The organism is Siminovitchia jepli (assembly GCF_047228825.1).
Taxonomy (GTDB): domain Bacteria; phylum Bacillota; class Bacilli; order Bacillales; family Bacillaceae_C; genus Siminovitchia.
The window spans coordinates 1-44447 of the sequence record NZ_JBFEGN010000021.1 but is presented as its reverse complement, the minus strand read 5'-3'; the positions used below and the strand labels follow the sequence as shown (position 1 = coordinate 44447).

The window sequence follows — 44447 nt, the reverse complement described above, 5'->3', positions numbered from 1 at the left end:
ACCCTTGCATATAACTTCGACAAAAAAGGTAAAAAACCTTGTTAAAACAACATTTTTTTGTTATTCAGTAGACCCTATTATAGCATAAATGTTTAAAATGGCAAATCCCCAAAAAATTGTACTGGCTCCGCCAGAGATTGAACTCTTTGCTTGAAAAATGGCTGTACCGAAGGCACCTAAATGATGACTATATTGAAGAAGCATAACGATGCTCGAATACGACTATCTCATTGAATCTTTGGTACATTTCGCCAAGATCTGTATTAAGCTTGGTTTCGAAAGTAGAGATGGATCTTAATGGTTTATAAAGCATGCTTTATGACACATAGTATAATAGCTGTTTACTGACGGTAATAAAGCATGCTTTATAATTTTGAATTGTTTGATCCGAGAGGTATTCAATCGTTTGTTGAGCATGACCATTTACATGTATTGATTGTATAAATTTGCGATGTCGCCAGTTCTTTTTTTGAAGAGTGCAACAGTTTCGTATGAGGGGCTTAATACGAGCCGTCGGTTTGCAATCTCGTAAAACAGGCTCATTTTTCGATTATGGGATAACTGCTGTTCAATCAAATCTTTAAATTCCGATATAGAAAACATTACATCCCTTTAAATGACTTGCAACGTTCAACCAATGCCATCAGGTACCGTCTGAAATTCTGAACAAGACCATGGTTATGGCTCATGGTCTTGTTCAGATGCTTCAACTTATTTTATTACTTTTTCACAGCATGAATATAATGAATTGTTTCAAATGCCGTCAAATAATCATTACGATTGGTGAAATAAAGCTCATGAATATTAGCCGGTGATAAATGTTCATATATGAGCAAGCCTGATCTTTCCAACAACTTCTCCATTTCGGTGTAAGAAAAACAAGATTTCATTGGTTCTCCGCCTGCTGCAGCCATTTTTACCATATTTTCTACTCTGCTTGAAAATCCTTTCTCTTTAAAAAGTCTTTCGTCAGCATAGTCGAAGACGATCGAGCTCCCGGTTGGAACTTCGCCAAATAACTGATCGAGCAAGCTTGAAAGTTCGTCTTTCGTTAAATAATAAGAAACGCCCAGCAAGCTAAAAAATGTTTTTTTATAGTCAAATCCTTCCTCTATCACTTTTTCCCAGGAAAATGTTTTCGTGAAATCCATTGGGATAAAATGAAGGTTACCCGGTATGATTAAATCAGTTTCATCCAATTTTTTCTTTTTATACTCCTGCGTTGGCGGATGATCAATTTCAAATATTTGCAAGGTGTTTTCCAATTCAGGATGCCGAAAAGCATACGTATCTAAACCGGCACCGAGTATGACATATTGTTTTGCCCCCAGTCTTATTTCATTGCTTAATACTTTTTCGCAATACGCCGCACGCGCCAAAGGCGTCGGTGATAGCTGAACTTGTGTAATCCATTTTAATATTTCCTCAGGATGATCTTTATATTTTTCCGCAATTTCCTCGTTGAAAAATTGTATGCCTTGAACCATATTCTTTTCGATATCATGATATTCTATTTGTGAAATCAATTTTTTGGCGATATTGTCATCAAAAATTTTTGGTGTGTCAAATTCACTGTGATAAGCTCTCCCGAAAGCTGAAATGAGTGAAGTCAAACTGGATCTGCCGTTTTTCATCCAAAGACACTCCCTCTTTAAAAAAATAGAATTCCCTGGCCAGGGAACCCTATTTTAAACTATCATTTTAAAATTGTAAATTATAGCATAAATAAATTATTTTCTCAAGAAAAACGCATTGTGCGCAGCATCGAGGTCGATAGCAAAGGCTGGTACATCAAGCTACAATCAATGAGATCCGAACACCCCTACTGGAACCTCTATTGTTGCAGCGTCTTTTTTCGGCTTGATGGCCACTGTAGTTATGAAAATATCTTTTTTAATAAAACATCCATTTTCCTGCCAAAATATGAAGAAAACCGTAATTTAGCATACTATTTAATCCAGTGCCCTTGGTGTTTCTGGAGGCCTTTCAATATTGTACCTGCCATTATGGCCGGATTCATCAAGAAGAGAAGAGCTCTTGATAGCGTCCGATAGTGCCCTTATTTGGTACTAACAGAACCATTCTCATCATATTCTTATAAAGTGAGACTTCAATCAGTGAAGGTTAGGCCCACAGGATGTGGATCATGCAGGCGTTGCCACAACTGCGATCCTCTAATCGCCCACTGATTGTTAGCAAAACTTATCGGGCTTTTACTGGCAGTTATCCCCCGCCTTCGCTTCTTTGGATTTCCTCTAGCTTAGAGATGGGGGCTTACTGCCAGTTAATGCAGGAAAAAAGAAAACAATAAGAAGGAGTGTAAAGTTAGTTGATAAAGGTTCGTTTACGGCCCATTGTAAGTAAAATAAATTTGCCCACTGTTTTGAAAACAGCTATCCTTCCGGGTGACTCAATTGAAAGATTATTTATTGCAACTCAGACAGGAGAGATCTTTTACATAGGAAACTCAGGTTTAAGGACTTTTTTAGATATCGGTGCGCGAATCATAAAGCTGGGTGCTTCTGGTGGTGGATATGATGAGCGGGGATTGCTGGGGCTGGCGTTTCATCCAGAATTTTATTTTAACGGTCTGTTTTATCTTCATTATTCGGTAGCTGGAACACAAGGTCCGGGTGCTCTTCCCGAACCTTTTATGCCCAACCCGTGTGATCCCAAAACTTTAAACCTAAGATGGACTAATAGAGAAACCCAATATGATCATATCGATACAGTTGAAGAATGGGTTTTACAATCGAATGGACAACTTCAAAAACGACGGACATTACTTAACTTAAGAAGACCATTTTTTAATCATAATGGTGTCAATAGCTTAAACTTTTCACCTGAAACCGGAAAACTTGTTTTAACAACCGGAGACGGTGGGGCAGGCTATGATCCATTTAATTTAGCCTAGGATGATATGGAAATCGCTGGTAAAATCATTGAAATTGATGTAGGTAGGAATACATTTATCGATCATCCACCCGTAGTCACACGTTTTAATGAACTTCCCGTACCTATTCAGGAAACGCTTACGGTCATTGCCAAAGGGGTTCGCAATATACCAGGCATTTCATTCCAAAGGTTTTATCATCAGTATATCAAATATGTGGGAAATGTCGGACAGGATTTGGCAGAGTCGATTTTTTCATTCGTTTATTATAAACCAATACCGGTTCCCCAGCTTATTCCAGCTTCTTTAAGAAACATTGAAACGGACCAAGAAGAATTGATTAACCTTGGCTGGCGGGGATGGGAAGGTGCTTTTCCTACTTCAATTATAATGGGCTGCTCTGCAAATCCGACTCTGGATGAGAAAACAATTGCTTATTACAATGAAGCAGTAAAAACATCAACAAAGCGTCTCCAGCCCTTAACTACTTATTATCACAAAGATCCCCGAACCCAAAAGTTTGGAGGAACAGCACTTACTGGGGTGCAAGCCTATATGGGGAATGGAATCCCCGGTTTAACAGGAAGCGTTGTGTTTACCGATCTTGCGCGGCATGAAGAATCTCAATCTCCGGCAAGAGGGGTTTTAGCTTTTGCCAGGGTAAGAACAGATTGTAAGCTAAGCGACTTTAACGTAATTAAAACCGATGATCATTTTGGGTCTCAATCGGCTTACTACGTTAATATTGGAACGAATCTGGATCAAACCAGGCTATATTTGGGAGTTTATGGCTCAATGAAGGTGACTGATTTTAACCAGGGTACTGTTTTTGAAATTGTTCCGGATTCATAAAGATGGACATACAAAAAAGTTATGTATGAAAAGGAGAAACAACTAATGTATTGGTTTAGCATTTTATCACATGAACCATACAAGCTTCACCAATATTTTAAATCGCTTTCTTATTCTAAAAAGCTCGTATTAACCGCCCTTCTTTCAGCACTTGCGGCTACCCTGCAGTCAACCGGAAACCTGCTGCCCGGTGTCGGGTACTTCATTAGTCCTTTTGCCACTGCCCCTATTTTGATTTGTACCTTGGTATCTATTCCCTTGGGTCTTCAAAGTTACATTTTAACAGTTCTATTACTCATTTTTATCCAGCCTGGTGAATTTTTTGTTTTCACGTTTACAACAGGGCTTGTAGGATTAGGGATCGGGATAGCGATTCCCATTTTAAAAAGACGAATCGGCATCATCATTTTTACCTCTTTCTTATTGTGGTGCGGTATTTGTTTCCTTTTATATATTGTCCGTTTTCCTGTTTTAGGACCTTTCACAAGTACATCTCCTACCTTAAGGGTTATAGGTTTTATTTACATTTTTTCTTTTATATTTAGCTGGGGATGGGTTGAAATAAGCAGGATTATCTTTAAGAAATGGTATAAATTGATGGGGAAAATATAGGGAAGCAAAATTAGGCCGTTGCCCGAATAAGAAAAAATGCGCTTCCCCATACGTTTCGACTAACCTTAATCAGGCAGCGTCAAAAAGTCTCATTCGACATATTTCGGGGGCTTGACCACAGGCACGCACAACGCATTCGACATATTTCGGGAGTGACAGGACGCACAAAACCGGCCCCCATACGGACAGCCGGTTTTGGTTATTAAAGCTTTAGTTCCCCCATGCGCAGTAGTTCAACGACAGCTTGAGAACGCCCCTTGACTCCTAGCTTTTGCATGGCATTGGATATATGATTCCGAACCGTTTTTTCACTGATAAACAGTTCGCTTGCGATTTCCTTTGTGGTCTTATCCTGAACTAACAGCTCGAAAACTTCTTTTTCTCTTTTCGTGAGCAGTGGTTTATGAGTGAAATCGTTCTCCTTCAACTATTGTAACCCTCCTTGCCTTCGCCAGCTTAAACCGTGGGGATGGGTATTTTACTTGTCACCACATCATATGTGAATAAAATAATGTGAGTGACATGTTGAAGGCAAGAAAAGGATAAATAGGCGAACAAGCACTTTTTTCCGCGCTTATTCCCGGGATGAATGTTCTCTGCATCTTCTTTAAACAGAAAAAATGAAATAATAGCGGATAACAGGGCAGCTCCTATGCCAAGATATGTGCGGATATTGGGCTCAATGTCCGTGTAATACTTGTTGAGCCACCACATTGACAGAAAATAAACGATTATCCCAATCGGGAGAGCGAACAAGGCGATTCTCTTCATTGTCAACTTCCTTTATAAGAATATGAATCCGGGAGTTCATTCGTTTCATGCATATTTTCGGCTTTTATGAAGACATCAATTTATTCTTCATTTCGTCCGTCCACGGAACACTTTTTCCTGTCTTTCTGGAAACTTGCACCATGGCGCCCCTTCCCGTAAAACATGGGGAACCGTCTTCACGTGTTCCAAGGTAGTGGAGATCAACAGAAGAATTTCCGATTTCATTTACTTTCACATATATTTTCAACAGTTCATCAAAATAAACTTGGGCCATGAAATCACATTGCAGATCAGCGACAACCGGCATCGTTTCATGTTCTTTCTGCACCCACTCCTGCATAAACCCTTTTTCCTTGAAAAAAGCAATACGGGCCTGCTCAAAATAAACAAATGGAACTGTGTTGTTTAAATGGCCGAACATATCCGTTTCGGAAAAGCGGACCTTCACTTCCTGGTAAAAAGAAAATTCATTTTTCCACTCATTAAAATGATAAATATAATTTATTCGGGACATCACTTTTCTCCTTTAAAAAACAGCAGTTTCCACATGGGGAAACTGCTGTTGCTGAAATTTACCTTCTTCCTTAATCCACCATATGGTCGCTTCCGAAGAAGTTTTTAAACATTTGAATGTTGGTTGCACGGTTCATTGCAGCGATGGAAGTGGTCAATGGAATACCTTTAGGGCAGACTTGCACACAGTTTTGCGAGTTGCCGCAGCCGCTGATTCCGCCATCTCCCATCAATGCTTCCAAACGTTCGTCTTTGTTCATGGCCCCCGTTGGGTGGGCATTGTAAAGACGCGGGAGTGAAAGGAGTGCTGGACCGATGAAGTCGGATTTGCTGTTCACGTTCGGGCATGCCTCCAGGCAAACACCGCAAGTCATGCATTTGGAAAGCTCATATGCCCATTGGCGTGTTCTTTCCGGCATCCGCGGGCCCGGTCCGAGGTCATAGGTGCCGTCAATGGGAATCCATGCTTTGATGCGTTTCAATGAATCAAACATTCTGCTGCGGTCAATGACCAAGTCGCGTACTACCGGGAACGTATCCATCGGTTCCAAGCGGATCGGCTGTTCCAATTGATCAACGAGTGCCGTACACGATTGGCGCGGTTTTCCATTGATTCTCATGGAGCAGGCGCCGCACACTTCTTCCAGGCAGTTCATGTCCCAGGCAACAGGTGTTGTTTTTTCCCCTTTTGCATTTACCGGATTCCGGCGAATTTCCATCAAAGCCGAGATGACGTTCATATTGGGTCTATATGGCAGTTTAAACTCCTCTTTATAGGGCGGCGAGTCAGGATGATCTTGACGAGTTATGATAAAAGTAACTGTTTTGTTTTCACTCATCCCTAGTTCTCCTCTTTCTTTTTAGTATAGTCGCGTTTCCGAGGCTGGATTAATGAAACATCTACGTCTTCGTAGCTGAATTCAGGCTCGTTTTTGCTCGGGTTGTACGTCGCCATTGTCGTTTTCAACCACTCTTCATCGTTGCGGTCAGGGAACTCGGGCTTGTAGTGCGCTCCGCGGCTTTCGTTGCGGTTTAAAGCTCCGAGCGTAATAACGCGTGCAAGCTGCATCATGTTCCAAAGCTGTCTTGTAAAGAGTGCCCCTTGGTTGCTCCATTTGGCTGTATCATTGATGTTGATGTTTTTCCAACGTTCCATTAATTCAAGAATTTTATCGTCTGTTTCTTTTAGGTTTTTATTGTAACGGACGACCGTTACATTATCTGTCATCCACTCGCCAAGTTCTTTATGAAGGACATAGGCATTTTCCGTACCGTCAAGCGACATGATTTCAGACCATTTATCATCTTCTTTTTTAACAGCTGAATCAAATAGAGTAGAAGATAAGTCTTCTGCTGTTTTGTCCAGGCCATTTACATATTTCAATGCCTCAGGGCCTGCGACCATACCGCCGTATATGGCTGACAACAAGGAGTTTGCACCCAGGCGGTTCGCTCCGTGCTGCGAATAGTCGCATTCTCCGGCTGCGAACAATCCTTCAATATTTGTATGTTGTTCATAGTCAACCCACAGGCCGCCCATGGAATAATGAACAGCAGGGAAGATTTTCATTGGTACTTTACGCGGATCATCACCCGTAAATTTTTCGTAAATTTCAATGATACCGCCAAGCTTGACATCAAGCTCATGGGGATCTTTATGGGATAAATCCAGGTAAACCATGTTTTCTCCGTTAATGCCGAGTTTTAAGTCTACGCATACATGGAAAATTTCCCGCGTAGCGATATCACGCGGAACAAGGTTCCCGTATGCCGGATATTTTTCCTCGAGGAAATACCAAGGTTTTCCGTCTTTATAAGTCCAGACACGGCCGCCTTCACCACGGGCAGATTCACTCATTAAGCGGAGCTTGTCATCACCGGGAATGGCAGTCGGATGGATTTGAATGAATTCTCCGTTGGCATAGGCAGCACCTTGCTGATATACAATGGATGCGGCAGAGCCGGTGTTAATGACGGAGTTCGTGGATTTTCCAAAGATGATTCCCGGTCCGCCAGTCGCCATGATGACAGCATCGGCAGGGAATGATTGAATTTCCATTGTCGTCAAATTTTGGGCAACAATTCCGCGGCAAACGCCTGCATCATCCTGGACAATGCCAAGGAAATCCCAGCCTTCAAATTTGTTGACAAGACCGGCAACTTCATGGCGGCGAACTTGCTCATCAAGTGCGTATAACAGCTGCTGGCCTGTCGTAGCGCCCGCAAATGCCGTTCTGTGGTGCTGTGTCCCGCCAAAACGCCGGAAATCGAGCAACCCTTCAGGCGTTCTGTTAAACATGACGCCCATTCTGTCAAGCAGGTTGATGATGCCGGGAGCGGCTTCACACATTGCCTTTACAGGCGGCTGGTTTGCCAGGAAGTCTCCGCCGTAAACTGTATCATCAAAATGGATCCATGGGGAATCCCCTTCCCCTTTCGTATTTACGGCCCCGTTAATTCCGCCTTGGGCACACACCGAGTGTGACCGTTTTACGGGTACAAGCGAAAATAAATCCACGGGATGTCCTTGTTCTGCAATTTTTATGGTTGCCATCAAGCCGGCCAATCCACCGCCGACAACGATAATTTTACCCTTGCTCATCGTGTGGTTTACACTCCTTTTTTCCTACTTGTTGTTTCGATATCCGCTATCCATAAATAAAAAAATCAGTTCATTACAAAACAAAGGCTAACGCCGCGCGGACTCCAATAATCGAAAGAATCACGAAAAATACCCCCATCACCCAAGTTGAAATGTATTGGGAACGCGGTGACTGGGTGATGCCCCACCGAACAAGGAAGGACCATAGTCCGTTGGATAAATGGAAAGTCGCAGACAAAATTCCAATAATATAAATGATGAGCATGATAGGATTGGACAAAATGTCCTCCATCATCTGGAAGTCCACTTCTGCCCCTAAAGCAGCCTGGATACGGGTTTCGTATACGTGCCAAGCAATAAAAAATAATAAAATGATACCCGATATTCTTTGGAGCGTGAACATCCAGTTTCTGAAATAGCTCAGCCTCACTGGATTGTTGTCTGCTGTGAAAGCGATGTAAATCCCGAGAATGGCATGAAACAGCAGCGGTATGTAAATAATGACGAATTCCAAGATAATGATAAATGGAAGATTTCCGACAAAACCTGCTGCCCTGTTATATGCATCTTCTCCCAAAGTAGCGAAATGGTTGATGAATAAGTGTTGCACCAAAAAGACCCCGACTGGAATCACTCCTAGCAAAGAATGCAGCCTGCGCCAATAAAACTCATTTTTTCCTGCCACAATTTACCCTCCCTTAATACTTTTAGCGTACTCTGACAGTCATTACAAAATGCGGATGTCGAATAACACAAATTTTTGTAACGATTATGTAACCATATAACATTCTACTCCCCTGTTGATGCCTCGTCAAGGCAAGGGAATCCATAATTGAATAGCCCTTCCCCTTGTCATATATTTTCCCTACAGAAATTAAAAATCGTTTATAATAGAACCAAGCAAAGAGAGGGGAATGAATTGTGGAATCTCTAACCAAAAAAAAACATATTACTGAAGGGGAAAAAGGTCCAAAGGAAGTGCCCATGTTTGCCTATGAACTGCTAAGAGATGTCCTCATTCCGGATTTACTTGGCGATGATATTTTTGAAATTTCTTATTGGGCGGGGAAAAGCCTGGCCAGAAAGTTTCCCCTTTTATCGATTGATGAAGCCTTGGCGTTTTTTTCTGAAGCTGGATGGGGCCATTTGCGAATCGTTCATGAAAAAAGAAACGAATACAAGCTTGAATTGAGCGGCAGTATCGTTCAAAGGCGGCTGCAAATGAACTCACAACCATGCTTCCGCCTGGAATCGGGATTTATCGCCGAACAAGTGCAGACGCTGAAACAGGCAGTGGCGGAGGCATTTGAAGAGATCAACAAAAAACAATTAAAAGTAATGATAACCGTCCGCTGGGATGAAAAAGATCCCCTGGGCTCCTGAACGTGTACTGCGCTGAAATGAACCCATCTTATTTATAGGGTTCCCGACATTCGAAAGAATAGCCTGCTTTTGTTTTTGGAAGCAGGCTTCTTTCCTGTATTTTATTTTTCCACCGGCTGCAAAAGCCCCAGCTCAAATGCGTCATGCAAACTTTGTGCAGCTTCTGTCATATGAACGGAATCAACAACGGCAGACACTTTGATTTCAGATGTGCTGACCATTTTGATTTGAATGTTTTTATCTGCAAGCACCTGAAACATTTTGGCGGCTACCCCCGGATTGGATACCATGCCCGAGCCTACGATGGAAACCTTGGCCAGGCCCGTCTCGCACTCAATATGGTCAAACCCGATCGCATCCTTTTCTTTTTCCAATACACTAACTGCTTCCCGGCGGTCTTTGTTTTTAATGGAAAAAGACAAATTTGTTTTGCCGCCTTCAATTTGGCTTTGAATAATGATATCGACATCAATATGATTGGCTGCCAATGTAGAAAAGATGGCCGGCAGTCCGGCAATTTCATTTTTTAATCCAAAAACGGTCATTCTTGTAATTTGATCTTCAAAAGCGACTCCGCGAACAATGAGATTTTTTTCCATCGATACTTCCTCCTCAATCACAGTTCCTTCTTCATGTTCCGTGCTGGAGCGGACTTCCAGGCTGACGTGATGATTTTTGGCAAATTCAACCGCCCGCGGATGTAAAACACCTGCGCCCAAATTGGCCAATTCCAGCATTTCATCGTATGAAATGGATGAAAGCTTGCGTGCTTGCGGTACGCAGCGGGGATCTGAAGTGAATACGCCGGTTACGTCCGTGCATATTGAACAGCGCTCGGCACCAAGGGCTGCAGCAAGCGCCACCGCTGTTGTATCGGATCCGCCTCTTCCAAGGGTAGTAATTTCACCGTCTTCGGTTACACCCTGAAAGCCGGCTGCTACAGCAATTTTTCCTTGACCAAGAATTTCTTCAAGATAAGCCGTTTTTACATCTACTATTCTTGCATTGCTGTGGACTTTTTCTGTCACGATGCCGGCCTGCCAGCCTGTCAGAGAAACGGCCTCCTCTCCCATTTCAGTCAGCGCCATCGTCAGCAAAGAGATCGATACTTGTTCGCCAGTTGTCAAAAGCATGTCCATTTCACGCTTGGCCGGGTTGTCTGTAATTTGGCTGGCCAGCTCCAGCAGCTGGTCAGTCGTTTTTCCCATTGCAGATACAACGGCGACGACGTTTTTTCCATTTTTCTTAATATCGATAATCCGTTTTGCCGCCTGCTTGATTTTATCTGTCGTACTTAATGATGAGCCGCCAAACTTGATGACGATTGTTTCCATTTGCATGCCTTCTTTCTTTACTCAATAATAAAAAAAGCAATGAGAAGCCAATCTCATTGCTTGTGATACACGATTATACATCATATCGAACGTCACAACGTGAGATAGCCCTCCAGCATGAACTGATCATGCTGACAATCCTGCATTTATTCAATACAGAACCAGCGAAAATAATCATGGGGTTATTTTCACTTCGGCGATCCTTCCCTTTCACCATTCCTCCTCGAAGCCCATGCTTCTCTGAATGACTACTCTTTAAGGTTCGCGCCTCTATCAGTTTGTTGAATTTGACTCATTATAGCATGCAAAACGGAAACATTCAACTTTGCTCTTCAATTTTTTCTTTCAATTTTTCGGCAACAGGCCGCGGAATGCCGATGTTCGCAAAGTCTTCCAGCGATGCTTCTTTCATTTTTTTCAGTGAGCCGAAATGGCGGAGAAGGAGCTTTTTCCGGGCGGGTCCTACACCCGGCACTTCATCCAATGCGGATTGAAAGGCACTTTTCCCTCTTAGCTGCCGGTGAAAAGTAATGGCAAACCGATGAACCTCATCCTGAATCCGCTGGAGCAAATAAAATTCCGGGCTGTTGCGGCCCAATTCCACCACTTTCAGCGGATCCCCGAACAAAAGCTCGGAAGTCCGGTGTTTTTCATCTTTCGCAAGTCCCGCAACAGGAATCTCCAGTCCCAATTCATTGATTAATATGTCTTTTGCCGCCTCGATCTGCCCCTTGCCCCCGTCAATAAGGATCAAATCCGGCAAGGGCAGGTTGTCCTTTAACACCCTCGTATACCTGCGGCGGACGACTTCGCGCATCGATTCATAATCGTCCGGCCCTTCAACCGTCTTGATTTTGTATTTGCGGTATTCTTTTTTATCCGGTCTTCCGTTGATAAAGACAACGAGGGCGGAAACCGGGTCGGCCCCTTGAATATTGGAGTTGTCAAATGCTTCTATGCGATAAGGGGGATAAATCCCCATCGCTTTTCCCAGTTTTTCAACTGCGCCGATCGTCCGCTCTTCATCCCTTTCAATGAGGGCAAATTTGTCATGCAGCGCCATTTTGGCATTTTTTTGGGCCAGCTCCACCAGATCTTTCTTTAGACCCCGTTTCGGCTTCAGAATTTTCGTGCCGACAAGCTGCTCGGCAAGCCTCTCATCGACCGATTGGGGAAGAAGAATTTCTCTTGGTTTAAAATGCTGCGCCTGCAAATAAAACTGGCCGAGATAGGTCAAAAATTCTTCTTCTTCCTCTGCGTAAACCGGAAAAAGGGAAACATCCCTCTCGATTAATTTGCCTTGTCTGATGAAAAAAACCTGTACACACATCCAGCCTTTGTCAATCCAAAAGCCAAATACATCCCGATCGGTAAAATCGGCAGAAATAATCGTTTGCTTTTCCATTGTCGCTTCAATATGTGCTATTTGGTCACGATATTCTTTTGCCCGTTCGAATTCAAGATTGTTTGAAGCCTCATACATTTTGTTTTCCAGCTCTTTTTTTACAGTTTTATAACCACCGTTTAAAAAACGGGTAATTTCATTTGTCAGCTGTTTGTAGGTTTCCCCGGACACTTCATTCACACACGGCGCCAAGCACTGTCCCAAATGGTAATAAAGGCAGACCCTGTCCGGAAGGGCCTGGCATTTCCGAAGCGGATACAGGCGGTCTAGCAATTTTTTCGTTTCATTGGCTGCCTGCGCATTCGGATAGGGGCCAAAATACTTGCCTTTATCCTTTTTTACCTTCCGTGTAATGATCAGCTGCGGGTGGCGTTCATTTGTCAGTTTAATGTAAGGATAGCTTTTATCATCTTTTAAGAGGACATTGTATTTGGGCGAATGCTTTTTGATTAAGTTCATTTCCAAAATGAGCGCCTCAATATCGGATGATGTCACGATATATTCGAAGTCTTCTATTTCGGATACAAGGCGCTGTGTTTTCGTATCGTGTGATCCTGTAAAATAAGAGCGGATACGGTTTTTTAAAATTTTTGCCTTCCCTACGTATATAATGGTTCCGTGCCTGTCTTTCATTAAGTAACAGCCGGGAAGATCAGGCAAAATTTCCAGCTTGTGTTTGATGGTATTGTTCAATTACTATCCCTCCCGGTGCCAAGACTTAATCAGAAAAAAATCCGAGCTTGTTTGCTCGGATTTCACTTCGGGTTTACAAATGTTTGTTGACTAATTCGGCCAGCGCTTCTTTCGGCTGGAAGCCGACCGTTTTATCCACTACTTCGCCATCCTTCATGACAAAGAGAGTCGGAATGCTCATCACGCCGTATTGGCTGGCAGTTTCCTGGTTTTCATCAACATTTACTTTGACAATTTTTGCTTTGTCTCCCAGTTCACCGTCAAGTTCTTCAAGAACAGGAGCAATCATTTTACAAGGCCCGCACCATGGTGCCCAAAAGTCTACAAGAACGACGCCGCTCCCGGTTTCAGATGCAAAGTTTTGATCAGTTGCATTCACAATCGCCATTTTTTTACCTCCTAATAAACTATCCGAAGCTAACGCAAGTATATCATCAGGCGTCAAAACGTGCTAACATTTTGCCTGCCTTTAGTATACCCGAAGCATGAGGGATTACACACGTTCTTAAGAGGATGCAGACTTGATTTTCCTGAATTCTTCCGTCAATAAAGGAACGACTTCGAACAAGTCTCCCACGATGCCGTAATCGGCCACACTGAAAATCGTTGCTTCCGGGTCTTTGTTAATGGCAACAATTACTTTGGAGTTTGACATGCCCGCCATATGCTGAATGGCACCCGAAATTCCGCAGGCAATATACAAATCCGGTGTGACCACTTTGCCGGTTTGTCCGATTTGGAGCGAATAATCACAGTAATCTGCATCGCATGCGCCGCGGGAAGCGCCAACAGCACCGCCGAGCACGTCGGCCAATTCCTTCAGCGGTTCAAAGCCTTCGGCACTTTTTACGCCCCGTCCGCCCGCAACGATCACTTTTGCTTCCGACAAATCGACGCCATCGCTTGCTTTTGTGACAACTTCCTTGACAATTGTACGGAGATCTTTTATTTCCGCGGAAATAAATTCTGCCTCGCCGTTTTTCGAAGGGTCTTTTTCCAAACTGTCGATATTATTCGGGCGGATCGTAATCATGAGCGGGTCTTCCTTGCTCACCACTTTTTCAAACGCCTTTCCCGAATAAATCGGGCGGGTAAACACCCATTCACCGTTATCTTCCTCAATTGCCGTTATATCTGATATTAAACCGGCATTCAGCTTATTGGCTATTTTCGGGGATAAATCTTTTCCAAGTGCCGTATGGCCGAAAACAATTCCATCCGGCTCTTCTTGATTTACCACTGCCATGAAGGCTTGGGAATATCCGTCCGGTGTGTAATGTTCGAGCTTTTCGTCTTCGATGGCTACGACCCGGTCTGCACCGTATTGAAAAAGTTCATTTGCTTGATCTTTAACGGAGTGGCCGATCAGTACAGCCGTTACCTCACCGCCCGGGGCCATTTTTTTCCCGGCAGCAATGGCTTCAAATGAAACATTTCTTAATATGCCTTCACGCAATTCCCCAAGAACCAACACTTTTTTTGCCATCACCAATAACCTCCTGTTTCTCTATAGGATCCGAAATCAGTTAAATCACTTTGCTGAGCAAACCTGCCAATTCTTTTACCTGGTCGTGAATGTCTCCTTCCAAAATGCGGCCTGCCTCTTTTTTCGGCGGAAGGAATATGTCGACCGTTTTTGTTTTGGCTTCAACGTCATCCTCATCAAGGTCCAAATCATCCAGCTCCAGTTCCTCAAGCGGTTTTTTCTTGGCTTTCATGATTCCCGGCAAAGAAGGGTAGCGCGGGTCATTCAGTCCTTGCTGGGCAGTTACGAGCAAAGGAAGGGATGTTTCGATCATCTCGGAATCGCCTTCCACATCACGGACAATTTTTACGCTCTCGCCATCAATTTCAAGTTTCGTAATCGTTGTCACACATGGAATATCGAGTATGTCTGCAACACGGGGGCCAACTTGTCCGGACCCTCCGTCAATCGCAACATTTCCGGCCAGAATAAGGTCAGGTTTCTTGTCTTTCAAATATTCACCCAAAATTTGCGCGACGGTAGCTTGGTCATATTCGTCCAAATCATCTTCGATGTTAATCAAAGCCGCTTTATCCGCACCCATGGCAAGGGCTGTACGCAATTGCTTTTCGGATTCTTCATCCCCAACCGTTACGACTGTCACTTCCCCGCCGTGATCGTCACGGACGCGAATCGCTTCCTCAATCGCATATTCATCATACGGATTGATGATAAACTCGGCACCTTCTTCATCAATTTGGCCGTTTGAAATTGTAATTTTCTCTTCGGTATCAAATGTCCTTTTCATCAGTACAAAGATATTCATTCTATAACCCTCCCAATCTTTCAAAATCAAAAGCTGTTATTCGCCTGTGAATTTGGGTTCCCTTTTCCCAATAAATGCTGAAATGCCTTCCTGGCCGTCTTTTGAATCGAAAAGTTCGCCAAATCTCCTGGCTTCCAGTTTTAATCCTTCCTCATACTGCCCGCTTTTTCCATGATGAAGCAACTCAATGGCAGCCCTTAAAGAGAGCGGGCTCTTTTGTGCAATACTGTGCACCATTCTTTTTGCTTTTTCCAACAATTGTACTTCCGGATAGGCGTGATTTGCAAGTCCCCATTTAACAGCTTCAATTCCCGAGATGGGCTCGCTCGTAAACAACATTTCCGCTGCCTTTGCAGTTCCCACATAACGCGGAAGCCGCTGGGTTCCCGCGAAACCCGGGATTAATCCCAGGTTCAGCTCCGGCAAGCCGAGCTTGGCGTTTTCACTTACGAGCCTGATATGGCACGCCATGGCGAGTTCCAGCCCTCCTCCAAGTGCAGCACCGTGAATTGCGGCAATAACAGGCTTGGGGAAGTTCTCAATTTTCTCCAATACCTCCTGCCCGTTTCGTGCAAGTTCAGCAAAGGATGCGCCGCTTTCAACTGTTGTGAATTCTTTTATATCGGCACCGGCAGAAAAAAAGCGGCCCTCGCCATATAAAAGAACTGCTCTCGTTTGCGAATCATGTTCGAGCTCTTCGAACACTCCGGCAAGCTCCTGCATCATTTGCCGGGACAATGCATTTGCGGGCGGCCGTTCCATCTTCAGAAACGCTGCATTCCCTTCTTTGGCGACAGTGACGAACTCCATTATGTAGTCCCCCTTTGTGATCCACTGCTTTTTGATTTACACCCGTTTAGTATCAATTCATGTACCTTCGGGGCAAGTTCAACCAAATCATATTTATGCTCATTCAAAACCCACGTTGTGGCCGTCTCGTCCATTGTGCCAAAGATCATTTGCCTTGCCAGCCGGATATCCAGGTCAGCGGCAAACTCCCCGTTTTCTTTTCCGACGGTCAAGATATGATCGATAACCTGTAAATATTCTTTCAGCACTTCGTTAATTTTGAAGCGAAGCGTCTTATTGGATTGCCGTAATTCCAGTTGTGTGACGATTGCCAAGTAACGGTCTTCAGACAAAATCTGAAAGTGGTTTTGAATCATCACTAATAACTTCTCCGCCGCTGTTTCTTTTCCTGCTGCCACTTCATTTATTTTTTGTACAAACATGCCCATTTTCTCTCTAAAAACAGAAATAAGCACATCTTCTTTGTTTTTAAAGTAAAGATAAATCGTCCCATCCGCAACGCCTGCCTGACGGGCAATTTTCGAAATTTGGGCTTGATGGTAACCATTTTCGGCGATTACCACCACAGCCGCCTCAATAATTTGTTTATATTTTGGTCTGTTTCTTTTCACACGTTTCACCTTCTGCACCGTAAAATGAATGATTGTTCATTCATAATTCTATCCTAAAGGTTCATTTTTCATCTGTCAAGCAAAACTGTGCAGAAGAAAAGAGCCAGCCGGCTCCAACAAAGGACTTAATCATTGACCAAACGACTGAGAGAACATTTTCTCAGGTATGGATCCATACAAGTCAACTGAAGGAGTCTATCCAAGTTTTTCATCCTGTGTCAATTTATTTCTTTCTTCATCCACCAATAAGCGGCGCAAAAACTTTCCTATGGCAGTTTTGGGCAATTCGTCCCGAAATTCATAGATTCTCGGAACTTTGTATGCGGCGAGATGCTTTCTCGAATATTCATCAAGTTCCTTCTCTGTTACTTTCCGGCCTTCCTTCAAAACGATATAAGCTTTCACGGTTTCACCCCTGTAAGGGTCGGGAACACCGGCAACAACCACTTCCTGAACGGCGGGATGTTCATAAAGCACTTCTTCAACCTCGCGCGGATAAATATTAAATCCGCCGGCAATGATCATGTCTTTTTTCCGGTCAACGACGTAAAAGTAGCCTTTTTCATCCATATACCCAAGATCTCCGGTTAATAACCAGCCATCTTTAAACGTATTTTCCGTTTCATCGGGCATGTTCCAATAACCCTTCATGACTTGAGGGCCTTTAACGGCAATCTCACCGACTTCACCCGGCGGCAGCGGGCTGCCCGTTTCCATGGAAAGGATCACTGCTTCTGTGTCGGGCCAAGGCACGCCGATGCTTCCTCTTACCCTTTCCTGATCCCATAAAAAGTTCGCATGGGTTACAGGGGATGTTTCAGTCAGGCCGTATCCCTCTACAAGCTTTCCTCCGGTGATTTTCTCAAATTTTTCCTGCACTTCCACAGGAAGGGGGGCAGACCCACTAATACAGGACTCAATGGAGGAGAGGTCATATTTTTTAATGTCCGGATGATTTAAAAGCCCAATATACATTGTTGGCGCCCCCGGGAAAAGCGTGGGCTTTTGTTTGTGAATTGTTTTTAAAGTCGTTTCCACATCAAATTTTGGCAAAAGAATGATTTTATACGCTTGCATCACGCCCAAAATGAGGACTGTCGTCATTCCATATACATGAAAGAATGGCAGGATGCCGAGAATGCTTTCTTTCCCTTTCTTCATTTTGTAAAGCCAGGCATCACATGCAGTGGCATTGGCAATCAAATTTTTGTGCGTCAGCATGACTCCCTTCGGATGTCCGGTAGTGCCTCCCGTATACTGGAGGAGTGCCAGGTCGTTTTCAAAATCAAATGCCGTTTCCACCGGCTTTCCGGTTGATTCGGCCATAATCCTTTGAAACAGGTGTTGGTTGCCTTCGTGTTTAACGTTGACAACTATCCCGGTTTGCTTTTTTTGGATGAACGGATAAATCATATTTTTTGGAAAAGGCAAGTAGTCTTTGATAGCGGTTACAATAATATGTTTCAGTTTTGTATCATTCTTGATTTTGGCAATCCTGGGATATAGCACGTCAAGGGCAATGATGGCAACGGCTTCTGAATCTTTCATTTGGTATTCCAATTCCCGCTCAGTATACAGCGGGTTCGTCTGCACGACGATGGCGCCAGTGTATAAAATGCCGTAGTAGCTGATGACACCCTGCGGGCAGTTCGGAAGCATAATCGCAACGCGATCACCTTTTGTCACACCGATCGCTTTCAGGTAATTGGCCATTTTTAGGGAACTTTCATAAACTTCTTTGTAGGACATTTCTTTACCCATAAAATGAATGGCCGTTTTATCAGGGTAAAGTTGTGCAGTTTCAGTCAAATATTGCTGGACCGGTTTCTCTTCATATGAGAGCGTTTTCGGAATTTCGTCAGGGTAGAGCTTTAACCAAGGTTTCATACAAATCCAATCCCCCTTTTGCATAAAAAGAAAATTTGCATTTACATTTACATTTATTATATTACAATAAATTCGTACATACAACGAATTATTTTATGAATGAAATCAGCACGCATAGGCAAAAAGCAAAAAAAGCGCTAACGCGTTCTTTTTTGGAAGGACTGGAATAGAATTTGATCGTATTTTATGGTTCCCGGATCGTATTAGCGCAAAACTCGATCGTATGAACCTCGAGTAACCATCCAAATCAATCCGTTGGCGACCGGAAAACATACAACAGACTTGCCGATGACAGCCGGCCATTTATACAACCGGGATTTTATATTCTCAAAATATAAAAAACCGCTTCGGCAAAAAGCGGTTTTACATATGCATTAAAAAAATAATCCCGACCACTACAAAGATTGCACAAACAACAAATAATACTTTAGCCAGTTTTTCCACCGTTTCCTCCTTAGTAAATGCCGGCGCCCACGACGAATGACAATCCGATCGATATGACCATTGAAATCAAGCCGACAGCGCGATTATCCCGTTCAATTTCTTCGTCAATTTTAAATTTCGGCGTTAAAAATTCAAATATAAAATACCCTGCCAACAGGAGCAAAAATCCATATACTCCCCAGCCAAGCATGACGAACAGGCCATCATGGTGAAGTATGGAATGTCTGAAGATGTTGGCAATCCCAAAGATTTTTCCGCCGGTAGCCATTGCCACAGCCACGTTTCCTTTTTTGATCTCTTCCCAATTGTTGTACTTCGTTACAAGTTCAAATACAAAAAGAAACACGACCATGCAAAGAATCGTAACACTATAGTAACCCGCTGTTTGAACAAAATTATTTTCCCAAAACGAGCCCAAAATCATCGCCCCTTTTTTTGTTTTGAGAGAGTTGCAGCGTCATTGAAATTCAACAATGGTTACGCCGCTGCCGCCTTCTCCCGCCTCTCCCAATCTAATACGTTTCACGGCACGATGATGTTTCAAAAATTCGGCCACTCCCGTACGAAGGGCCCCGGTTCCTTTCCCGTGGATGATCGATACACGGGGATAATTGGCCAAAAGCGCGTCATCCAAATATTTCTCGACCTTTTGAAGGGCATCTTCATATCTCTCGCCGCGAATGTCCAGTTCAATTCCGACATGGTAGTCTTTTCCTTTAATCGAAGCGAGCGGCTTCGGCTCTTTCTTTGGCTCGGATTGAATCAATTCCATGTCTTTTTCCGCGACTTTTATTTTCATGATGCCTGCCTGAACTTGCCACTCGTGTTCCCCGGTTTTTTCCAGCAATACGCCTTTCTGGTTGAGGGTGGCGATTTTCACTTCGTCCCCGGGCTCGAATGGGCGTACCTGCTTGCCGGCCCTGGCTGTTTCGTGATCATTTTCCGGCAGCGGGACAGCTGTTTCCAATCTTCTTCTTGCCTCAATGAGCTCATGTTCCTTGACGGCGGCTCCGCTTGCCAGTCTCATTTGGCGGAGTTCCTTTATGACAATTTCCGCTTCAGTTTTTGCTTTCTCAATGACTTCAGCAGCTTTTTTCTCCGCTTTTTCATACAGCTCCTGCTTTCTTTTTTGAAAATCGGACATGTGCTGCACGAGATCCTGATGCAATTTTTCCGCCTGCTCTAAATAGGCCTTTGCTTCTTCATATTTTCTTTCTGCTTCATGTCTGCTTTTTTCCAGTGAAGCAATCATGCTTTCGACTTCGTTGCTTTCGGCGTTCATCAGCGATTTTGCATATTCAATGATTCGGTCGGAGAGGCCAAGCCGCTTCGATATTTCGAAGGCGTTGCTCCTGCCGGGAACACCGATTAACAGTTTGTACGTCGGACGCAAAGATTCCACATCGAACTCAACGCTGGCATTCACAACCCCTTCCCGGTTATAGGCATATGCTTTCAGTTCCGGATAATGGGTCGTTGCAATCACCCGGGCCCCGCGATGAGATACGTCATCAAGGATGGAGATTGCAAGAGCAGAACCTTCTTGCGGATCCGTACCGGCACCCAGTTCGTCAAAAAGAACGAGGCTTTCATGGTCGGCCTTTTTCAAAATATCAACGATGTTGACCATATGTGATGAAAACGTACTTAAGCTTTGTTCAATCGACTGCTCATCGCCGATATCGGCATAAATTTGTTGAAAAACGGCTGTTTCCGAGCCCTCTGATACAGGAATAAACAGACCTGCCTGTGCCATTAACGTTAAAAGCCCGGCCGTTTTCAGCGTAATCGTTTTTCCCCCGGTGTTCGGGCCTGTGATCACGATGGTGGAATACTCCCCGCCAAGAGATATATCGTTTGGAACAACTTCATCTTCGGGAATAAGGGGATGTCTGGCACGGTAAAGACGGATGATGCCGTTTTTGTTTATATCCGGACGCGTTGCTTTCATTTCCCTTGCAAATCGCGCTTTTGCAAAAATAAAATCAAGGGAGCCCATGATGTTAACAAGGGTTTGAAGTTCCAAGGCAAATTCTTCCACATTGCCGGAGAGCTCGATTAATATCCGTTCAATTTCCCTGTTTTCCCTTAATAACAGCTCGCGCAGTTCATTGTTCAAGTCCACAACAGCCTGCGGTTCGATAAACAAAGTTTGCCCGGAAGAAGATTGATCGTGGACGATTCCGGGATAATTCGACCGGTATTCCTGCTTTACCGGGATGACGTAGCGTTCGTTCCTGATCGTAATAATAGCGTCGGAAAGCATCTTTTGGGCATTCCGGCTGCGAATCAAGCTGTCCAGCTTTTCCTTGATTTTGTTTTCATTTCTCCGCTTTTGCTGCCGGATATTTCTGAGCGCATCGCTTGCGGAATCAAGCACTCCGCCCCCTTCGTCTATCGCATTCCGGATTGCTTTTTCAAGCGGGGTCATAATTGCGATGCCCTCCACCTTTTCTTCTAAAATGGGGATTTCAACTTCATTTTCAAGCAGGTCTTCCATAAAGCGTTTCACCGTCCGCCCTGCCCGTATCATATCCGCCACCTGGACAAGCTCCGCCGGGTTCAATGTTCCGCCGATTTTCACCCTTTTTAAATGCGGCCTGATATCGTGGATGCCGCTTAATGGGGCATGGCCCCTTAACCGCAAAACGGCAGATGCCTCATCGGTTTCCTGCAGAAGCATGACAATATCTTCAAAAGATGTGGAAGGTTTTAATTGCCTTATTTGTTCGGCCCCGAGCTCTGAAGAGGCAAAAGGTTCCATTCGGGAAAGAATTTTATCAAATTCCAATGTGTTTAAAATTTTATCATTCATGGGGTCAAACATCACTCTCCCATTGTTAGTCGTTGCGTTTTAAAAAAGCAAGCAGCTTATCTTTTGTCCACGCGTTTATAACGGAGCCCGGGTGGATCCAGCCTTTTTTCGCATATGATACGCCAATATCCATATAATCCAAATTGCCGATGTTATGCGCATCCGTATTAATGACGATGTTCACACCTGTTTCCTGGGCTTTTTGGAGATGGCTGTATGCCAAATCAAGCCTTGCCGGGTTGGCGTTCAATTCAAGCGCCGTATTCGTTTCTTTGGCCAAGTCGATCAGCATGTCCATGTCCACTTCATAACCGTCCCGCCTGCCGATCAGCCGGCCTGTCGGGTGGGCAATGATATCCACATGCGGATTTTGCAGGGCATTTGTTAAACGGTCCATTATTTTTGCCATTGGCTGGGAAAAGCTTGAATGGATGGAGGCAATGACGATATCAAGCTCAGACAGGAGCCCGTCATCAAAGTCCAGCCTTCCATCCGGCAATATATCCATCTCAATTCCCGATAAAATCACAATATCATCATATTTTTCATTTAATGTTTTGATTGCTTCGTTTTGTTTTCTCAGCCGGTCGGCAGTCAAGCCGTTTGCCACCCGCAAAAATTGCGAATGGTCGGTAATGGCCATGTATTCATATCCTTTTTTCCGGCATGCTTCCACCATTTCTTCGAGCGAATAAGCGCCGTCCGACCAAGTGGTATGCATATGAAGATCGCCTTTTATATCGCCTGTTTCGATCAACTGCGTTGTTTCTGAAAATTCATCAATTTCTTTCCCATTGACCCTGATTTCAGGAGGAATCCAGGGTAACTGAAAATGCCTGAAAAAATCTTTTTCACTCTGAAACGTTTTCACTTTGCCTGTTTTTGTATTTTCCACTCCGTACTCGCTTATTTTTTCGCCCCGTTCCTTGGCAATTTGACGCATCCGTACATTATGTTCGGCAGATCCCGTAAAATGGTGGAGAGCCGTTGCAAACTCGCCGGGCTTCACAATCCGGAAGTCCACGGAGATTGCAAAAGAGGCATTCAATTCGATGGTTACCTTCGTATCTCCGGTCACAGCAGCTTCCCCGTCCAATTGAAGCAATTGTTCTTTTACGGCCCCGGGGTGCTCTGTCGCAATGACAAAGTCCAAATCCTTCATAGTTTCCGACACGCGCCTCAAGCTGCCGGCCCGGGAAAATTGCTCAATTTGCTTAATGCCTTTTAAAAAGGATTCGATTTGCCCGGCTAACGGAAGCATATAAGCAATCGGAAAGCGGGAGGGCTTCCTGCCCATTTGTTCGAGTGCGTTTTTAATGTTTTCTTCCGTCTTTTTTCCAAAACCTTTCAGCGTCCTGAGTTTTCCGGCAGCACATACTGCTTTTAGAGATTCCACGTCTGTGACATTCAGTTCCTTATAAAGCCTTGCGATCGTTTTTCCGCCCAGCCCCGGAATTTGCAGCAGCGGAATCAAGCCTTTCGGCACTTCCTCCTGAAGCTGTTGCAGGACTGATGAAACCCCGTCATCGGTAAACTCCCCGATGACAGCCGCCGTTCCTTTTCCGATCCCCGGAATTTTCGTAAAATCGGTTATTTCAGACAGGCTTCGGTCATCTGCTTCCAGTGCGGCAGCGGCTTTTCTGAAAGCGGCTGTTTTAAAAGGGTTTTCCCCTTTTAGTTCCATATACATAGCTATTTGTTCCAATAAACGAATCACATCTTTTTTGTTGATTTCCATGTTTGTCACCAACCGTTCCCCAATCTCCTGCCTACCATTGTAGCAAATTGGAAAGACAAAAGAAAAACTTCCCTTTCCTTAAGAGAAGTTAGCTTTGAATGTAGTCTATCCACATTTTTTTGACCTCGCCGGAAAGGAAAGGGGTATAATGGATCATCCCTTTGGCCATAATGGAATGATTGAGCGCATCCTGGACATTGTCAATCGGCAATAAGGCGGCAATATATAAAAGGATGAAAATTAAAATATAGATTTCCAAAAATCCCAGAATGCCTCCTGCCCATACATTCAGCGTCTTTAAGATCGGAAAGCTTGCCACAAAATCAAGGGCCGAACCGATGATTCCCAGGATAATGCGAACGGCAATGAAAATGATGATAAAGGCAATTGCCCGATAAAACGCATCGTCGGCACCCACTCCATCCAACACCGTTTTTACCGTTTTCCCGGGATCGAAACCAGGGTAAGGAATCCAAAGCCTCAATTTCGGCGCCAAATCATCATAGTAAATGTAGGCGACGATAAAAGATATGATAAAGCCCACCATGTGGATGAGCTGAAGGATAAATCCTCTGCGCAGTCCGATAAAAAACCCGGCCACCAATACAAACAATAACACTAAATCCAACATGCAAGTTCATTCCTTTAGGCGCTCAAGCTCTTTTTCCAAATGTTCGAAGCGCTCATGCAGTTTAATATAATCATGAACGGCGTTTACAGCCGTTAATACAGCCAATTTACTCGTATCAAGATTCGGATTTCCCGAGCGAATCTCATGCATCTTCTCATCAACCATTTTGGCCACTTTTTTTACATGTGCAGACGTTTCCGTCCCCGTAATGATATAATGTTGGCCATAGATTGTAACTGGAGTGCGGATTTTTTCGTTTTCCGACAAATGGTATGCCTCCATTTCCTGAAAAAATCTTACTTTCCTATCATATCACGAATAAAAATAGATGGGAATAGATGTCTAAATTTGTAGATTACCGGAATCTGGCAAAATATTTTTTACAATAAAAGGAGCATATTCCATGGCCAATATTGTCATAAAGGCAACTCTATCAGAAATTGATCAAATGAAAGAATATTACGGCCCATATATAAAAGACACCGTCCCTCCCGGAAGTGTTTTTTCCGCGAGAAAAGGCGGATGTACAATCACTGCCTACCGGTCGGGCAAAGTCATGTTTCAAGGCGCCGGAAATGAAGAGGAAGCAAACAAGTGGGGAAGCCTGGACCATAAACCTGCGGCTCCAAAGCTCGTAAAAGCATCCGGCACCCCGCTTCCGGAAAATATTTCCATGATGTCTGCCATCGGATCGGATGAAGTGGGGAAAGGAGATTATTTCGGCCCGCTCACTGTCGTGGCCGCCTACGTAAAAAAAGAGCATATCCCCCTTTTACAGGAGCTTGGTGTGAGGGACTCCAAGCATTTATCCGACCGGCAAATCGCGAGTATCGCCAAAGATCTTCTTGCATTGATTCCTTACAGCTCATTAAAATTGAGCAACAAAAAATACAACGAGGTTCAGTCGTCTGGAATGACACAAGGCAAAATGACAGCCATCTTGCATAACAGGGCTCTCCTTTACTTATCGAAAAAAATTGCACCCGAAAAACCGGAAGCGATTCTGGTTGACCAATTCGCAGAGGCCCGGATGTACTTTCGCCATTTAAAAGGGCAAAAAACGATTGTAAAAGAAAATGTCTACTTTAGTACGAAAGCAGAAAGCATTCACCTCGCTGTTGCTGCCGCTTCGATTTTGGCAAGATACTCTTTTTTGCAGGCAATGGAGCAATTAAGCAAAAAAGCCGGTTTTGCCCTTCCAAAAGGGGCCGGCTCCAAGGTGGATGCTGCAGCCGCCAGGCTTATAAAGGATAAAGGCTTGTCCGCCTTGCCCGAGTTTGCCAAAATCCATTTTGCCAATACCGGAAAAGCGAAAAAGATAGCGGGGATTTCATAAGAGGTTGTTCAGGTCGCCAATGAGAAGCGAATCTCTTCGATGGCTCGTTTGCGGCAGCTCTTATTTAAAAACATGCATTTTCGCTGCGCAAAACAAGCCGCCTCGACCTTCTTGCGACGCACATGATGTGCTAGTGCCGACGTTGCCACAGGACGTGGTGCCTTTTGTCGGCCTTCTAATTCGTCAACTTTTTAAACACGCACATAAAGCAGAAGAGGCGCCGGAACATGCGGCGCCCGTTAATCGAACCTCACTTTCATCAGCTGATCATCCTTTTCGGCAGGCGTTCCCCTGCCGTCCAGATTGTTTGTAATAAAAAACAACCCATCCTTCTCTATCAACACATCCCTGATCCGCCCGTGGCCCGTTTGAAAAATATCAGGCTTTCCGCTCGACAAAACATATTGGTATACAGCTTCGCCCCGGAGTGCCGCAATATAAAGGCTGCCATTGTTATGAGCGATACCGCTTGGGGCCCACGTCACTCCGTCTGTGTGAAAGAGCGGCGTTTCCATTCCTGTCCGCTTTTCATCCCCCTGAATAACGGGCCAGCCATAATTTTTTCCCGGCTCAATCTGATTTAATTCATCATGAGCACTTGATCCATGTTCGGAAGCATACATATTCCCTTTTTCATCCCATACCATTCCTTGCGGGTTGCGGTGGCCGTACGAATAAATGGGTGAGTTTGAAATTGGATTGTCCTCCGGGATTGTCCCATCCAATTCAATCCTCAATATTTTTCCGGCCAAGCTGTTCAAATCTTGGGCTAATTCGGGCACGGAAGCGTCCCCAGTCGTTATGAATACTTTTCCGTCCGGACCGATTTTGATTCTGCCGCCATTATGAATGCGGGCTCCTGGTATCCCCTCGAGCAAGACAGACGTTTCAATCCATCTGTCTTCCTCTTTTTTTAAACGCACAAGCCGGTTCAATACTTTTCCATTTTCATCATATGTATGATACGCGAGTGCTTCCAAGTCTGTGTTCGGGATGAGCTCCAAGCCAAGGAAGCCGCCCTCGCCCCCGGTAAATAAGTTCTTTGTGAGGTTTACGGGCAAACGGGTCCATTCCCCGCTTTCTTGATCAACTGAAACAATCGCACCATTCCTTTCACTAATATGAAATGTGCTGCCTTTCTTTGTCATCGACCACGGTACCGATAGATTTTCTGCAATGACTACCGGAACTTCCCCCGCCGAAGCCGGCACCTCACTTCGGCTTGGTTCCTGTTCTTTTTGGGAGCAAGCAGCTAAAATAAAGAACAACATCAGTGTATACGATAGCTTTTTCACAGAGATCCCTCCACGGATAAACCACGCTCATGTTAAAATACTTAAAAGAAAAATGCCAGCTGAAGGAGATTATTATATATGTGCATCATATTTGCCGCCTACAAATCCCACCCTGATTTTGATCTGATCGTTGCAGCCAACCGCGATGAATTTTACGGCAGGAAAGCCGCCCCGGCTCATTTTTGGGAAGACGAGCCTTCCATTCTTGCGGGCAGGGACTTGGAACAGATGGGCACATGGATGGGCGTGACGTTAAGCGGCCGGTTTGCGGCTTTGACGAATTACCGTCAACCAAACGAAGAACAGGAAAATAAACAATCGAGGGGACACATCGTCCGGGCATTTTTGGCCGGACAGGAAACACCGGCATCCTTTTTGGCCGGCCTCCAAAGAACACGGCAAAATTACCGCGGGTATAATCTTTTAGTGGGTGACCAACACTCATTGATGTATTATTCCAATATCGAAAACAAGGCAAAAGCATTGCGTCCCGGGGTTTACGGTCTGAGCAACCACTTTTTAAATACCCCGTGGCCCAAAGTGGAAAAAGGGAAGACATTTTTACATAAATTCATAGCCGAAAAAACATCGGATCATGAAAAGCTTTTTCAACTGCTTCGTGACAGTGAGCCTGCACGGGAAGACGACCTCCCCAAAACCGGGGTTCCGTTGGAGTTGGAAAAAACCCTCTCATCCATATTTATTCAAAGCCCCCATTACGGAACACGCTGCTCGACGGTACTTACCATCAGCAAAAAGGGGCATATGCAGCTGATTGAACGGACATATCCGAATCCGTTGAAAAATGAGCGCCAATATCAGTTTCATATTGGCGAATCTTTATAACGGAAATTTCAGGCAAATCCAAGTACAAAAGCTGTTCCCGCAAAATACCCGGAACAGCTTATTATTTTTTCGGCAAGTGTATGACAACCCCTTGAACGACGCGAATATTCTCATCCTCCACTTGCCCTTCTTTCTCATCTTCTTTCCTGCTCCAATTTTTGACCAGGTAAAAGAGGGCAATGCCGTAACTTACAAGCTGGATCGCTTTGAGCAGCCCCCCGCCCAGCTGCTGGTCATAAACAGCTGTCATCGATGGAATAAACCGGGTTGCCGTTGCTTCATAAACTGGATAATGCACCTGGCTGATAACAATCAATAGGAATATGCCGATCGGCATAAGCAATATCGCATTTAAAAAGATATAAGCCACCCTGGTGAAATAAGAAAATTGGTTGATTTCCGGAAGCGGCATGATGATCGTCCACCACATTAAAAATCCGGTAAAAACCAAAAATAGCTGGCTTATAGTTGTAAGAAGCAAACTTTCATGGATGATATTAAAAAATCTTGGAACAAAATAAGCCGTCAGGGCACCGTTAAATAAAAGGGCAGCCATCCATGGATGGCCGAATATTTTTATCGCCAATTTTAACCGGTGGTTCCAGAAATATTTTCTTGCCCACTCGGCCGGCATGCTTAAAATAAAGAGCGGCAATACGATAAATAAAAGGGCCATGATTTCAAAGACATGCGCACTGAACAAAAATTTGTCGGCTATTACTTTAAGCGGGCTCCCTTTCACTATGTAAAGAAAAGCGGCAGCAATATACAAGTAAGTGATCTGTCTCTTAGTTACAACATAACGGGAAGAAACAACCATTCTTTTATAATAGATAATTGACAATAGAACGACGGCAGCAAAAGTAACGGGGCTCCACAATTCCAACCATGAATAACCGGAAAGAATCCTCGTGTTCAAATAATTGGTCCCTCCTCTTCCGCATTTCACAACTTCCCCAGATTTTTACTTTTATCTTATCATGTATTTTTCAGCGCCGGAACCATTAGATGACAAATCCGTGAACGATCAATGAAAAAATGCTAAAATTGACCGGTATATAATGGAATAAATCTCGGAGCCGGCCATTAAACGCTCTTTTGAACAATTCTAATGGGAAGTCTGTTGTTAAATATATCGCATAAATTGGGAGGTATATGGATGCTTGATTTTTTTAAAGAGGTTAATCTGACGTGCTCGAATTGCGGAAGAGAGATAAAGGAAAACGAACCATTTACGGTTACACTTAAATTGCCAAGCAAAAAGAAAATGCCGGTCGGCGTTTTGGATAAGGTGCTTGTTAAGCATGCTGAAAAAATTTTATGCACCCAATGCCAATCGGTCTGCGTTTGAAAAATACCTGAAACCTCTCCCCATTGAAATGGGGAGGTTCCGGGACCCTAAAGGGTCACGGTTCCATTGCGACAAATCGCAATGGCGCGTGTGTACTTTTTGGCCTTCTGGCAGTCGTTCGTAAAGTAAATCCCGGAGCATTTGCTCCGGGAATGTCATTAGCTTCTCAATTCCGCCCCTGCTTTTTGCTGGACGGCTTCCACCACTTTTGCATGTGCTGCCGCCACTTCTTCGTCTGTGAGAGTTCTTTCGGGATCAGCGTACTTTAGTGAAAAAGCGATCGACTTTTTACCTTCCGGCATGTGCTCTCCCTCGTAAAGATCAAACACCCGAACATCCTTGAGCCATTTGCCGCCTGCTTTCTTAATAATGGATTCCAGCGCACCTGCATTCATCCCCTTGTCAACAACAAGGGCAATGTCCCTTGAAATGGACGGGAAACGGGGGATCGGTTCGTAATGCAATTCCGGATGCTCGTAATCAAATAGCGGTTCGGCCATTAATTCGAACAAAATCGTATTTTTCAAATCAAATTCTTTTTGCGTTTGCGGATGAAGCTGCCCGGCAAACCCGATTTCTTTACCGGCTAAATAGATTTGTGCCGTACGGCCGGGATGCATGCCTTCGATTTGGGCAGCCTTCCATTCAATTTCATGATCCAGGCCCAGTTTTTTGAACAGCCCTTCCAATATTCCTTTTGCCACGTAAAAGTCAACCGGTTTTTCCTCCCCTTGCCATGGATGGTCGACCCACAGGCCGGTCATGGCCCCGGCGATATGCTCTCTTTCTTCCGGTTGGCGGCCTTCCCCTTCGTTCAAGAAAACTGAGCCAATTTCGTAAAGGGCAACAGATTCATTTTTCCGGGCAGTATTGTACGACAAGGATTCCAATAATTGCGGAATAAGGCTTAACCGCAGCCGGCTGCGCTCCTCACTCATCGGCATGGCAAGCTTCACGGGTTCCCGATGTTCAATGGAGAACATCACTGATTTTTCTTCGCTTGTGAGCGAGTAGGTGATCGCTTGGAATAATCCTGCCCCTTCAAGCAGGTTTCTTGTCATTCTTCGTTTCTGCTGTATTTTGCTCAACCCGCCTGGGGTAGCTGCTCCTCTGGGCAACGTTTTCGGAAGTTTGTCGTAGCCGTAAAGCCGGGCTACTTCTTCAATTAAATCTTCTTCAATCGTAATGTCACCCCGTCGGGTCGGCACTGTAACGGTAAACAGGCTGCCTTCGACTTGTACATCGAATTGGAGGCGCCCAAAAATTTGCTTCACTTCTTCTTTGCTGATCTTGGTGCCGAGCACGCGGTTGATTTTTTCCAAAGAGACGGATACAACGGCAGGCTCAATGGTTAAATGATTGGCTTCGACAAGCCCTTGGAGGACGTCTCCACCGGCATATTTAGCCATTAATTGTGCCGCACGTTCCGCAGCGGGACGGACTCTTTCAGGATCAACGCCCCTTTCATAGCGCTGGCTTGCTTCACTTCTGAGCCCGTGATATTTGGATGTACGGCGGACCGGTTTCCCGGAAAAATAAGCGGATTCCAGTAAAATCGTTGTCGTGTCATCTTTTACTTCCGTGTCGGCGCCGCCCATCACGCCTGCCAAGGCAACCGGCACTTTGCCGTTAGTAATAACGAGCTGTTCGGAAGTCAATGTCCGCTCCGTGTAATCAAGTGTGACGATTTTTTCCCCGTCATGCGCCCGCCGCACAACGACCTCATTGGAACCGAACCGGTCATAATCAAAGGCGTGCAGCGGCTGGCCATATTCAAGCAAAATATAGTTGGTAATATCAACAACGTTGTTATGCGGCCGGATGCCGGCTGACATGAGTCGTGTTTGCATCCAAAGCGGTGACGGCCCGATTTTAACGTTTTTAATGATTTTGGCCGTGTACAGCGGATTGTCTTCCGGCGCTTCGATTGTGACGGAAACATAGCCTTCCGCTTTTTCATCTGATTCTTCCATTTCAATTTCCGGCAAACGGACATCCCGGTTGAGAATAGCCGCTGTTTCATAGGCCACCCCCAGCATATTGAGAGCGTCTGCCCGGTTTGGCGTCAAATCAAGCTCGAGCACTTCATCGTCCAAATTAAGCAGGGAAATCGCATCGGCACCGACTTCGACATCATCCGTAAAAACGTAAATACCATCGGTGAACTCTTTTGGAACGAGTTTCCCCTCAATGCCAAGCTCCTGAAGGGAACAAATCATGCCGTTTGATTCTTCTCCGCGAAGCTTTGCTTTTTTTATTTTAAAATTGCCCGGAAGAACCGCACCCGCTTTTGCAACAACGACCTTTTGTCCTTTGGCGACATTCGGTGCACCGCAAATGATTTGGACGGGCTCCCCTTCTCCGATATCCACGAGGCATTTTTTCAGTTTATCTGCTTGGGGATGCTGAACGCATTCCAGGACCTCCCCTACGACAATTCCTTTCAACCCTTTGCTTAACTGTTCGACACCATCTACTTCAATGCCGCTTCTCGTTATTTTTTCAGCAAGCTCTTTAGCTGACACATTTTCCAAGTCAACGTATTCCTGCAGCCATTTATATGAAACTAACATGTAATTTACCCTCCCGATCTATTCTTGGACAGCGAATTGTTGAAGAAAACGAATATCGTTTGTATAAAAATGACGTATATCATCGATGCCGTATTTTAACATGGCAATCCGGTCCGGCCCCATGCCAAAGGCAAAGCCGGTATATTTTGCCGAATCAAATCCCGCCATTTCCAGCACGTTCGGATGAACCATGCCTGCTCCCAAAACTTCTATCCAGCCGGTATGCTTGCATACCCGGCAGCCCTTTCCGCCGCATAGCTTACAGGTGATATCCATTTCCACGGATGGCTCGGTGAACGGGAAAAAGCTTGGACGCAAACGGATTTCCCGGTCCTCGCCGAACATTTTTTTTGCAAATACTTCAAGTGTTCCTTTCAAATCGCCCATCGTGATGTTTTCATCAACAACCAGCCCTTCAATTTGCATGAATTGGTGGGAATGGGTGGCATCGTCATTATCGCGCCGGTATACTTTCCCGGGGCAGATGATTTTGACAGGACCTTTCCCTTCATGTTTTTCCATCGTTCTCGCCTGGACGGGCGAAGTGTGGGTACGAAGCAAGATTTCCTCTGTAATATAGAAGGAATCTTGCATGTCGCGTGCCGGATGTCCTTTTGGCAAATTTAATGCTTCGAAGTTATAATAGTCATGCTCGACTTCCGGTCCCTCTGCAACTTTGTAACCCATGCCGATAAATAAATCCTCAATTTCCTCGATGATTTTCGTCAGCGGATGGCGATTCCCCATTTTAACGGGTCTGCCCGGAAGAGAAATATCGATCGTTTCCGATTCAAGTTTTTTAAGAACAGCTTCATTTTCCAGCTGTTCATGCTTGTTTTCAATCGCTTTCGTGATCGTCTCTCTGATCATGTTGGCGAGTGCCCCCATTTTCGGGCGCTCTTGTGCCGACAATTTCCCCATGCCCCTTAAAATTTCAGTAATCGGCCCTTTTTTTCCAAGATAAGCCACGCGAACCTGATTTAACTTTTTTAAATCAGCAGCAGCTTTCACTTCCTCAAGAGCTTTCCGCTCCAAGTCTTTTAACTTTTCCTCCATTTATGAAATCCTCCTTCGTTTATTGCAAATAAAAAAAGCCCGCCCCCAAGCAAGGGACGAGGCTATGGTCGCGGTACCACCCTTATAAACATGATCCATGTTCACTTCATTGTCATAACGGCCGTGCCGGGTCATCTTTACGCTGTTGTTCGTAAACAGCGGTCCCGATGCCAACTCGAGAGACGAACTTCACCTGGATTGTCACTAAAAGTGCTTGCAGTCAAGGCACTTTCTCCCTGTAAGCTTCCTCCGGCTACTTTTCTCTGTCATCGTTTTTGCATACATATGTTCATATTCGATATTCACATTATAGCCGTTCACTTTGAAAAATTCAAATCTTCTCAAACCCTTTCCCGGCCTTCTGCGCTTTTTCATTTAAAGGGAGATCCAACAAGGTCTCCGAAGATTAAACTTGCTTCAGTTTTTTCGTTTTCTGTTTAAATACTTGATCATTTTGGATTCGAGCGAATGGACAGGAAAGGTATTTAGAGAAAAAAGTCTATGTACGCAAATAATACATCAGAATGCCCGCCGCTACTGCAACATTCAGCGACTCGCTTTTTCCGTAAATGGGGATAAACACATTTTTATCGGTCACGTCTAGAACTTCTTCCGAAACTCCCGCCCCTTCGTTTCCGACGATTAAAGCGAATGCCTCAGAAGGCGCTGCTTCCTTATAGGGGGCAGCCCGGCAAAGAGCCGTGCCGTATACCGGTATGTCATGAGATTTGAAGCGTTCAATCCATTCCCGCAAGCTTCCCGAAGCGAATTTTAGATGAAAATGGCTGCCCTGGGCCGAGCGAATCACTTTTGGATTATACAAGTCGCCTGTACCTTCCCCGAATATCACGGCATCCAGTCCTGCCGCATCAGCCGTTCGGATCATCGTTCCGATATTGCCGGGATCCTGCACTCCGTCCAAAAGCAAAAAGCGTTTATGTACCGCGGGGTCAGGTTCTGATACATTTTTTTTACAAACAGCAAAAATTCCTTGTGGTGTTTCCGTTGCCGAAATGGTCCGGCTGATTTCAGAGGAAATAAAAGTGACAGGAATCTGCTCTTCTATGGCAATATCCGGAACCGGCAGGCTGTTCTGAAGCATCAGTTCGATAATATGGTCTGTTTTCAAAGCTTCTTCGATAAGATGGTTGCCCTCTATCAAATAGGTGCCCGTTTTGTCGCGCCCTTTTTTTGTGTGTAGTTTTTTCCACTCTTTTACCCGCGGATTTTTTGAAGACTGCAATACGTCCATGACAAAGGATTTCCTTTCTGGTTTTTATCATTATACATAATTCCGCTTGTTTGCGAAAAGCTAATAAAAAGATTTGAAAAAGGAGCCAAAAGGATGGATATTAATATTCGAAAAGCCGTCATCCATAACGTATCGGATAATGACCAGGCGCAATTGCGGGATACGATCGTCGATGCCATACAGCGCGGAGAAGAAAAATTGCTTCCTGGGCTGGGAGTTCTTTTTGAAGTCATTTGGCAAAATGCCGATGAACCAGAAAAGAACAGGATGATCGAAACGCTGGAACAAGGTTTGAAACATTAAAAGCGGCCAAAAGCCGCTTTTTTATTTAAAAGAACATCTTAAAGGTCAACAAACCATAATGAGAGGCTACCCCGAAAACGACTGACCACAGCGCCAGGCTGATCGTCATCCACAGCAAGGTCCAATTTCTCGTGGCCCCCAGCGTTAAGCCGATAAAAGCCGCAATGTGGATGCCAATTAAAATCGGTCCAAGCAGGCTGAGGCCTGGCAAACCGTATTTGTTCCAGATTTTCTTGGCTCTCTCCTGCCGCTTTCCGGGTGGTGTCTGCGTCCCTTTTTTCCTGTTCCAAAATTCTTTGATTTTCTCAAATAAATATATGACTAAAATGACCGTTGACCAATTGCCAAGAAATGCAACAGCCACTACCAAAGAGGGGGACAGCCCCCGAATAATGCCGAGCGGTATGGCAACAACGGCTTCAATCCATGGCACGGCTGCCAATAAAAAAATGACTGCATATTCCCATAAACTTTCCATCGTTTCTCCTTATCAGTGAAAAAAAGGATCGGGCTTCCTCGTTTTTCCTTCTCTATTCATAAATCATTTTTTCTGTCGTCTCCCGATCCAATCTTTTAACGACCTCTGTAATTAATTTCACTGCATTTTCATAGTCATCGCGATGCAAAATCGCCCCGTGTGTATGAATGTAGCGGGTTGCGATCGTAATGGCAAGGGACGGTACACCTTCTCCCGTTAAATGTGTAGACCCGGCATCCGTTCCGCCTCCGGGCATTGCATCAAACTGATAAGGTATATTGAGTTCATCCCCGATCTTCGTGACAAAATTCCGCAGCCCTTTGTGGGAAACCAAAGACGCATCGTATAAAATGATTTGCGGGCCCTCGCCCATTTTGGCCATCGCTTCTTTTTCCGATACTCCTGGCGTGTCTCCTGCAACACCTACATCAACCGCAATCGCAATATCAGGTTTAATGCGGTTAGCCGCCGTTTTGGCACCTCTTAAGCCGACTTCCTCCTGAACGGTGCCGACCCCATACACAACGTTTGAATGCTTTTCATTCTTCAGGTTTTTCAGTACATCAATCGCTATTGCGCAGCCAATCCGGTTATCCCATGCTTTGGCAAGGAGCATTTTTTCGTTTTTTAGTACGGTGAATTCGAAGGACGGTACAATCATGTCCCCGGGACGGACTCCCCACTCTTTCGCCTCTTCCTTGCTGGATGCGCCAATATCAATAAACATATCCTTGATTTCAACCGGCTTCTTTCTCGCTTCGGCAGATAATATATGAGGAGGCTTGGATCCGATCACTCCCGTTATGTCGCCGTTGGCCGTCACTACTGTCACCCGCTGGGCCAGCATCACCTGTGACCACCAGCCGCCAACAGTCTGAAAACGCAAAAATCCTTTGTCGTCAATTTGGGTCACCATGAATCCGACCTCATCCAAATGGCCGGCAATCATGATTTTCGGTCCATTGGCGTCACCCGTTTTTTTGGCAATCAAGCTGCCAAGGCCATCGGTAGTGATTTCATCACTATAGGGAGTTATGTACTTTTCCATCACTTCACGCGGTTCGCGTTCATTTCCGGCTATGCCTTTTGCGTCGGTTAATTCTTTCAACATCTTCAACGTTTCATCCAAATGGGTCATTTTAACTCATCCCTCCATTGATCCAGACTGTCCCTCTCATTATAATCGAATTGCTTGGTCGGCAAAAGGATTTTAATATCCTTCATCCTGGCGTTTATAGTTTACCTTGTTTTTCATTTTATACGCCTCTTGCACTTCATCCATCGAAAATCCGAGTGATTGTCCCAAAACAAAATATTGGCGGAGAAGCTGTTCGTAATCCTCCGCGCTTCTCGATTGGCGCAGGGCATTTACTCGTTCGAATACTGCAAGAAACCCACGGACCAGGTCCTCATTTCCAACATGGGAGACGACGGAAAAATCTTTGTCCTCGAACCCGAGGTCAAGCCCGATCGATAAAATAAAATGAATACCGTCGACAAATTCCTCTAAAATCTCTTCCCGTTCCGATGCCGGCTTTTTGCTCCAAAATTTAAAGCATCTTGTTTCATTCGCCAATTCCCCAATTTCGACGAGCAAAGCCAATATTTTTTTTTCTGTTACATCTTCTTCGTGCAAACCATGATTTGTTTCTATATAGCGGTCCAGCTCTCGCTGCATGGCAAACCAATCGTGAAAGGTCATTTTGGACACTCCTCTTTTTTTAAAAAATTATACCAAAAATGAAACCTTTTCGCTCGGTTGTGCGTATATGGGGTATGATATTGAATGGGAGGAATCGTCATGATTTTGCTGCTCAGGATCGCTATTTTGGCACTAATTATTTATTTATTTTATGCAGCAGTCAAGTTTATTACCGATCCGAAAAGAAAGCTGGAAAGCGCCCATGAACAAAAGCGATTCTTTTTTTATGATATCCCTGACAACATAAGAAAGAATTTTCTTGTTACTTATAAAGGTGTCATGTTTGAGGGTGAAAAATATTTGGGGACAACTGACAAGTCATTTGAAGTCGTGTCCATTTTTGTTTTTCCGCATAACAATGATTTGCTTCATGGGCTCGGCTATGAAGATTTTGTTTTCATTGAAAACGAAATCCAGCTGCGCTATCCGAATGCAGTGATTGACTGGAAAAGCCCGATCAAAGAATTGCTGGAAAAAAATCGAAATCATTAATTAGGCCGAATGGTGGCCAAAAAAATCTGCCCATTTAATGATACTGACTTTTTCCCTCAGTATATAGACTAAAATAAACAGTGAGAGAACAATCATTGTGGCCATGAACGGTGAAAAGCGGGTAATAAATTCTCCAAATACAGTATAGAAAAAAGCAAGCGGCAAATTGGTTGCTAGAGTTCCCCTCATGAACCCGCGAAAATCGGGCCTTCTTTCCAAAAGGCAAACATTGAGCAAATGGTAATGGAAAAAGGGAATAAGCCTGAGGACAGCAATTTGGCCAACCGTCAATTTTGTGTAGGGACCGAACCATTTCATTTTAACGGACATCAGTTTGGAGCGGGTTCTGTGCAACTTGCCAATGCAAAAATAAAATATGGCTGAAAGGACGAGCAAACCTGTCAAGGAATAAACCGTTCCCAATAAACTTCCGAACATCATGCCGCCAGCCATGCAAACAAGCACGACGGGAATGAACATAAACTGCCTGACAACGTGGAAAAGAATAAAGAGTACCGGAGCAAACATGCCGCTGTCCTGCACGAGTGAAAGCATCAACAATAATTGCTCATCCAAGGTGATCACCTGCTTTCCTCTACAATTGTATTTTTATATGGTGCGGGTTATGACTGGCGGATGGGAAGAAGCAACAAAGTAATCTCTGTTCCTCGACGGAAAAATCTTGGGTTGTTCGGACCTCATGAGTTCTAGAAGACCGGTTTTCGGGTTGGGGTTCACCGTTTTGCTCTATGTGACTCAAATGACGAATTTTCACCCTTTAATCTCACTTAGAATCACTTTACGTGACCCTAAGATGGGTTTTTACCCTTTTATACGCTAAACAATGAAAAAACCATCCCAATCAAGGGATGGTTTTTAGAATTCCGTTTTTTTACAATGCAGATTTTGCTTTGTTTGCCAGTTCTGCAAATGCTTTTTCGTCAGAAACAGCAAGGTCTGCAAGCATTTTGCGGTTTACTTCAATGCCGGCAACTTTCAAGCCGTGCATTAAGCGGCTGTATGAAAGGCCGTTCGTCCGGGCTGCGGCGTTAATACGCGTGATCCAAAGTTTGCGAAAATCGCGCTTTTTGTTTCTGCGGTCGCGATACGCATACATGTAGGATTTCATGACTTGTTGATTGGCAACTTTGTATAATCTATGTTTGGAACCGTAATAACCTTTGGCTAATTTTAATACTTTCTTGCGACGTCTGCGAGTAACTGTCCCGCCTTTTACACGTGGCATTGAATTTCCCTCCTATGATGAATTGCTCAATGAATTATTTAATGTTGTCAAGAAGGTGACGGATTCTGCGGAAGTCACCCTTTGAAACGAGCGCTGATTTGCGCAATTTGCGTTTTTGTTTTGTAGATTTGTTTGCAGCCAAATGGCTTGTGTATGCATGTGAACGCTTCAATTGTCCTGAAGCTGTTTTCTTAAAGCGTTTCGCCGCGCCGCGGTGTGTTTTCATTTTAGGCATATAGATTTCCTCCTCAAAACATTACTTTTCATTTTTCGGTGCTAACACCAAGAACATGCTTCTGCCATCCATTCGCGGTTTTGACTCGACCGTAGCCACATCGTTGCATTCTTCGGCAAAACGGTTCAAAACTTCCTGGCCAATCTCTTTATGGGTAATGGCCCGTCCCCGGAAACGAATGGAAGCTTTCACTTTATCTCCTTTTTCAAGAAATTTTCTTCCGTTGCGGAGTTTCGTGTTAAAATCATGTTCATCAATTGTGGGACTCAAACGAACTTCCTTTACATTGATCACTTTTTGGTTTTTGCGCGCTTCTTTTTCCCGTTTTTGCTGTTCAAAACGATACTTTCCATAGTCCATGATTCTCGCTACAGGCGGTTTCGCATTCGGTGCAACAAGCACGAGATCAAGGTTGGCACGCGCAGCAATATCAAGCGCTTCATTGCGGGATTTTACTCCGAGCTGATTGCCATTTTGATCAATGAGACGAAGTTCACGGGCACGAATGCCCTCATTTACAAACATATCTTTGCTAATAGTTAGCCACCTCCAAGTTTTTTTAAGAATACTTTGTTTGGTAAAACGGGCTGTTTGATCGTTCATTCATTTGCTTTTTCGCCTATTTTTTAAAAACATCCAAACAAAAAAACGCGGGATGCAAGGCACCCGCGCTATTATCACTTATCATGTAAAATGTGAAAAATAGATATAAATTCGTAACCTGTCAACAGCCAAATCGCGTCAATCAGGCGAGAAGCGGGCAGCTCCTGCTTACACAAACGAGTATTCGATTACCTACGTTAATGTACCATAAGCAAGGAGATTTGTCAAAGGGCACAAGCTTCGGAATTCCGGAAAATCTTTCATCCAATCACCGCAAAGGCTGACATGAGACATTTTGAACCCCTTTTGTAGCTAAAACAACCTTAATGCAATCAAAAAAGAGGCACTGACTCCTTTGTCCATTTTTTCAATTTCGCAAAAGAAAGCGCTTGCTAAGATATATAAAATAATATATGATTGTGTGTAAAGAAGAGGGCGGGCAAGCTTTTAAGGAGGTGATGTTACAAGGACAAACCGGGATTTTCCAATAAAACTATTAACATTCTAAAAAGGAAATGAAAAACGTGCAGCTTGGATGACGCAGATGGATTGAAGTTGGATTCTTCATGCAACTCACACTTATTTTACTTTATTCAGGGGGAAAGTATATGAAGAACATGAAAAAATGGTTTTTCAGCCTGCTTGTCATTATTTTGGCTGCAGGAATGGCGGCATGCGGAAATAAAGAAGAGGCCTCGAAAGGAAGTTCCGGCAGCAAAGATGGATCCGAAGAAATTAAAATCGGAAGCATCATAGATGCATCAGGCAGTGCTGCTCCACTTGGAAAACCGGAAGAAGAAACAATGAAAATGATCATTGATGAAGTGAATGAACAAGGGGGAGTCGACGGAAAGAAAATTAAACTGATTTCCATTGATTCAAAATCCGACCAAAACGAAGCAGTTTTGGGTATGAAAAAATTGATTGAACAAGAAAAGGTGACAGCCATCATCGGTGGAACAATTAGCGGTAACAGCCTGGCGATGATTCCACTTGCTGAAAAAGCCCAGGTTCCATACATTTCTCTTGCTTCGAGCAAACAGGTAAATAAGCCGGATGACAATTCACCGCGTGAGTGGACTTTCAAGACCGCCCAAGGTGATGATGTTGTCATCCCGAAATTGTTGGAATATTTGGAAGGGAATAAATTAAATAAAGTTGCCTGGTTGAGTGTTGCGAATTCATACGGTACAAGCGGCCATGAAGAATTCGAAAAACTCAAAGGCGAATACAATGTTGAAACAGTTATTGAAGAAGAGTTCGAAGCGACTGTAAACGATGCAAAATCAATGCTTACAAGAGTCAAAAAAGCTGCTCCCCAAGCGATTATTGTCTGGGGAACAGCCCAGGAGTCTGCAGTAGTGACAAAGAATATCCGTGAGATTGGTTTGGATGTACCGATTATTGAGAGTCATGGTATCGCTACGAAAGAATTTATCGAACTTGCCGGGGATGCGGCGAACGGCGTCATCTTCCCTGCCGGAAAGCTGCTTGTTGTCGATGATCTCGAGGACAGTGATCCGCAAAAAGAAGTGTTGAATCACTATAAAGAAAGCTATGAAGGCAAGTTTGACAAAGCGGCAAGCACTTTTGGCGGTCATGTCTATGATGCAGTCCATATGTTGACCAAAGCATTGGAGGAAGCAGGAACTGATAAGAAAAAGCTGCGGGATGCATTGGAGAAAACCGAAGGCTTTGCCGGTACATCCGGTGTGTTCAACATGTCGGCTGATGATCATAACGGGCTTAAATCCGACAGCTTGGCAATGATTGAAATCAAGGATGGCGAATGGACAAAAGTAGAGTGATCTTGTGGCAGGGAATTTGGTCTATTCCCTGCTTCTCCTTAATGACAGCCTTTTTTACAATAACCATGAAAGGAGTTTAGATGATGGAGCTTTTAACCCAAATACTGCAATTGATTTTATCAGGCTTAACGATTGGGAGTATTTATGCTCTTATCGCTATCGGTTTTGTTATAACATATAATATTACCGGCGTCCTGAATTTTGCCCAGGGAGAATTTGCCATGCTTGGCGCCATGCTGGCTATCACCTTTGTTTCCATGGATATGCCCATGCCGGTCGGAATTATTTTAAGTATCTTGATTGTCGTTCTGATAGGCGGTATTTTTGAGAGGACTGCCATTTATCCTGCAAGGAATTCCTCATTGCCCACTCTCATCATCATTACAATCGGAGTAGCCATTGCCATGCGCGGGCTGGCCATCTTACTTTGGGGAACCCAGCCAAAATCACTGGCCCCGTTCACTCAAAACGATCCAATCAATATCATGAACGCTGTTTTGCTTCCCCAAAGCATGTGGGCCATCGGGATATCGGTCATCAGTTTGATTGCGATGTTCTACTTTTTCAATAAAACGATTGTAGGGAAAGCCGTTACGGCTTGTGTGGTCAATCGCAGCGCTGCGCGGTTGATGGGCATCAAACCAGAATGGATGTCCTTTCTCTCTATTTCCGTCAGTGCCGGATTGGGGGCGGTTGCCGGAATTATCATCGCCCCGATTTCAGGAGCCTCTTATGAGATGGGCCTCATGCTCGGAGTAAAAGCTTTTGTTGCAGCTGTCATAGGCGGATTGACCAATGCTCCTGCAGCCATTATCGGGGCTTTCTTGATCGGTATTTTAGAATCGTTCACCGAAGGCCTGTGGACATCGGGTTACAAGGATGCAGTCATTTTTGCCTTGCTATTATTGGTTTTATTTTTCAAGCCAAGCGGGCTATTTGCAAAAGCAAGTGGAAAGCGGGTATAGCATATATGATTGATAAAAATAGCCAGCAAAAACAATTGATCGGAATCACCATATTGGTTGTCGCCCTTGCTATCATTCCATTTTTTGCAAACTCTTTCATGCTCAGCGTCATGATTATGATCGGTTTATACGCTATTGTCACCTCCGGATTGACGATGCTCATGGGGTATGCTGGCCAAATTTCATTGGGGCACGCAGCGTTCTATGGAATCGGGGCTTATTCGGCAGCCATTGTCACAGGTACGTACGGTTTGCCAAGTGTATTGGGCATTCTGACAGGAGTTGTTATTGCTTCTGTGATTGCCGTCATCATCGGAATACCGACTTTGAAACTTAAGGAAAACTATTTGGCCCTTGCAACGCTGGGCTTCGGCATTATTATTTTTGTGTTCTTTAAAGAGTTTAAAAAGCTTACAGGCGGGTTGAACGGATTTTTTGGAATTCCTTCATTCGAGTTATTTGGCTTTTCATTCAATACAGACTTGAAGTTCTATTATTTGGTTTGGCTTATCCTGCTTTTAAGTATCCTGTTTTCCAGCAATATCATCCATTCCAGGGTCGGAAGAGCTTTAAGGTCCATCCACGGAAGCGATATTGCCGCCAATTCTATCGGCGTCAATATTCAGCAATATAAATTGAAGGTGTTCGTCCTGAGTGCAATATATGCCTCCATTGCCGGCAGCCTGTATGCACACTATGTCTCCTTTATCAATCCGGAATTATTTACAGCCATGGAATCGATCAGCCTGTTAATTATGGTTGTCATAGGCGGTTCCTCAAGTATTTGGGGCGGAATGATCGGAGCGGTAGTGTATGTTCTGCTGAATGAAGGATTAAAGGATATTGTCCCAACAATCCTCCCAAGTGTGGGCGGGGAATTTCAGATTATCTTTTTCGGCATATTGCTGGTAGTCATTTTGATTTATATGCCTCAGGGGCTTGCGCCGGTATTGGGAAAACTGTGGAATATGATTCCTTTTCCCAGGAAAAGAGAACATCCATCCATCGAGAAAAAGAATGAACCTAAAATATCGGCAGGAGGTAATGAATAAATGAGTAATGCCTTGCTGGAAGTAAAAGGACTGACAAAATCATTTGGAGGCGTCGTGGCGGTAAGTAACGTCGACTTTCATCTTAATCCGGGAGAAATCATGGCAGTTATCGGACCAAATGGTGCCGGAAAAACAACATTGTTCAACATGATTACAGGTGTGTTGCCTCCCACATCAGGCAAGGTTTATTTCAACAAGGAGGAAATAACAGGAAAGCAGCCTTTTCAAATCGCAAAAGCAGGCATTACAAGGACCTTTCAAAACTTGCAGGTATTTGAGAATATGACTGTCGTAGAGAACGTGATGACTGGTGTCCACTGCCGTTTGAAAACCGGTTTTGTCACATCCGGATTCCGCCTGCCGCTTGTAAAAAGGGAAGAAAAACAAGCCTATGATATTGCCATGCATTACTTGGAAAAAATGGGAATTGCCGATCTGGCCCATGAGGACGCCAAAGTTCTCCCCTACGGCAACCAGCGTTTATTGGAAATCGCAAGGGCTGCAGCTTCTTCCCCGAAATTGATCTTGCTGGATGAACCGATGGCCGGCTTAAACCCCCAGGAATCGGCACAACTTGTCCAGGTTATACGGAAAATGAGAGCTGAAGGCATGTCGTTCCTTTTTGTAGAGCACGATATGGAGACGGTAATGGGGATATCCGACCGGATTGTAGTCATAGATTACGGCAAAAAAATCGCCGAAGGGACGCCCGCCGAAATCTATGAAAATGAAAAAGTAATTGCCGCCTACTTGGGAACTGATGACGAGGAGGCGATATAGGTGCTGCAGGTCAATAACATTCATACGTATCATGGGTTCTTGCATGTGTTAAAAGGCATTTCTTTTGAACTGGAAAAAGGTGAAATCTTTGCCATCGTCGGTTCCAATGGCGCCGGAAAAAGCACATTGCTCGGCACCATTGCAGGGGTCTATCTTCAAAAAGAAGGAGATATCATCTACGAAGGCCGGGACATTGGCAAAAAGAAAGTTGAGGAAATTGTCAAACAGGGCATTTGCCTCGTTCCCGAACGCCGGCAAATATTTGATGCCCTTTCAGTTAAAGACAACTTGATACTTGGAGCCTACCATCGCATGAAAGAAAGTAAAAAAACTTTGCAAAAGGACATCGACCGCTGTTATGAACTGTTCCCGAAGTTAAAAACAATGGAAGACCGTCACGGCGGGCTGTTGAGCGGCGGCGAACAGCAGATGCTTGCCATTGCCCGCGGGTTGATGTCCAATCCGAAGCTTATGATGCTTGATGAACCCTCATTGGGGCTGGCTCCTTTGATTGTAAAAGACATTATGAACATACTTGACCATCTTCGGGAGGATTTCAATACAACAATCATCCTGGTGGAACAAAATGTCAAGGCCGCTTTGAAGGTAGCGGACCGTGCCTGTGTCATTGAGCGGGGAGAAATTGTCATGAAAGGAAATGCAAAAGATCTAATGAAGGATCCGCGCGTCAGGGACGCTTATCTGGGAGGAAAATCAAAACCACCAGTGTGAACTGGTGGTTTGCTCTGCGGCTGAAAGCCTCTCTTACCGGCCTCGGCCTAAAAGGCC

The 44447-nt window shown here is 44.4% G+C and carries 44 protein-coding genes, 1 pseudogene, 1 riboswitch and 2 other annotated features; of the genes and pseudogenes, 13 read left to right on the top strand and 32 right to left on the bottom strand.

Features of this window, described 5'->3' with window-relative positions; translation table 11 throughout:
• Positions 1-719 precede the first annotated feature (719 nt).
• Complete coding sequence (locus AB1L08_RS09870) at positions 720-1634, bottom strand: class I SAM-dependent methyltransferase (RefSeq protein WP_413064481.1); 915 nt, start codon at positions 1632-1634, stop codon at positions 720-722.
• A gap of 695 nt (positions 1635-2329) precedes the next feature.
• Between AB1L08_RS09870 and AB1L08_RS09865 the strand changes: the two are divergent.
• Both AB1L08_RS09865 and AB1L08_RS09860 read left to right on the top strand, forming a co-directional pair.
• A pseudogene (locus tag AB1L08_RS09865) lies at positions 2330-3745 on the top strand (PQQ-dependent sugar dehydrogenase).
• Positions 3746-3790: 45 nt separating this feature from the next.
• A complete protein-coding gene (locus AB1L08_RS09860) occupies positions 3791-4357 on the top strand; it encodes a hypothetical protein (RefSeq protein WP_413064480.1) in 567 nt (188 codons plus the stop codon).
• A gap of 202 nt (positions 4358-4559) precedes the next feature.
• Here the strand turns inward: AB1L08_RS09860 and AB1L08_RS09855 are convergent, their stop codons facing one another.
• The 6 genes from AB1L08_RS09855 to AB1L08_RS09830 all read right to left on the bottom strand — a co-directional run bounded on the left by AB1L08_RS09855 (position 4560) and on the right by AB1L08_RS09830 (position 8928).
• A complete protein-coding gene (locus tag AB1L08_RS09855) occupies positions 4560-4784 on the bottom strand; it encodes a helix-turn-helix domain-containing protein (protein WP_077110157.1) in 225 nt (74 codons plus the stop codon).
• A 29-nt stretch (positions 4785-4813) separates the two neighbouring features.
• A complete protein-coding gene (locus AB1L08_RS09850; protein ID WP_413064479.1) occupies positions 4814-5128 on the bottom strand; it encodes a hypothetical protein in 315 nt (104 codons plus the stop codon).
• 64 nt (positions 5129-5192) lie between these two features.
• Entirely contained in the window at positions 5193-5642 is a 450-nt protein-coding gene (locus AB1L08_RS09845; protein ID WP_413064478.1) for an acyl-CoA thioesterase, read from the bottom strand.
• Between the two features lie 70 nt (positions 5643-5712).
• The gene (gene sdhB / locus AB1L08_RS09840) at positions 5713-6480 is read right to left on the bottom strand and encodes a succinate dehydrogenase iron-sulfur subunit (protein ID WP_413064477.1); all 768 of its coding nucleotides are present in this window, start codon (positions 6478-6480) and stop codon (positions 5713-5715) included.
• 2 nt (positions 6481-6482) lie between these two features.
• A complete protein-coding gene (sdhA, locus tag AB1L08_RS09835; RefSeq protein ID WP_413064476.1) occupies positions 6483-8243 on the bottom strand; it encodes a succinate dehydrogenase flavoprotein subunit in 1761 nt (586 codons plus the stop codon).
• 73 nt (positions 8244-8316) lie between these two features.
• A complete protein-coding gene (locus tag AB1L08_RS09830) occupies positions 8317-8928 on the bottom strand; it encodes a succinate dehydrogenase cytochrome b558 subunit (protein WP_413064475.1) in 612 nt (203 codons plus the stop codon).
• Positions 8929-9227: 299 nt separating this feature from the next.
• On the opposite strand from AB1L08_RS09830, the gene AB1L08_RS09825 reads away from it, so the two are divergent.
• Positions 9228-9626, top strand: a complete 399-nt coding sequence (locus tag AB1L08_RS09825; RefSeq protein WP_413064485.1) for a YslB family protein — start codon at positions 9228-9230, stop codon at positions 9624-9626.
• A 101-nt stretch (positions 9627-9727) separates the two neighbouring features.
• On the opposite strand, the gene AB1L08_RS09820 is transcribed toward AB1L08_RS09825, so the two are convergent.
• The 13 genes from AB1L08_RS09820 to zapA all read right to left on the bottom strand — a co-directional run bounded on the left by AB1L08_RS09820 (position 9728) and on the right by zapA (position 24552).
• Positions 9728-10960 (bottom strand): aspartate kinase, encoded by a 1233-nt coding sequence (locus AB1L08_RS09820; RefSeq protein WP_413064474.1) that lies wholly within the window; start codon positions 10958-10960, stop codon positions 9728-9730.
• Between the two features lie 97 nt (positions 10961-11057).
• A riboswitch (Lysine riboswitch) is annotated at positions 11058-11241 on the bottom strand.
• A 38-nt stretch (positions 11242-11279) separates the two neighbouring features.
• The gene (uvrC, locus tag AB1L08_RS09815; protein WP_413064473.1) at positions 11280-13058 is read right to left on the bottom strand and encodes an excinuclease ABC subunit UvrC; all 1779 of its coding nucleotides are present in this window, start codon (positions 13056-13058) and stop codon (positions 11280-11282) included.
• Between the two features lie 73 nt (positions 13059-13131).
• A complete protein-coding gene (trxA, locus tag AB1L08_RS09810; RefSeq protein WP_413064472.1) occupies positions 13132-13446 on the bottom strand; it encodes a thioredoxin in 315 nt (104 codons plus the stop codon).
• Positions 13447-13563: 117 nt separating this feature from the next.
• Entirely contained in the window at positions 13564-14544 is a 981-nt protein-coding gene (locus tag AB1L08_RS09805; protein WP_413064471.1) for an electron transfer flavoprotein subunit alpha/FixB family protein, read from the bottom strand.
• Between the two features lie 40 nt (positions 14545-14584).
• Entirely contained in the window at positions 14585-15349 is a 765-nt protein-coding gene (locus AB1L08_RS09800; protein WP_413064470.1) for an electron transfer flavoprotein subunit beta/FixA family protein, read from the bottom strand.
• A 36-nt stretch (positions 15350-15385) separates the two neighbouring features.
• A complete protein-coding gene (locus AB1L08_RS09795; RefSeq protein ID WP_413064469.1) occupies positions 15386-16159 on the bottom strand; it encodes an enoyl-CoA hydratase in 774 nt (257 codons plus the stop codon).
• Entirely contained in the window at positions 16159-16770 is a 612-nt protein-coding gene (gene fadR, locus AB1L08_RS09790; RefSeq protein ID WP_413064468.1) for a fatty acid metabolism transcriptional regulator FadR, read from the bottom strand. The genes AB1L08_RS09795 and fadR overlap by 1 nt, the downstream gene beginning before the upstream one ends.
• Before the next feature lie 195 nt (positions 16771-16965).
• On the bottom strand, positions 16966-18657 hold the full coding sequence (locus tag AB1L08_RS09785) for a long-chain-fatty-acid--CoA ligase (RefSeq protein ID WP_413064467.1): 1692 nt from the start codon (positions 18655-18657) through the stop codon (positions 16966-16968).
• Between the two features lie 454 nt (positions 18658-19111).
• A complete protein-coding gene (locus AB1L08_RS09780; protein ID WP_413064466.1) occupies positions 19112-19519 on the bottom strand; it encodes a DUF350 domain-containing protein in 408 nt (135 codons plus the stop codon).
• Positions 19520-19558: 39 nt separating this feature from the next.
• Complete coding sequence (locus AB1L08_RS09775) at positions 19559-21916, bottom strand: endonuclease MutS2 (RefSeq protein ID WP_413064465.1); 2358 nt, start codon at positions 21914-21916, stop codon at positions 19559-19561.
• A gap of 25 nt (positions 21917-21941) precedes the next feature.
• On the bottom strand, positions 21942-23654 hold the full coding sequence (gene polX / locus AB1L08_RS09770) for a DNA polymerase/3'-5' exonuclease PolX (protein ID WP_413064484.1): 1713 nt from the start codon (positions 23652-23654) through the stop codon (positions 21942-21944).
• A gap of 88 nt (positions 23655-23742) precedes the next feature.
• Positions 23743-24285 carry a CvpA family protein gene (locus AB1L08_RS09765; RefSeq protein WP_413064464.1) on the bottom strand — a complete coding sequence of 181 codons (543 nt, stop codon included), beginning with the start codon at positions 24283-24285 and terminating at the stop codon, positions 23743-23745.
• 6 nt (positions 24286-24291) lie between these two features.
• Positions 24292-24552: a cell division protein ZapA gene (gene zapA / locus AB1L08_RS09760; RefSeq protein WP_413064463.1), complete on the bottom strand. Its 261-nt coding sequence runs from the start codon at positions 24550-24552 to the stop codon at positions 24292-24294.
• A 136-nt stretch (positions 24553-24688) separates the two neighbouring features.
• On the opposite strand from zapA, the gene rnhC reads away from it, so the two are divergent.
• Positions 24689-25621: a ribonuclease HIII gene (gene rnhC, locus AB1L08_RS09755; RefSeq protein WP_413064462.1), complete on the top strand. Its 933-nt coding sequence runs from the start codon at positions 24689-24691 to the stop codon at positions 25619-25621.
• A 239-nt stretch (positions 25622-25860) separates the two neighbouring features.
• On the opposite strand, the gene AB1L08_RS09750 is transcribed toward rnhC, so the two are convergent.
• Positions 25861-26916, bottom strand: a complete 1056-nt coding sequence (locus AB1L08_RS09750) for a PQQ-dependent sugar dehydrogenase (RefSeq protein WP_413064461.1) — start codon at positions 26914-26916, stop codon at positions 25861-25863.
• A 78-nt stretch (positions 26917-26994) separates the two neighbouring features.
• Between AB1L08_RS09750 and AB1L08_RS09745 the strand changes: the two genes are divergently transcribed.
• Positions 26995-27762 (top strand): NRDE family protein, encoded by a 768-nt coding sequence (locus AB1L08_RS09745; RefSeq protein ID WP_413064460.1) that lies wholly within the window; start codon positions 26995-26997, stop codon positions 27760-27762.
• 61 nt (positions 27763-27823) lie between these two features.
• On the opposite strand, the gene AB1L08_RS09740 is transcribed toward AB1L08_RS09745, so the two are convergent.
• Entirely contained in the window at positions 27824-28681 is an 858-nt protein-coding gene (locus AB1L08_RS09740) for a cytochrome c oxidase assembly protein (protein WP_413064459.1), read from the bottom strand.
• Positions 28682-28921: 240 nt separating this feature from the next.
• On the opposite strand from AB1L08_RS09740, the gene AB1L08_RS09735 reads away from it, so the two are divergent.
• A complete protein-coding gene (locus AB1L08_RS09735) occupies positions 28922-29113 on the top strand; it encodes a hypothetical protein (RefSeq protein WP_413064458.1) in 192 nt (63 codons plus the stop codon).
• 158 nt (positions 29114-29271) lie between these two features.
• Here AB1L08_RS09735 and pheT read toward each other — a convergent pair whose 3' ends face one another.
• The 3 genes from pheT to AB1L08_RS09720 form a co-directional block, all read right to left on the bottom strand.
• Positions 29272-31686, bottom strand: coding sequence for a phenylalanine--tRNA ligase subunit beta (pheT, locus tag AB1L08_RS09730; RefSeq protein WP_413064457.1), 2415 nt, complete (start codon positions 31684-31686; stop codon positions 29272-29274).
• 18 nt (positions 31687-31704) lie between these two features.
• On the bottom strand, positions 31705-32742 hold the full coding sequence (gene pheS / locus AB1L08_RS09725; protein WP_413064456.1) for a phenylalanine--tRNA ligase subunit alpha: 1038 nt from the start codon (positions 32740-32742) through the stop codon (positions 31705-31707).
• Between the two features lie 49 nt (positions 32743-32791).
• Positions 32792-33021, bottom strand: a binding site (T-box leader).
• Between the two features lie 220 nt (positions 33022-33241).
• Positions 33242-33994, bottom strand: coding sequence for a TrmH family RNA methyltransferase (locus AB1L08_RS09720; RefSeq protein ID WP_413064455.1), 753 nt, complete (start codon positions 33992-33994; stop codon positions 33242-33244).
• A 93-nt stretch (positions 33995-34087) separates the two neighbouring features.
• Here AB1L08_RS09720 and sspI point away from each other — a divergent pair, with 93 nt between their 5' ends.
• On the top strand, positions 34088-34297 hold the full coding sequence (sspI, locus tag AB1L08_RS09715) for a small acid-soluble spore protein SspI (protein WP_413064454.1): 210 nt from the start codon (positions 34088-34090) through the stop codon (positions 34295-34297).
• Between the two features lie 25 nt (positions 34298-34322).
• Here sspI and AB1L08_RS09710 read toward each other — a convergent pair whose 3' ends face one another.
• From AB1L08_RS09710 to AB1L08_RS09700, 3 genes are all read right to left on the bottom strand, one after another.
• Complete coding sequence (locus AB1L08_RS09710; RefSeq protein WP_413064453.1) at positions 34323-34775, bottom strand: small multi-drug export protein; 453 nt, start codon at positions 34773-34775, stop codon at positions 34323-34325.
• 52 nt (positions 34776-34827) lie between these two features.
• Positions 34828-35913 (bottom strand): M42 family metallopeptidase, encoded by a 1086-nt coding sequence (locus AB1L08_RS09705; RefSeq protein WP_413064452.1) that lies wholly within the window; start codon positions 35911-35913, stop codon positions 34828-34830.
• Between the two features lie 72 nt (positions 35914-35985).
• Positions 35986-36477, bottom strand: a complete 492-nt coding sequence (locus AB1L08_RS09700; protein ID WP_413064451.1) for a dUTP diphosphatase — start codon at positions 36475-36477, stop codon at positions 35986-35988.
• 99 nt (positions 36478-36576) lie between these two features.
• On the opposite strand from AB1L08_RS09700, the gene AB1L08_RS09695 reads away from it, so the two are divergent.
• Entirely contained in the window at positions 36577-36969 is a 393-nt protein-coding gene (locus AB1L08_RS09695; protein ID WP_413064450.1) for a sigma-w pathway protein ysdB, read from the top strand.
• Here AB1L08_RS09695 and AB1L08_RS09690 read toward each other — a convergent pair whose 3' ends face one another.
• The 4 genes from AB1L08_RS09690 to infC form a co-directional block, all read right to left on the bottom strand.
• Complete coding sequence (locus tag AB1L08_RS09690; protein ID WP_413064449.1) at positions 36970-37545, bottom strand: TVP38/TMEM64 family protein; 576 nt, start codon at positions 37543-37545, stop codon at positions 36970-36972.
• A 316-nt stretch (positions 37546-37861) separates the two neighbouring features.
• A complete protein-coding gene (gene rplT, locus AB1L08_RS09685) occupies positions 37862-38215 on the bottom strand; it encodes a 50S ribosomal protein L20 (protein ID WP_413064448.1) in 354 nt (117 codons plus the stop codon).
• A 34-nt stretch (positions 38216-38249) separates the two neighbouring features.
• Positions 38250-38450, bottom strand: a complete 201-nt coding sequence (gene rpmI, locus AB1L08_RS09680) for a 50S ribosomal protein L35 (RefSeq protein ID WP_077110124.1) — start codon at positions 38448-38450, stop codon at positions 38250-38252.
• A gap of 21 nt (positions 38451-38471) precedes the next feature.
• The gene (gene infC / locus AB1L08_RS09675; RefSeq protein WP_413064483.1) at positions 38472-38975 is read right to left on the bottom strand and encodes a translation initiation factor IF-3; all 504 of its coding nucleotides are present in this window, start codon (positions 38973-38975) and stop codon (positions 38472-38474) included.
• Positions 38976-39086: 111 nt separating this feature from the next.
• Positions 39087-39229 (bottom strand) — a sequence feature (ribosomal protein L20 leader region).
• 441 nt (positions 39230-39670) lie between these two features.
• On the opposite strand from infC, the gene AB1L08_RS09670 reads away from it, so the two are divergent.
• The 5 genes from AB1L08_RS09670 (at position 39671) to AB1L08_RS09650 (ending at position 44390) form a co-directional block, all read left to right on the top strand.
• On the top strand, positions 39671-40861 hold the full coding sequence (locus tag AB1L08_RS09670; RefSeq protein WP_413064482.1) for an ABC transporter substrate-binding protein: 1191 nt from the start codon (positions 39671-39673) through the stop codon (positions 40859-40861).
• A gap of 83 nt (positions 40862-40944) precedes the next feature.
• The gene (locus AB1L08_RS09665; protein WP_413064447.1) at positions 40945-41826 is read left to right on the top strand and encodes a branched-chain amino acid ABC transporter permease; all 882 of its coding nucleotides are present in this window, start codon (positions 40945-40947) and stop codon (positions 41824-41826) included.
• Positions 41827-41831: 5 nt separating this feature from the next.
• Entirely contained in the window at positions 41832-42878 is a 1047-nt protein-coding gene (locus AB1L08_RS09660; RefSeq protein WP_413064446.1) for a branched-chain amino acid ABC transporter permease, read from the top strand.
• A complete protein-coding gene (locus tag AB1L08_RS09655; protein WP_413064445.1) occupies positions 42879-43658 on the top strand; it encodes an ABC transporter ATP-binding protein in 780 nt (259 codons plus the stop codon).
• A complete protein-coding gene (locus AB1L08_RS09650; protein WP_413064444.1) occupies positions 43659-44390 on the top strand; it encodes an ABC transporter ATP-binding protein in 732 nt (243 codons plus the stop codon).
• The last annotated feature ends 57 nt before the right edge of the window (positions 44391-44447 follow it).

Bases quoted from the DNA above. Each gene is read 5' to 3' on its own strand.
- AB1L08_RS09870 (WP_413064481.1), bottom strand. From the start codon at position 1,634: ATGAAAAACGGCAGATCCAGTTTGACTTCACTCATTTCAGCTTTCGGG.
- AB1L08_RS09860 (WP_413064480.1), top strand. From the start codon at position 3,791: ATGTATTGGTTTAGCATTTTATCACATGAACCATACAAGCTTCACCAA.
- AB1L08_RS09850 (WP_413064479.1), bottom strand. From the start codon at position 5,128: ATGAAGAGAATCGCCTTGTTCGCTCTCCCGATTGGGATAATCGTTTAT.
- AB1L08_RS09845 (WP_413064478.1), bottom strand. From the start codon at position 5,642: ATGTCCCGAATAAATTATATTTATCATTTTAATGAGTGGAAAAATGAA.
- sdhB (WP_413064477.1), bottom strand. From the start codon at position 6,480: ATGAGTGAAAACAAAACAGTTACTTTTATCATAACTCGTCAAGATCAT.
- sdhA (WP_413064476.1), bottom strand. From the start codon at position 8,243: ATGAGCAAGGGTAAAATTATCGTTGTCGGCGGTGGATTGGCCGGCTTG.
- AB1L08_RS09825 (WP_413064485.1), top strand. From the start codon at position 9,228: ATGTTTGCCTATGAACTGCTAAGAGATGTCCTCATTCCGGATTTACTT.
- AB1L08_RS09820 (WP_413064474.1), bottom strand. From the start codon at position 10,960: ATGGAAACAATCGTCATCAAGTTTGGCGGCTCATCATTAAGTACGACA.
- trxA (WP_413064472.1), bottom strand. From the start codon at position 13,446: ATGGCGATTGTGAATGCAACTGATCAAAACTTTGCATCTGAAACCGGG.
- AB1L08_RS09805 (WP_413064471.1), bottom strand. From the start codon at position 14,544: ATGGCAAAAAAAGTGTTGGTTCTTGGGGAATTGCGTGAAGGCATATTA.
- AB1L08_RS09800 (WP_413064470.1), bottom strand. From the start codon at position 15,349: ATGAATATCTTTGTACTGATGAAAAGGACATTTGATACCGAAGAGAAA.
- AB1L08_RS09795 (WP_413064469.1), bottom strand. From the start codon at position 16,159: ATGGAGTTCGTCACTGTCGCCAAAGAAGGGAATGCAGCGTTTCTGAAG.
- AB1L08_RS09785 (WP_413064467.1), bottom strand. From the start codon at position 18,657: ATGAAACCTTGGTTAAAGCTCTACCCTGACGAAATTCCGAAAACGCTC.
- AB1L08_RS09775 (WP_413064465.1), bottom strand. From the start codon at position 21,916: ATGAATGATAAAATTTTAAACACATTGGAATTTGATAAAATTCTTTCC.
- polX (WP_413064484.1), bottom strand. From the start codon at position 23,654: ATGGAAATCAACAAAAAAGATGTGATTCGTTTATTGGAACAAATAGCT.
- AB1L08_RS09765 (WP_413064464.1), bottom strand. From the start codon at position 24,285: ATGTTGGATTTAGTGTTATTGTTTGTATTGGTGGCCGGGTTTTTTATC.
- rnhC (WP_413064462.1), top strand. From the start codon at position 24,689: ATGGCCAATATTGTCATAAAGGCAACTCTATCAGAAATTGATCAAATG.
- AB1L08_RS09745 (WP_413064460.1), top strand. From the start codon at position 26,995: ATGTGCATCATATTTGCCGCCTACAAATCCCACCCTGATTTTGATCTG.
- AB1L08_RS09735 (WP_413064458.1), top strand. From the start codon at position 28,922: ATGCTTGATTTTTTTAAAGAGGTTAATCTGACGTGCTCGAATTGCGGA.
- pheT (WP_413064457.1), bottom strand. From the start codon at position 31,686: ATGTTAGTTTCATATAAATGGCTGCAGGAATACGTTGACTTGGAAAAT.
- pheS (WP_413064456.1), bottom strand. From the start codon at position 32,742: ATGGAGGAAAAGTTAAAAGACTTGGAGCGGAAAGCTCTTGAGGAAGTG.
- AB1L08_RS09720 (WP_413064455.1), bottom strand. From the start codon at position 33,994: ATGGACGTATTGCAGTCTTCAAAAAATCCGCGGGTAAAAGAGTGGAAA.
- sspI (WP_413064454.1), top strand. From the start codon at position 34,088: ATGGATATTAATATTCGAAAAGCCGTCATCCATAACGTATCGGATAAT.
- AB1L08_RS09710 (WP_413064453.1), bottom strand. From the start codon at position 34,775: ATGGAAAGTTTATGGGAATATGCAGTCATTTTTTTATTGGCAGCCGTG.
- AB1L08_RS09705 (WP_413064452.1), bottom strand. From the start codon at position 35,913: ATGACCCATTTGGATGAAACGTTGAAGATGTTGAAAGAATTAACCGAC.
- AB1L08_RS09700 (WP_413064451.1), bottom strand. From the start codon at position 36,477: ATGACCTTTCACGATTGGTTTGCCATGCAGCGAGAGCTGGACCGCTAT.
- AB1L08_RS09695 (WP_413064450.1), top strand. From the start codon at position 36,577: ATGATTTTGCTGCTCAGGATCGCTATTTTGGCACTAATTATTTATTTA.
- rplT (WP_413064448.1), bottom strand. From the start codon at position 38,215: ATGCCACGTGTAAAAGGCGGGACAGTTACTCGCAGACGTCGCAAGAAA.
- rpmI (WP_077110124.1), bottom strand. From the start codon at position 38,450: ATGCCTAAAATGAAAACACACCGCGGCGCGGCGAAACGCTTTAAGAAA.
- infC (WP_413064483.1), bottom strand. From the start codon at position 38,975: ATGTTTGTAAATGAGGGCATTCGTGCCCGTGAACTTCGTCTCATTGAT.
- AB1L08_RS09670 (WP_413064482.1), top strand. From the start codon at position 39,671: ATGAAAAAATGGTTTTTCAGCCTGCTTGTCATTATTTTGGCTGCAGGA.
- AB1L08_RS09665 (WP_413064447.1), top strand. From the start codon at position 40,945: ATGGAGCTTTTAACCCAAATACTGCAATTGATTTTATCAGGCTTAACG.
- AB1L08_RS09660 (WP_413064446.1), top strand. From the start codon at position 41,832: ATGATTGATAAAAATAGCCAGCAAAAACAATTGATCGGAATCACCATA.
- AB1L08_RS09655 (WP_413064445.1), top strand. From the start codon at position 42,879: ATGAGTAATGCCTTGCTGGAAGTAAAAGGACTGACAAAATCATTTGGA.